This is a genomic window from Aestuariivivens sediminis (assembly GCF_022662105.1).
Taxonomy (GTDB): Bacteria; Bacteroidota; Bacteroidia; order Flavobacteriales; family Flavobacteriaceae; genus Aestuariivivens; species Aestuariivivens sediminis.
In genome coordinates this window covers 692056-749726 of sequence record NZ_JAKMCP010000002.1, presented here as the reverse complement: position 1 = coordinate 749726, position 57671 = coordinate 692056, and the positions used below count along the sequence as shown (strand labels likewise).

The window sequence follows — 57671 nt, the reverse complement described above, 5'->3', positions numbered from 1 at the left end:
TTTTTAACATCGAACGACAATGCAGGTCGTGCTCCCGGGGGTCATGCCAACAGACAAGTTGTGCGTTATATAAGAAAGGAATTTAGAGCACTTGGATTAAAGTCCTTTCAGAATGGATATAAGCAAAAATTTGTTGCCAAACTAAAGGCGGATAAGAACCAACCGGTAAAAGACGCCAAAACATGGAATGTCATTGGATTTATTGAAGGGAATGATCCCATATTAAAAAGGGAGTTTTTGGTGCTGGGGGCCCATTATGATCATTTAGGTCTTGGGGGCCCGTCCTCAAAATCGGAGAAACGCGGTGTGGTATATCATGGGGCAGATGATAATGCCAGTGGGACAGCGGCTTTGTTGGAGATTGCGGAATACATCATGTCCCAAAAGGGGAAACTCAAACGCAGTATCATTTTTGTTGCGTTTGGCGCGGAAGAACAAGGTTTATTGGGAAGCCAATATTTCGTGAATCATCCCCCAGTTCGTTTGTCCCAGCTAAAATTGATGATCAACATGGATATGGTGGGTAGGATGAATACCGAAAAGCAGGTTTATATGGGAGGGGCCGGAACCTTTCCTAATGGTGTGGAGTTTATGAGGTCTTTGGGGGAATCCCTGGGGTTAACCCCTATTGTCCATGCCGGATCGGTTGGTGGATCGGATCATGTGTCGTTTTATAAAAAGAACATATCGGTTTTAGGCATGCATACCGGTGGACATCCGCAATACCATACCCCTGAGGATACGGTTGATTTTATAAATTTTGAAGGTCAAAAGCAGGTTTGTGAATATATAGCGCAGGTGATTTTAAGGAAAGCCGAATCCGAGGAGGCCATGTCCTTTATTTATCAGGAATAAAAAAGGGAGTTTAAAACGGCATTGATCTGTCACACAGTAAACGTCGCCTTCATTCGGTACAGATTTTGTCCAAAGGTTTTCAATTATAGCTAACCTAACCATAGGTTTCGACTGCGCTCAACCTGACCGCGGCGAAGCCTCTTTATATCCCTCTTTTAACCAGCAAAAAGGTTACATTACACTAAATGATGTTCCACTAAGTACTCCGCAATTTGGATGGTATTGGTAGCCGCACCCTTGCGGAGGTTGTCGGCAACTATCCACATGTTCAAGGTGTTGGGTTGCGATTCATCTCTTCTAATTCTACCGACAAAAACCTCGTCCTTGTTATGTGCATAAATAGGCATGGGATACGTATTGGTATCTGTATTATCCTGAACCACCACTCCCGGGGTTTCGCTGAGTAGTTGGCGCACCTCGCTTAAATCAAAATCGTTCTCAAACTCAACGTTTACCGATTCACTGTGTCCACCTGCAGTCGGGATTCTTACAGCAGTAGCCGATACGGAAAAGCTACTGTCGTTCATTATTTTTTGTGGCTCTTTGGCCAATTTCATTTCTTCCTTGGTATAGCCGTTTTCTTCAAACACATCGCAGTGCGGCAAGGCATTTCTGCCAATAGGGTATGGATAGGCCATTTCACCTTCAATACCTGCGATTTCATTTTCTAATTGTCGCACGGCTTTAACGCCTGTTCCGGAAACCGATTGGTATGTAGAGACAACAACGCGTTTCATTTTATAGGCTTTATGAAGGGGATTCAAGGCCATAACCATTTGGATGGTTGAACAATTGGGATTAGCAATTATTTTATCCTCCTTTGTTAGGACGTTCGCATTAATTTCCGGGACGACCAGTTTTTTGGTAGGATCCATACGCCATGCCGATGAGTTGTCGACTACAGTTGTTCCGACTTCAGCAAACTTAGGAGCCCACTCCAAGGAGGTACCTCCGCCAGCCGAAAATAAAGCAATGTCCGGGCGTAATGAAACGGCTGTTTCTAAACCAACGACACTATATTCTTTTCCCTGATAGGAAATGATCTTACCTACCGACCTTTCAGAAGCTACAGGGATTAATTCAGTAATCGGGAATTTACGCTCTTCCAATACTTTTAACATGACTTCTCCAACCATACCAGTGGCACCAACAACAGCTACTTTCATCTTTATTACATTTAGAATTTGAGCGACAAAATTATACAATATTTAAAATATGGGACGTATAAAAAGCCTTCATTTTTAATGGAATGAAGGCTTTTTAACAACAAATAACACTAAGTTATATATTTAACAAGATGTTATTTTTTCAATAAATCTCTTATTTCAGCAAGTAATTCTTCTTGGGTTGGACCAGCAGGAGGTGCAGGAGCCGGTTCTTCCTTTTTCTTCATTTGACTAAGGCCTTTTATAAGCATAAACATCACAAAGGCAACAATAATAAAGTCTATGGTATTTGTTAAAAAGTCGCCCCACATAACGGCCACTTCACCCACTTTTTCTCCGGCATCATTTAATGTGCCTTCAGAAATAATCCATTTCTGGTCTTTAAAATCCGATTTAAAAATTAATCCTATTAAAGGAGAGACAATGCCTCCGGTAAAAGAGCTGACCACCTTGTTAAAGGCAGCACCCATTACAAAAGCAACGGCAATATCAACCAGGTTGCCTTTCATTGCAAACGCTTTAAATTCTTTAAGCATAATGATAAATTTTTAGTTAGTACCTGACTAAAATACTTAAAAAAGACGGTAAATTAACCTATGTTAAGGAATTATTTAAGGAGCACGCGTTTAACCCGCTGAGATATGCTGGTAATAAGCTCATATGATATGGTGCCGGCTGCTTCAGCCAAGGCTTCAGCAGAGGTGGATTGGCCACCAAAAACAATAACTTCATCACCTTCACTACAATGGACATGGGTAATATTGACCATAATCATGTCCATACAAACATGTCCTATTATTGGAGCCTTTTGCCCATTTATGGTTACAAATCCTTTTCCATTACCGTAAATTCTTGAAATACCATCGGCATGGCCAATGGGTAAGGTGGCTGTTTTTGCAATGGACTCTGATTTGAATGCTCTGTTATAGCCCACACTTTCCCCTTTTTCTATGAAATGGATTTGAGAAATAATGGTTTTTAATGTCGCAATGGGTTTCAGGTTTGCACTTTCTGTTTTAGAATTTCCATAGCCATATAATCCTATACCACATCGCACCATATCAAAATGGGCTTTCGGATAGTTTAAAATACCCGATGTGTTACACATGTGTAACATAGGACGGTATCCAATCTTTTGAATACACTGTTCGGTAATAGTTTTAAACATTTCTATTTGCCCCAAGCTAAATTCCTTTTCGTTAAGGTCCTCGCTTGCCGCCAAATGCGAAAAAATTGAAGCGATTTTAACAGGAGATGTTTTTATCTTAGAGAGGACATACTCCACATCGTTTTCCCAAAAGCCCAATCGGTTTAATCCGGTATTAAATTTGATATGGACAGGATAATTCTTTTGGTTTTTAGCTAAGGCCAGATCTAAAAACGCGGTTAAAATTTTAGCGTTATACAAACTGGGTTCCAGATCATATTCAATCAGTTCGGTAAGGCTAGCGGTTTGTGGATGAAGGACCAGAATAGGGGTCCTAATGCCAGCTTTTCGTAATGCGATACCCTCTTTTACATAAGCTACTGCAAAATAATCTATTTTGAGTTCCTCTAAAAATTGGGCTATCTCGCAGGCGTCACTGCCATAAGCAAAAGCTTTAACAACGGCTAAGAACTTCGTGTTTTTTTGGAGTTTAGATTTAAGGTGTGCAACATTGTGTTTGAGTGCATTTAAATCTATTTCAAGTACGGTTTCTTGCGCTTTAGGCATCAGGTTCCTTCGTTTTAGGGATAATTTCCTCGGCATCGTTCACCTTCATATTACGTATTTTGTCACGCATGGTCACTTTATAATAGGCTGCTCTGCTTAAGGGCTCGTATTCTTCCACTTCACCCAGGAACACCAGGCTATCACTTTTTGCTTTTCGGTAACTGTATTGTGCTAAATTACCCGTTCGGGTGCAGACCGCGTGAACTTTGGTCACATATTCGGCTGTAGCCATAAGGTAAGGCATGGGGCCGAAAGGATTGCCTTTAAAATCCATATCCAATCCGGCTACAATAACACGAACACCTTTATTGGCCAAATCGTTACATATTCGTACGATCTCATCATCAAAAAACTGGGCCTCATCTATACCAACCACATCACAGCCATCCGCTAAAATGGGAATATTAGCAGCGGCAGGAACAGGTGTGGAACGAATTTCGTTCGCATCGTGCGACACCACCATATCTTCATCATAACGAATATCCAGGGCCGGTTTAAAAATTTCCACCTTTTGCCTTGCAATTTGAGCCCGTTTGAGTCTACGAATGAGCTCTTCGGTTTTCCCGGAAAACATGGAGCCGCAAATGACCTCAATCCAACCAAATTGTTCTTTATGATTTACCGTATTTTCAAGAAACATTTTGTAAATTTAACACTAAAACAAAGCTATTATTCGTTTGTATAAAGGTGGCGTAAATTTATTAAAAATCAAAAGCCAATATGGCATTAATTTTAAAATAAAAAATAATGAAGAAGAAGCTTGAGTCTGAGTTGATAAGTATAGCAAATAGAATTTTAAAATTAAAGGGAAAGGAAGATGTCGTAAAAATGCATACCGAAGTCTCTGCTTTATATGAAACCCTAACGGTTTTAAAGTTTGCTCATGAAAATTTTGAGGAGGACATCCCGACCATTGGAAGTGACTCCTCTTTTTTTGATATGTTGGATACAGCCTTTAATAACAAAATAAGTGATACTATTGAAGTTGAGGACAAAATATATATTAATCTGGACGAGGTAAAAGACGATGATATCATGGAACCGGTTATGAATAAAATCAAGGATATGGTTTCCCACATGCCTGATGATGTGGAAGATATCGATATCGTTTTTGAAGACGCCATTCCTGAGAAAAAAGGACATCAAAATAACTTAGATGACATTACTGCGGGATTTGAAAACACCCCAATCTTTGAGCCCGTTTCTAAATCCGACAACGGCTTGTCCAATGAAAAGAAATCACTGAATGATAAAATAAAAAAAGGCCGGTTAGATATTGGCCTTAACGATAAAATAGCTTTTATTAAGCAGTTATTCGATGGCAGGAATGAAGATTATGACCGGGTCATTTCTCAATTAAACACCATAGCCTCCTATACCGAAGCCAAGAAATTTATAGAAGAAATGGTTAAACCTGATTATAATAATTGGAATGACCTTGAGGAGTTCGAAACCCGATTTATGGAAATTGTTGAAAGGAAATTTGAATAAAGGGAATACCATAAATAACGGAAGTTTTAGCTCTAAAAGAGTGGTCTCTATAGATGTTTTTAGGGCTTTAACCATGTTTTTAATGATATTTGTAAACGACTTCTGGACCTTGACCAATGTTCCGGAATGGTTGAAACATAAAGCGGCTCAAGTCGATGGCATTGGATTTTCGGATATTATATTCCCGGCATTTCTTTTTATTGTAGGCCTTTCCATTCCATATGCCATAACCTCGAGAAGACAAAAGCAAGAAAGTCATTCTACCATTGTAAAGCATGTCTTTAAAAGGACACTCGCCCTGGTTATCATGGGAGTTTTTATGGTTAATTTCGAATATATAAATGCGCAGGCCTTAATCATAAATAAACACCTATGGGAAATAATTATGGTTATTGCTATCTTTTTGGTTTGGTTGTATTACAAGCCCTTTCAACAGATTGGAACAAAACAAATTGTGGCTTTGCAAATCCTTGGGGTGACTTTGTTTATTTTTTTGGCGGTGGTCTATCGAGGAGGTTCTGCAAATCAAATGGAATGGATGAAAACCCATTGGTGGGGCATACTGGGAATAATTGGTTGGGCCTATTTGTTTAATACCCTGATTTACCTCTATTTTGGGAAAAACGTGATTTACCTCATCCTCACTTTTATTGTGTTCCAATTATTAAATATTCAGGAATTTACCGCGTTAACCTCAATGCCTGCTCTTAAACTCGTGGTAAGTGCTTCCATGCACGCTTCGGTTGCTGCTGGGATGCTGGTGGGGAGTCTTCTTCTGAGATATCAAAAGCAAAATAAAGAACACTTTTTTATTGCAGCATTGGCCGTTTTAGGCACGCTGTCTCTCCTTTACGGCTTTGCGATGCGAGAGTATTGGGGTGGATTTTCTAAAATTAGAGCAACGCCCTCATGGACTTCGGTTTGCATAGGCATAAGTGTGTTTAGCTTTTTAATTTTATACCTTGTAGTTGATAAGTTAAAGTTGAAGTCATGGGCGAAGCCCATAAAAATTGCAGGGACGAATACATTAACCTGTTATGTTATGCCGTATCTCATTTATCCAATTATGGTATGGACGGGCACCGTTGAATTACTTGAAAGGGTCTCAAACGGCTATCTGGGGTTATTGAAATCCTTGTTATTTTCGTTTATAATTATTGGTATTGTATCCCTATTGGATACCTTGAAAGTGAAACTAAAACTCTAATGGATTGAGCAAACTCTACCTCGTACCAACACCTATAGGTAATTTAAAGGACATGACCTTTAGGGCCATTGAGGTTTTAAATCAGGTTGATTTAATTTTGGCCGAAGATACCCGAACATCAGGAAAACTCTTAAAACATTTTGAGATTGTAACGCCAATGCAATCACATCACATGCATAATGAGCATAAAACGGTCCATGCCATTGTACAAAAATTAAAATCGGGACTGAATATAGCGTTAATAAGTGATGCCGGTACCCCTGCCATTTCAGATCCGGGGTTTTTACTAACCAGAGCTTGTATCGAAAACGATATTGAAGTAGAATGCCTGCCTGGTGCCACAGCTTTTGTGCCGGCTTTGGTAAATTCAGGGCTGCCGAACGATAAATTTGTATTCGAAGGATTTCTTCCGGTTAAAAAAGGGAGGCAAACGCGATTATCCCTCCTGGCCGAGGAGACGCGAACCATGATTTTTTACGAGTCACCACATAAGCTTCTTAAAACCTTAACCCATTTTTGTGAATACTTTGGGGAGGATAGACCTATAGCGGTGTCACGAGAGTTGACAAAACTCTATGAAGAAACCATTCGAGGGACAAGTAAGGAGGTCCTGGAATACTACACGAATAAGCCGCCTAAAGGGGAAATCATTATATGTGTATCGGGGAAGACATCATACTGATGAAAACGGAAACCCATGGCATCAGTACTTCAGAACAACCAATGACATATTTGGTCTTGCCACAATCATTGGAAAATCCGGATACGCAGATTGCCATTACAAGTTAGAGCATTGTTTCCGATATTGTTCCTGCTTTCATGAAATGGGTTATTCAATTTATTTTTTAATAGTATTTTTGAGGTTCATTTAAATAACAACATAAATTTTACATATGGCAAATCATATAACCACAACCTGGATGGGAAACATGAAATTTGAAAGCACCAATCCCTCAGGACATAATCTGTTTATTGATGCCGCACCCGAAAGTGGTGGTAAGGGGGATGGCTATCGCCCTAAAGCATTGATGTTATCCGGATTAGCAGGATGTTCAGGGTTGGATGTCGCGGCTTTAATAAAAAAAATGAAATTGGATGTGGACGATTTTAAAATTGAAATCGAAGCGAACTTAACCGAAGAACATCCTAAATATTACGACAAGGTAGCCGTAGATTTTCATTTTTTTGGAGACCATTTAAATGAGAAAAAACTGCAAAGAGCGGTTGATTTATCGGTTGAAAAATACTGCGGAGTTATGGAAATGTTCCGTCAGTTTGCCGAAATTACCATTGGTACGCATTTCCATAAAAAGTAAGACCCTTAACCCTTTCCCGAATAGGACCTAATATGCGTTGGACCCTTAAACCGAAACCCGAAGCCCATAAAGTTGAAGCCTTAAAAGAAGCCCTTCAAGTGAATACACTGGTGGCATCGTTGCTCATACAAAGGGGTATTGAAAGCTACGAGGAAGCCAAACAATTTTTCCGTCCGAGTTTGGATGATCTGCATGACCCTTACTTAATGAAGGACATGACCCTGGCGGTAGAACGAATTAAAAGTGCTTTGGCCCTTAAGGAGAATATCCTCGTTTATGGCGATTATGATGTTGATGGGACCACCGCCGTAGCCTTAATGAGTTCTTATTTGAGGACCAGAACAGCATCGGTAGCAACCTACATTCCGGATCGCTACAAGGAGGGGTATGGTATTTCCTTTGAAGGGATTGATTTTGCCTGCGATAATGATTTCTCCCTTGTTATTGCTTTAGACTGTGGTATTAAAGCTGTCGATAAAATAAAATATGCCAAAGAAAGAGGGATTGATTTTATTATTTGCGATCATCACAGACCGGGAGAACACATCCCTGAAGCCATTGCCGTATTAGATCCCAAACAGAAAGATTGCAAGTATCCCTATAAAGAGCTCTGTGGTTGTGGCGTAGGATTTAAATTGGTTCAGGCTTTGGCTGAAAAAGAAGGTAAATCGATGGAAGATTTAATACCATACCTTGATTTGGTGGCCATTGCCATAGGGGCCGATATGGTACCCATTACCGGTGAGAACCGAATCATGGCCTATTTTGGGCTTCAGGTTATTAATAGCCTTCCACGGGTCGGTATTCAAGCACTTATTGCTCAAATTAAGAAAAGTGAATTGACCATTACGGATGTCGTTTTTATCATTGCCCCACGTATAAATGCGGCTGGAAGAATGAAACACGGCGATCATGCTGTGGCCTTATTAACGGAAACCAACTATGATTTAGCGGCACAATATGCTGCCGAAATAGAAAGATTTAATTTGGATAGACGTGATACCGATAAGCAAATTACTGAAGAAGCTTTGACTCAGATTGAAGTGCTTAAGGAGCAGAGTCGCTATACGACTGTGGTTTATAATGAATCGTGGCATAAAGGGGTTATTGGCATTGTGGCTTCCAGATTAACGGAAACCTATTATAGGCCTACCTTGGTTTTCACCAAAAGCGGGGATAAACTGGCGGCATCCGCACGTTCAGTTTCCGGTTTTGATGTGTATAATGCGCTGGAGGCCTGTTCGGATTATATTGAGCAATTTGGAGGACATAAGTATGCTGCAGGTTTAACATTGAGAGAAGAAAATTATGAAGCCTTCAAACAGACCTTCGAAGATGTGGTGTCCCGAACCATAAATAAACATTTACTCATGCCCGAGATTAAAATTGACGCCAAAATTCAGTTGAAAGAAATAGACGCGAAACTTTGGCGTATTATCAAACAGTTTGCCCCTTTTGGACCGGGCAATATGACCCCGATTTTTATGACAGACGATCTGATAGATACAGGATATGGTCGTTGTGTTGGCGATGACAAAACACATTTACGACTCACGGTTACCGGGGCTAACACCGATAACCATAAGTTTGTTGCCATAGGTTTTGGCATGGGGGATAAATTAGAAATGGTTTCCACCGGACAACCCTTTAGTACGGTCTATTCTATTGATGAGAACGAATGGCAGGGCCATATTAGTTTACAACTTAAGTTAAGAGATATTAAAGCCCAAAACAATGGCTAAGAACGATCCGTACGCTGCCTTAAGAATAAAAGAATTCAATATTTTTTTATTAATGCGTTTACTATTGGTCTTTGGTTGGTCTATGCAATTTATTGTTATCGAATGGGAAGTGTATAGTTTGACCAAAGATCCATTAAGTCTTGGTTTAATCGGCTTAATGGAAATTATTCCGGCCTTTACCATGGCCTTATTTGCAGGACATATTGTAGACCGAAAAGAAAAACGCAATCTTTTGGCCTTATGTATTGCCGCTTTTTCCTTAATTAGCCTCGGCTTGTTCCTGCTTACCTGGGATAAAACGGTTGGGCATTGGTCTACAACACGTATTCTTTGGGGAATCTATGCCCTGGTCTTTTTTGGGGGATTCTTGCGATCCTTTTTCGGGCCAACCATATTTTCCTTGGTCGCCTTGATTGTCCCTAAGAAAATATATCCCAATGCCGCTACCTGGAGTACAAGCACATGGAAAACAGCAGCGGTTTTAGGCGCCTTGTTCGGCGGGTTTTCCATTCACTGGATGGGAGTTGACAGAACTTTGGGAATCGTCTTTCTGTTGGTTTGCATGGCTTTTATACTCACCTTTAGAATTAAACAAAAACCCATTTTAAATACAAAAACGGAAGAATCGGTAAAAGAGAGTTTAAAGGCGGGCGTTAAGTTTGTATTTAGTGACAAGGCCATCCTTGGAGCACTTTCCTTAGACATGATTGCCGTTTTATTCGGCGGAACTGTGGCGCTTCTTTCGGTGTTTGCACAAGATATATTACAAGTAGGTTCTAAAGGCTTTGGTATTTTAAACGCTTCTATATCTTTAGGGAGTATTTTAACCATGTTCTTAACGACCTATCTTCCTATTAGCAAGAATACGGGGATAAAATTATTGGTATCCATATTTATTTTTGGACTTAGTATTATTGGGTTTGGGCTATCATCCATGTTTTGGATAAGTGTATTCGCCCTGTTTTTAAGTGGGGCAGCCGATGGTATTTCCATGGTTATCCGACAAACCATTTTACAAATAAAAACGCCCGACGACATGCGTGGACGCGTCTCGTCAGTAAATTCGATGTTTGTAGGTTCTTCAAATGAGCTGGGGGCCTTTGAAAGCGGATTGGCTGCCAAACTCCTGGGGCCGGTAACTGCGGTGGTCTTTGGTGGCGTAATGACCTTAATTACCGTCGTTACTATTGGTATAAAGAATCCCGTACTCAGGAATTTAGATTTAACAAAGGATTTGGAAGAGCACGAAAAAGTTTAGTCTAAGGTACTTTTAAAAAACGCCCAAAGTTTATCACAGGCATTAAAATCCTGCGTTGTAGGTCCCACTATTTTAGAGAGAACACGTTTTGTTTTAGCACCGGGCCAAGTATGGCCTCCATTATGAATCTTAATGAGCTCCACTTTTAAATTGGGATGTTCAGGATTAAGGTATTTCAAGTGTTCCGATGTGCAGTTGTCCTTTAAGACCGTATTGGCAATAGGTGTTTTTACAGGGTTTACATCATTCCCATTGCGTGCATTAATATACGCCAAACTTTTTTCAATACCCAAAACATGACCTCTTGTTGTATTAAAAACTTGAATGTCACCTTCAGCATATGGGAATATAGGATCGGCAGTACCATGAATAAACAGGACAGAAAAAGGGGTCATCTCCTTTGACGTTTCTATTTGATCCCTCCCAAAGTTGGAAGCGACCATTCCAATGGCCCTGATTTTATGAGGTAGGGCCATGGCCAAAGTTTGCGACATCAACCCACCATTGGAAATGCCACAGGCGAATATCGCCTTGGGATGTATCGGGTATGAGGCTTCCAAATGGGCGATCATCTTCTCAATAAATCCCACGTCATCAATGTTTTCTTTTCTGGCAAATCCATGAGTATCACGTTTGTTATTATCATTCCATGACTTTTTCAGGCCATTGGGATAAACGACAATAAACCCCTCTTCATCGGCCAATTTATTAAATCTATGACGGGTATTTTTCATAAGCTGACTCGCCTGGCCTCCACCACCATGCAAGCTTATAACCAAAGGATATTGGCGATCTTTATTATAGTGCTTCGGTAAGTAGGTTATCCAATGTCGGGTGTAGTTGTCATGAACCAGCGTTTCTTCAATCTGGGCCATAACAGAGGTGCATCCTATAATAAGCCCTGTAATGAAGCATATGTGTTTTCGAAAGGAAACCATCAGAATACGTTTATAACATCTTAATTTCCGAATTCTTTCAATTCAAATTGCGTGCCATCAAAAACCCCATAGGTGAAATAGCTAATCCAATCACCCAGATTAATGTAAAGGGCATGATTATTCAGTGGAATGGTAAGTGGTAAATGTCTATGACCAAACACAAAATAATCACGGTGTTTGTCCTCCAATTTACGTTTACAATAGTTTACGAGCCATTCCTTGTCTTCACCCAGGAATTTCATATCATCGTCCCCCGAAATGAGTTTGTTTTTAACAGAAAGATATTGGGCAAGACGCACGCCTATATCTGGATGTAACCAACGAAACAACCATTTGCAAAACGGATTAGTAAATATTTTTTTCATACGTTTATAGCCTGTATCTCCGGGTCCGAGACCATCTCCATGACCAATGTAAAACGTTTTACCATTAAAGGTGAATTCTTTGGGCTTGTGGTATACGGGGATGTTTAATTCTTCCTCAAAATACCCATTCATCCAAAGGTCGTGATTGCCTACAAAGAAATGTATGGGAATACCCGAATCACTTATTTCAGCCAATTTACCCAATGTTCTGGTAAATCCTTTGGGGACTACAGTACGGTATTCCATCCAAAAATCAAACAGGTCACCAAGCAAAAAAATAACGGCAGCATCTTTTTTAACCTCATCTAACCACGATACAAATTTTTTCTCACGAGGTAATGAAGCCGCTCTGGATGGCGCTCCCAAATGATTGTCTGAGGCAAAGTATATTTTTTTTCCTGCTGGAATTTGCATGTCGTAAATATAACCAAAGAAGTTATAAGTACGACATTAGAAAAACCTAAATAGTCGTAGGCTCAATTTTACCGGATGTAATAAAACGCGGATGGCCAACGGCCCTTGCTGTCTTACTGAAGAATTCACAGGTATTGCTAACGGATGCGTGAACATCTGTTTTTCCTTAAACAATACACCTGTATGACCTAGGTATGACCTCATTGTAAAAAGAGGTCCTAAAATCGATTAGAGGGCTTTGATTTCATGACTATGAACAAGGCGAGTCGTAATGGCCTTAAATATTGTCATAATCAAACCACTCTGCATAAGAGCTTTCTGTTTCCTGAAGTTTCAGGGAGTGTAGCTTAACGTAGGCGGGCAGGCGTTTTTTAATTTTTTTAGCAAAGTCCAATACCATCATTTCACTTGTGGGCTGATAATCTACCAATAAAATATTATGGCCCCGCTGCTCCAGCTCTTTAGCCAATTCGATATGAGGGGTGTTTTTGTTAAATACGGTTGCATGATCAAAAACATTAACGACCTCCTCTTTTACGATTTTTTTTAAATCTCCAAAATCGATGACCATACCATATTTTACATGGGTATTATCGGTAATGGGTTTACCAATAACCGTCACCGCAAGTTTATAACTGTGACCGTGAACATTTTTACACTTGCCGTCGTAACCATAAAGAGCATGACCGGTTTCAAAAGAAAATTGCTTAGTAATGCGTATAGCACTCATGATTTGAAAAATTAATACACAAATATATTCATTTTGTTTAACGAATACATTTTTATACTACATTAGCGCACTTTTCCCATAAAGGATCTTTGGGATAATGATATGAGTTTATTATTTGAGTCTATTGACTTTGAGGAGAATCCGTTATATGAATCCATTATTTCGGATTTAGCGCTGCGGAAATACAGTATTGTCGATCATTTTTTTAATGACGAAGAAGTGGTTTTGTTGCGGGATGCCCTTTTAAAAACCTATGAGGATGATAAGTTTAAAAAGGCAGCCATTGGGAATAGGTTAAATGAAAATGTTGTAAAGTCCATTCGCGGGGATTTAATTTTTTGGATGGATGAAACCAATGCCCATACAAACGAAAAGTTGTTTTTTAATAAAGTAAATGATTTTATAGGTTATTTAAACAAAACTTGCTTTTTAGGGATTTTACAAAAGGAATTTCATTACGCCATTTACCCCAAAGGGACCTTTTACAGGAAGCATCTCGACACCTTTCAAAATGACGACAGACGTAAACTGTCCTTGGTGTGTTATTTAAACGAAGATGGTTGGCAACCGGAGTACGGCGGTGAACTGGTATTGTATTTAAAGGAAGCGGACAAAATCATTTACCCTACTCCCGGAAAAGTTGTTATTTTTGAGAGTCAGGTTATTGAACACGAAGTCAAACCGGTTCAGGTTGAACGTCTTAGTATTACAGGGTGGCTGAAAACGAGATAATCACTTGCGTTTTCTTCGATTGACAACATAAACGATAATTAAAACCAGCGCCAGTAAAAGAAAGAGACCATTTCCGCTAAAAAAAGACATTATATCCATAATTTTTATTCCTTATTAATTCTTTTTTTGTTGTATCTGTACAAAAGATAAGCCAGTACAACCAATACTACAAACGGTATCATAGAACCAATAAAGACGCCTATTTCATAACCTTTATCCGGGGCGTTTTTAATTTTTTCTTCGATATTGACCTGTTGTAATACGGCTAATAGCATTGTTGGAATTCCTAATTTAGGCAACAAAGTTAACCATTATGGATAAGAGGTATAAAGGTTTTTCTGAATTTTATAATTAAAGGAATACCCCTGGCAATTATCCAGAGGGTCATACCCATAAAAATACCATATAATTTAAAGTCTAAACTGTCCAAATAAAATAATACAGGAACGAAGACCACAAAGGTGGAGAACAATAGCACATTGCGCAAATACTTCATTTTGCCAAGACCTTTAAAAATGCCATCAAAAATAAAGGCCAGGGTACAGAACGGCTGCATGAGTAATACGATCCAAAACACATTATAAAATGCTGCTAATACGGCTGGTTCTTTGGTAAATATCCTTCCAATGGGATAATAAAACAAGGCTCCAATAAGCCCTAAACCGGTACCAATGAAAATACCATACTTTATAAGTGTATTGCTTAGGTGTATCAGTTCTTTATATGCCTTAGCCCCTAGTAGTTTACCGGACAAAATGTTGCCGGCACTGGCATAACCATCAACGATAAAAGCCCCCAAAAACCAGAGGTTTATGGCTATGGTATACGCGGCGATATATTCGGCACCATAACTTGTGGCGAAAGCGCTGGCATAATACAGGGTAACATTCAGGGCTATGGTCCTTATAAAAAGGTTCAGGATCATTAGAATGAATCGATTGATTTCCTTATTCAAAGGAAAGCGCGGTATCAGCGGAATGGATGTTTTTTTTAGTAAGTAGTAGGTTGAAAAAACAACCATTACAATTTGGGCGGCAACACTGGCGTAAGCCGCCCCTTGAATGTGCATGGCGGGGATAAATCCTTCTATGCCATACACTAAAATCACATCCAATACAATATTGGTCATGGTCCCAATAAGCGCTATAAGCATCGGGTAAAACGTATTCTGTAAACCACGGAATGCACCAAAGACAGCAATCGTGAACAAGGTAAACGGAAATCCAAGTACCCTTATTCTGTAATACACCACCGAATAGTCCAAAATGAGGTCTGAAGCATTATAGAGTTTAAAAATGGTCTTTGCAAAAGGGTAGGTGGTGAAAATGATGATCACGCTTAGTGAGGTGATGATCAAAATGGCCTGAGCAGGCAGATTTTTAATCTGTCCCAGTTTGTTGGCTCCCACATATTGCGAGACAATTGAGGATATGGCACTACGCGTTTGTCCTAACACCCATATTAACATGGAAATAAATGTGGTAACTAACCCAACGGCTGCAAGTGATTCTGTCGCATCAAGGTCAACATTACCTATTATGGCGGCATCGGTTAATGATAAAATGGGCTCCGATACGCCGGAAATTAGGGCAGGAATAGCCAGTTTATTGATATGTTTAAAGCTTATGGTCGTGTTCACAAGATCAATTCGTAACAATAGAAGGGGAATTTACTTTGCTTAGGAAAGTAAATGGCCTCTAATCTTTGATAGCCGCGAAGTTCGTAAAATTTTATATTTCTTGGATTCTTTGAAAACGTGTCTAATCTTATGGAGGCATAGTTATTTTTTATGGCATAATGTTCTGCATATTCCATAAGTTGCTGAGCATAGCCCTTACCTTGGTGCCTGGGGTGGATGGCTAACCGGTGAATATAAATGGAATGGGTATTGGCTGTTAACCAGGAAACCGGTTTGTAGATGTCATCCATTAGTGTAGAAATAGTAATGCAGCCGACCAGATCATTTCCTGCTTCCAACACAAATAATTCATGACGTTCCACATCCTTGAGGAAGGCCTGTTTGCTGGGATAAGAATCATTCCACTGAAGGATGTTTTGGGCAATCATATGTTTAGCACAGGCTTTAGTAATTGAAACAACCGTGTCGATATCACCATAAGTCCCTTTTCGAATCATTTTTATTTCTATTTATTTGAATTTTCAAATGAAAAAATTCATGTACTTTTGTACATGCATTGAGCCAAAATAGGCTTTTTAATTTAGATATCATGAAAAACATTTTAGTCCCTGTTGGTTCTTCGAAAAATGCATTGAGCCATTTACAATATGCTGTGGATTTTGCCGAGGCATTTGGAGCCAGGCTCTATGTCGTACAAGTGTATAACGTGTATACCAAGGCAGGGACCATGATAAAGGTGGACCCTATTATTGAGCGTGAAAGTTTGGCATTTTTAAATGATTTGGTATCCCAAATTGATACCAAAAGTGTTGAGGTTGTGATTAGAACCTTAAAGGGAAAATTAATTGATACTCTGGAATTGGCCTGCAAAGCTGCCGATGTGGATTTAGTTTTAATCGAGCCCAGAACGAATTCTATAAGCGATAAGGTGTTTTTAGGCGAAACTTCTGGAAAAATCATCAAACAAATGCATGTCCCGGCCTTGATCGTTCCGGAGGGCTATACCTTTTCTGAACCAAGCCATATTTTAATGGCGCTTAAGTCGGCCATTATTAAAAAAGACCATGTTCTTAAGCCTTTAAAGGATATAAAAGAACGATTTAAAGCGGTTGTAGATTTATTGCTGGTGAAAACACCGTATTACAACGATGGGGATTTTATGGTGAACGATGAATTAAGGTCCATAGTAGGTCACATTACAGAAACTGAAAACGCCACCACTTTTCAAGGCGTATTGCGTCATTACGAAGCCCATAATCCAGATATGCTTTGTGTGGTTAGGAGAAAACGAGGGTTTTTCGCCAAAAAATGGGAAAAGAATACCATATTAAAAAAAGATTTTCACAGCGCTATCCCGGTATTGGTATTAAGTGAATTGAAGTAGTTTAACATTAGGTCCTTTACTGCCATGGAATGGCCCCGGCTTTTCTTATGTGGTTCTGGAGTTGAAAACGAAGATCCTGGTATTGTTCCATATCCGATGGATTTAATGGCTGTTTTTCATAGGGGTCATTTTTTAAATCGAAAGCTTGTACAGGTTCGAAGGGGGTGTTTTGTAAAATCTTTAAATCCCCATAACGTGCGGCATAATAGGCCTGTCCTCCATAATGCCAGCCTTCCCGTCTTACCCAAAAGAGATAACGCGTATTGGTGGATTGTGGTTTACCCAATAGTGAGGGCAATAGGCTAATACCGTCAATGGACTGAGGCACGTCGATTTCTGCAACTTCACAGAATGTGGGAAATAGATCCATTAGCATGGCCAAATTTGGCGTTGTACTGTTTGGGAGGATTTTATTTTTCCAATAAAAGAATGTGGGCACGCGAATACCTCCCTCGTACATGTCCTGTTTCCCTCCTCTTAACCTTCCGTTGCTTTGGGCGTACCTGAGTGCACCACCATTGTCTGAAGTAAAGACGATCAGGGTATTTTGGTCCAGCCCGGTTTCCTTTAAAACCTTCATTATTCGGCCAATGTTATAGTCGAGATGTTCAATTAGAGCCACATTTTTTGCTCTTTTTTCAGAACTATTGGGCTGCCGTTCCATGACTTGATCCAACCATTCTTTTGGGGGTTGAATGGGAAAATGGGGCGCATTATAGGCAAGGTATAGAAAAAAAGGTTGGTCCGCTTTGTGATGATTGTTAAGAAATTCAATGGTCCAGTCGGTGAAAATATCTGTAGCATGGCCTTCAGGATTGATTTCGGTTTCATTATGTCGCATCCAATTGATCCCGCCTCTTAGATGGGTCCAATAATCATCCATCATATCCCCAAGGAAGCCTTTAAATAGTTGAAATCCCTTTTTATTAGGGAGGTCCGGGGCCTGAAGTCCCAAATGCCATTTTCCTATCATGGCCGTATCGTACCCATTTTCTCTTAAAACTTCAGCGATGCATAAGGATTGGTCCATAAGATTTCCCCAATTATCCTCCGGAATTTGTCTGATAACGCCGGGCACGCCCACCATATCGGGATATTGTCCGGTTAACAGTGCTGCACGGCTTGGAGAACAAACCGTACTGTTGGCATAAAAGTTTGTAAAGGTAAGACCGTGTTGCGCGAGGTTATCTATTGCCGGGGTTTGCATATCGGCCGCCCCCTGTACGGACAGATCGCCATTACCCAAGTCGTCTACCAAAATACACAGGATATTTGGACGTGTTGATTTATTTGTTGTTTGCCCTAAGGTCGGATAGCCTAGTGTAATAGTGGCTAATATGAAACTGAAAACTTTTAGCATCGTTGACTGTAATTTATAGAGTGTATGAGTAGTTTAATGTGCCTTACCAATATGATATTTTTCGGAAAAATATCTTGCGATAAGGGGCGCTGAATTAACAAAGTAATAGGCCCCATAGGGCTTAAGATAGCTTATATCACCCAATTCAGCCACATCCTCCTTATTCAGGATAAGGTTTGGACATCCCTGATTGTCTTCACCGATCAAGTCAACGATTTGTTTTCGCGGTCTTTCAAAATCAATAAAGCTAATGTCCAGCTCGTCTTTCAGCCTGGGGTAATAATTTAAAACACCAAGGATCATGGCACAATAGGGGCAGTAATATCTGGCCTTGTCATCCATGTTTTTATCAGAGAAATCGGGTTTAAGTAAAAATAGTTTTGCCATAGTTATGGATTTAGTGCAGTGGGAAAAACCTAATCAATGCCTGTATCTATTATTTTAAAATTTCAAAATGCCGCTTCGACCATCCCGATCAATTTTTCTTGGGTTTCAGCTGGATAAGCAGTTTCCTACCATTGGGACTCCGAACCTAGTCCCCGTCCTTCATTTGGGAACAAGGGATTTTGAATTGGTGTGCCAAAGTGACTAAGGTACTAAAAAGAAAAGTACGCTGAGGTGGAAATATAAGAGTTAACTACCGTTTGCCACCCGCTTTAATTGAAGCTAAGATACCTGTTATCGTCTTCTTCCCGAATAGGTCATCGCTTCTCCCTTGCCAAAACCGTAACTTATACCAAATGTAACAAAGCGCCCACGCAGTTCAAAATCGTAAGTTTCAAAAGTGGGTTGGTTTACAAAACGTTCTTCTTGTCTTGAGGCAAAGACATCCCTAACTCCGAGATTGAGGACTATTTTTCCGTTTAATATTTTTTTTCGCATTCCCAAGTCCAAAGAAGCAAAACCTCGTTGTTCCCCTTGTACGGTTTTAAAATCGGAGCTGTAGTTTCCGATGAATTCCAAATCAATAGCAGCAGGCAATCCAATTTTTGAACCCAATCGGGCAGACCATCGGTTACCGGTAAAATCGAATATTTGATCTTCAAAAGTACCCTTGCGGTCAAAATAGTTGAAATTAAAATCACCGGTAAGGGTCAGCCATTTTGAGGGACTGTATTTTCCATTAGTCTCAAAACCCACAGAAGCATTGGTACCAATATTTTCAGGGGAGGTTAATGTTACATTATTTTCAAAAGTGGAGACGCGTTCAACAACCTCAGTTGTATAGCGATGGTAAAGACTGGAACTCATCGATGCCTTACCAATTTTATAAATACTGGTTAATTCATAGGAATCCGTAAATTCGGGTTGCAGATCCGGGTTACCCACTCTAACATTAAAATTATTCCTAATGTTAAAGAAAGGATTTAAATCCCACAATCGCGGTCTAAAAATTCGCCTTGAATAGCCTGCTTGAAGGGAAAAATTGTCATTCAGTTTATAGGAGGTGTGCAAGGTAGGGAATAGATTGGTAAAATTTTGGGAGTTAGCTTCGTTGGTATTGGTGAGTAAGGTGCTCAGATCTGTACTTTCCATGCGCAGCCCCACTTTTAAGCCCCAGGTATCGTTCTCGTAAGCCCCGGTTACATATAGGCCCAATACCTTTTGGGTCCATTCAAAATTGTTGGTCAGGTTGTCATCGGTAATGAAGTTGCCATCTATGATATCCTGAACTTCAAAATCGTTACCAACATCATTAATAACATATTGCGCTCCTGTTTCGATGGTGTATTCTTCCGTAAGCGGATTGACGTAATCGGCCTTAAAGGTGTAATCGGCCTGTTGAAATACGGTGGCGGTACGCTGGTTACGATCTACATTGTCGCCTTCCAGGGTGGTATCGTTAAACAATGAGGATTGGTCTTTTCCAAAAAAACTTCCCAAGGCACTCCATTGAAAGGTGTGTTCTTCATTGTTTTGAAAGGTCTTTGCCCAGTTAAATTCATATTGCCACTTGGGATTGTTGGCATCTGTGGTTTCACGTCTTACCCATCGCGAAACCAGATCATTCCCATTAAAGAAACTGAAATTGGTTTCGGAGGGTTGGTCTTCAATCTCATAGGCAAAATTTCCTGAAAGGGTAAGCACATTATATTTGTTCAGGTGATAGTCTGTACCCAGGGTGATATTGAAAAAGGTTTCGTTTCTAAACTCCTCACCATAGCTTAAAATGGACTCGCCATTGGTTAAGTTACGGTTAATGGCTTTAGTATCCTCGGGTAATGAACGGTATCCTGCACCAAACTGTGTAAATAAGTTAAAGTGTTCTGTCCTGCGGTTTATACTGCCACCTATGCTGTGATTATCCGGTGTTCCGGTGTTGGCAGAAATAGAACCATTCCATCCTGCCTTTTCTTCTTTTTTCAAGATAATATTCAAAATACCCGCTGTACCCGAAGCTTCATACTTGGCTGACGGGTTGGTAATCACCTCAATACTATCTATCATATCTGCGGTAATGGTGCCCAGAGCATTGCCGGATTGATCGGCCAGTACCGAAGGTTTCCCATTAATTAGAATTTGCACACCACCACTACCGCGCAGGGTCACCTCACCTTCGATATTTACATTTACCGAAGGCACATTGTTGAGTACTTCAAGAGCACTTACGCCGGTACTGCTTATATCTGTACCGACATTAAAAACACGTTTATCCAGTTTGAATACCGTTCTGGAAACTTCACCGGTTACCACAACTTCATTTAGGGCTTGACTGTCTGGTGAGAGTTGTATAGTCCCCAAGTCTATGGTTCCATTGGAAACGGTAAACGTGGAGATGGTTTTTGTTTTATATCCCATAAAACTAATTTCCAGATAAAAGTCGGTCCGCGATAGCCTTATTTTAAATTGACCCGTATCATCGGTGGTGTCTCCTGTTATGATTTCCTTCGTATTGGAATCGTAAATGGCAACGGTAGCATAGGGAATGGGCTGTACGGTATTTTCTTCAACCAGAGTGCCAACAATAGCAATGGCTTGACCCTGTGCCATGCCCAAAGCGGAGATCACTACTACACATAAAAGGAATAGGGCATGTTGCATGAATAGGGTCATATACGTTTTTGGGGTACTGGACTTCTTTATATTGGAGCAGTCTCATGAGGTTTAAAATAAAAAACCTGTATTTAAGTTGATTTTTAAACATCAAAATGATAAAAATTCGAGAAAACGAGACAACTTTTATCTTTTAAGATTACAGAACCATCCTGACTTTAAACTAAAACGTCGAAGATACTAAAAAGATACATGTTTTTGGAATAAAATGGCACCATTACTTTGGTGCAGGTTATAAGTGGGGGTTGCCTTTGCAGAATTTGGATGGTTACTGAATCTCCTTTTCCAATCTATCAATTTGGCAATTATAACAACCGGGTTTAGCATTGTGCACTTGAATATATTTGGCTTTTTTGTTGCTGAACAGGTTTTGAATGTGAGATTCAAGGTCTTTTCCGTCCAGTGTACGGGCATCGATCATCATGCCGTCGTCATTATAAGTTCGTAAAGACAGGTGCCTATGCCGCAGCATATTTGGGATCTCATTCTTTTTTAAGTGGGCCTCCCCAGCATGATATCTAACAAATACAGGCCCTGAAGACCGGTAAGGGGAGTTTACCTTATGGTGTTCGTAATGGAAAGCCAATAGTTCCTCACCCACATGGGCGTCTTCTAAACTGATTCTGCAAGGGTAACCCGGATTTTCATCTGCAATTAGTTTACAGAAGCCTCTGGCCTTAAGTTCTTGGTCGTTGAGGTTGAGGAGATCCTCTATCTCATGGGATTTGATGCCTGTTATGATAAAATCGTATTTCATTTTCTTATCGTTCTATCGTTAGCCATTGCTCTAGGGTTCGCGCCATGTATTTGCCGTTTCCTGTTTCATGTCTCCAAACCGATTTCTTAAAAGAATCGAATTATGGGCATACCATCCGGGTTTGGCTAAAGTTTAAAAGTGGGCAGACTCGAAAGCATTGATAATTTTCTTTCGTTCATCTTGCCAACGATAATGCCCTGAAAATCCATTGTTTTGAATTACCCTATGGCAGGGAATCAAGTATGCAATGGGATTTTTACCAATGGCTGTACCAATGGCTCTCACGGCTTTGGGGTTACCTATTTTATATCCAATGTCCTGATAGGCCACTAAGGCACCAACCGGAATCTGTAACAAGGCTTTCCAGACTTGAATTTGGAATGGCGTTCCTTTAAAGTGGAGATTAATTCTGTCATGAGGCACTTGCCAGGTGTCAAAATAGGATTTAAGCAAAGTGCCATTCTTACCCAATGCCTTTTTAAAATGGGCTTTTGGAAAATCATTCATTAAGTCATCCATGGGATTGGCATCGGGATTCAGGAAACTAACTTTGCAGATCCCTTTTGGGGTTTCCGCAATTAAGGTATCTCCAAACACGGTTTGAATGACCTGCCATTGTATGCGAATATCTTCTCCCTTGTTTTTAAATGCTCCCGGCGATACCGCTTCACACTTTACAAACAGGTCATGTAACCGGCCATTTCCTGAGAGCCCGACCTCATAGGATGTTTCGAGCGTACTTTTACCTTGTAGCAACAGTGATTTTGAATGTTCAACAGTAAGGTATTGTAAGAACTGCTTGGGGGTCACTCCCGCCCAATCCTGGAACACCCGTTGTAGGTGAAATTTACTGAGGCAGACATGGTTACTGATGTCCTCCAGGGAAGGCTGGTGTATCCGATTTTTATCTAAAAATTTGATGACCTGCTCAACAACGCGATAATGGGTATTACATGTTTCCATACTACAAAGTTCATGACTTTAGGGGTTTAAAACAATCCGTTTGTTGCTTTTCTTTATAATGCGATCTCATACATGCCCGGACCCGTTGTGGTTGAACCTTTCGGGATCTATTAAGCTAGGGCTACAAGCAGCTTTATTTTTTGAATACCTGTTTGACGCTCCAATAGGTAATATCCGGAGGTCCCGTCAGGAAGTTTTTGGAATTGACCATAAAGGCTTTAAGGTGAGGCGTATTCATATGTTCCGTATTGTAATAGGAGATATCGTCCCATGCTTCATAAAGCAGAATGTTTGTACTGTCGTTTGGGTCAACATGTAGTGTTATGGATCCGAAATGAGGCTCCTTTCTCACCTCCTCCAGCAATTGGGTTAATTCTGAAACGGCAAGATCCCCTTTTTCGGGTTGGGCTTTAAAGTTTAAAAGCACAATGGTCTGTTCCTCCGAATGATGATCTGAAATGGTTTCAGAAGGCCACCACGCCATTAAAACTAAGGGTAATACGATGAATACGGTAAGTCCCGCTAAACTTTTGATATTTTTCATACAGATGAATTTAATGATTAATAGTTATTTTTCCTTGATTTTCAACACCAATTTCAGACTCTCCAAAACATGGGGTATGTCAAATTTTGTATTGATGCGCCGGGATTTTTCAAAGACCAATAATATACTTGTCATCGCCTTGGTCACAGGGGTCGCGCTAAAATCAGTAATTGTTAAAAGCTACCTTGTTACAAAACATGATCTATTTCAAAGCCATTAGCGCAATTCTATTTTATCGATCAAGAGCTTAAAATGTTCTTCTTTTTTGTTCCCGATTAAAAAGGCCAATTCTTCAATATAGGCCTCTGAAAAATTCGGTTTATCCAGTCGTCTTCCCCTAAAAGAGGGGTACATGTCCCTAAGAGGAATTTCTATTTCCTGCCAATTTCCGGAAGTTGAAAAAGGGGTTATATAGGCATAATAATCTCCCGAATTGGATTTTATTCTAAACTGATATGGCTTTCCATCACCTTTTATATGGAGTACGATTTTCGTGAAATCCAAAATTAAAGTTCTTTCAAAAGTGTACCTCACTAAAGAAAAGCCTCCATTGTTATCCAGGGAGATGGTCCCAGTGAAAACGCCGTGACCATCAGGACTTATTCCGAAGGAACCTGACGATGTTCCACCCATAACCACATCATCGACAATCACCCAGTTTTTTATATCTGAATTCGAATTAAAATCGAATAGTAGCTGTGACCTCATAGACGTAAATAGGACCAATATAACAATTAAGAATTTCAATTTATGTCTTTTCTGTTTTGATTACAGAGGCATGCCGAATGCATAAAAATTAAGCACATCCCATTATAGTCCTTAATATATGGAATTTATCTCAACAATTGCCAATGTAAACATAGGGGAGGTATTTATTTTGATAAACTAATCACCAAGGTTAGGCCAATCCAAAGTAAAAGCTGAGTATACCCAGGGTATTAAAAAAGCCATGAAGTATAATCATAAACCACAAATCGTATTTGCGTATGTAGAATATTATGGATAAGATTGCTCCCATAGATGCTGCAACAAGTTGTCCTGTAATGCCTTGCTGCATGTGCATATATCCGAAAAAGCTACAAAATATGAGAATATTGATGGCAAGACTGATTTTGCTATCTCCAAAGAATTTAAAAAACTGTCGCATAAAATAACCTCGAAAAATAATTTCTTCTCCAAATCCCGCTGTAGCCCACACTACTAATAACCAGACGATGGTAACTTGAAGATTTCCTTCCAGTTGTCTCATGCTTGAATAATCAATGGGTACTCCTGTTAGCATCTCAATTCCAGGAACTATTATAATGACATAAAAAGCAAAGAGTCCTATGGCTGCTAACGGAGCAAGTATAAGGAGATTTTTTACATTGAATTTTGCACGTTGAAACCCAAGCGCTGAAAAGGGTTTTCCTTTGTATTCTATAGAGTTAGCTATAATTATGATGATAGAGATAATTATATTTTCAAAAGGTGTTCTGGTGATTGGCCCAAAGTACATGAAACAAATAATGGCCAGGGTGACTAATGGAATTACTGTTTGTTTAAGAGTTACTTTATTCATCTTTCTATTTTTTTAATTTTATAATGAGCGTAACATAAATTTTCGCTATCTACCTAGAAAGCTGTTGAGGTTAACTATAGTTAAGGCTGGTTGAATTGTAAAATGCATGCTTTGGATATATTTATTCCATTCATCTTAATTTTAGTTCAGCTGTCTCTTAAGTTTGTTTGCCGACAAACGGATAAACACACTCATGTGTTTATCTGTTAATTTTTAAAGATAAGTCCTACATACTAATTATCATAATAAATTTAATTATTACACCAAATAAAAAATCATTTGGTGATGGGGTCTGGTGGTGGGTTTTTTTGATAAAAGGGGTTGCTAGGAATAAATTCTCCACATCACACTATAACTGATGTGGCTTAATATAATGTGTAAAATTAAAAATAAGGATATCGAAGATTTTCAGATAAGCCCAGTTTGTTTATGTTCACATAATATCTTTTTAAATTGGCTATAGTGCTTTTAGCGTGACTGTTGTATTGAAGTATCTGAAGGATTTGTCAGGTAGAAAGTCAAACAACATACAGCTAGACCTGTGTTAGCGATATTTATTCTTATATTGCTTAATGAGTTTAGCATAATAAATTTTGTATTCTGGTGTTGGGTATTCACAAAGATAAATCTTAGTTCCATTTTCTCTGAAATATCTATTATCAATAGTTGCTTTTAAAGTAACTTTTTTAAAACGTTTAGGCAATATGCTATCCGGATTAAAGTCATTATGCAAATCAGAATGAACCCATATCAGATAATCTTTTGAAAGGCTGTCGACCGACCAAAATACAAAACTGCCATTAAATGAAATCGGTTGAGGGATATTATTCTTTTTTCCGTAAAACATTACTGCTCCCGCCTGTCCATAATGATAACAAAAAATATTACAGTTATTTTTGTTTTCTGTACCTAATTCCAAGAAAATATCATTTACGGTTTTCCCGATGTCTTTCCAACCCGTCATATCTGACATATCTTGCGGTAAATCATGATAATCGCCGTCTTCCCATCTGTAGGCTTTTTCTTTAAGTGCTTTTTCAAATGTCATTAAAGGAATACCATCGAAAGAAAATGAAATATACAGACCTAGAAACATAAACAATACAAGGAAACTGGAAACATAAATCAAATATTTCTTTATATATTTTTCAGTAAAATAAGCTCCAAAAATGAAAAGTATCGGATACAAACCCAGTGTATAATAAGATTTTCCTTTCCCCAATGCTATTAAGGCAACAATAAAAATGCAAATAAGTCCAAATATCCGGTACTGATTTTCTTTTTTATAAAATAACAAAACCAACAATCCGGTAATCCACAAAAAGATTGTATGAGCATTCATTAACAATTGGTCAAACAAATAATCAGAAAGCTTGACATTTACCAGTTGTGTATCGTGCAATTCGGACATGTGCATAAGCACCGGCCAGTTATGTAGATATTGCCAAAGAAGGTTTGGGAAAATAATAATTAAACCAGCTACTATGGCAAATAAAAAATATTTTGATAGATATAACTTTCTGTATTGAGAGATTAGTAATGAGATGGCAAAGGCCACTACAAAAAACACCATAGAATACTTATTTATAAATCCAAAACCAAAAACAATTCCTATCCAAATCAATATTTTAGGATTGTTTCGTTTTATCAATAATAAAATTAGATATGTTGAAAGTAGCCAGTAGAAGTGCTCAACACAAACTGGTTGCAAAAGATAATTAGTGTGTAAAAAGGATGGGGAAAGTAAATATGAAAGGCTTCCGAGTGATATTGCAATTTTTTTACCCCCCAATTCTTTAATTGCCAGACCGATAATTACAATACAAAATGCCCCTATTAATGCTGGGAAAAAACGAATTGCAAAAACAGTATTTCCAAAAATTAAAGTCGCAAGCTTACATATAATAGCAACAGTTGGTGGCGCTGAAAAGTAACCCCATGCAAGATGTTCACTCTGTGCATAATACAAATAATCGTCGCGATGCAACTCAAAATTTGAGATTACCAATAAATGTAAAATTAATTTTAAGGAAGCAAATAGTATTATTAATTGTAACTCGCCTGTTATTTTATTTTTCCTTCTATCGATTTTCAAGTTCCGTTTTTCCATTGTTTAAAAGTTATTAATATTGGGTCTTGAAAATTGCTGCTAACGTAGGAATAAACAAATTGGATACATATCCATTATGTATATTCCTTTAAAGATAAATAAATTTTATTTCGCTATCCTGAATTGGAAATTTTCACCTAATACTAGGCTGTAATATTTTAAACTTCTGCCTATAATCACTAATACAGATGTAAAAGTTTACGAAGGAGAAAGAAGAAGAATTTATAAAAGACTTTGATGGTATTTATTTCAGTAATATTATCGGTTTTAAAAAATAATATGGTGTTGGGATTTTTATAATAAGGAGTTACTTCTTGGAATAGATTCTCCACACCACACTATCACAGATGTGATATAATATGTTGTGGTACGTCATTTTTTATTGGAAATCAAAATCAGGTTCTCTTGAACCATATTTTGCGCAATTTGATTGCATTATGACTTATCTTTTAGTGCATTTAGAGCCCAGGCAATCAAAAAGAATCCTATCCCAGTAATAATTGGAGGAAGCATTATTTTCGGAGCATAAAAACCACCTAAGTAAATCATAAATATTCCCAGTACTATTAACAAGATTGCTGCTATTGCTAAAATTTTGCTTTTGTACATATTTGACATGATTATTGAACTAATAATAAATTTCAAAGACCTAGAGATTGTAGAATACAGAGCCTACTAGAATTCAATATTAAATGTACCACAACTAATGAATAAACGCAATTGTGGTTATCTCCATTATATTTATATCTCTAAAATACATAAAATTATAATGGGACTAAGAAATTTTTCTAAACATCATACTAATTGTGATGATGTGGTGTGATGATTTATTAATTATTTGTTTTTGTATAGAATATCATGACGAAAGTAAAAAATTGTTATGCTCATTGATTTACTATTATTTTTGAAGTGAACTTTTTTATTAAACTTATAACGTTAGTCTTTTTTATTTAAAGGAAGTCTAGATTTTAAGAACTTAATTTGGCCGTTATGATTAGACATGTGTTCGCAAGCGTGAAACCAACGCCAAAATTTGTTTATAGGCACTTCTGATGTCGCGACGAATTCGTCAAGTGAAAGCAACCATGTATCATCTTTTTCTTTGAGACCAGCTAAAGAATCTTTCCTTACCGCATCCATTATCTTTAGATAATATTCAATCTCATTTCCCTTAATGGTTTTGCTGGATGGGTCGCTCAGGTTTCTTGCAGGATACCAGAATTTAAGTTCTTCTTCATTCAAAGGACGATTTTCCAGTGTTCCGATTTGATGAAATTTTTCACTAGAAGTAATGTGTAAGATTAGGGCACCAATTGTATTCGCATTCTCGTCAAACTGGTAGTCAAGTTCTTCGACAGTTAAATCCCGAATGGTTTGCTTTACCTGGCTGGTCATGTTTTCTAACATGGAAACTAATGTTCCAATTAAAGGGGTGTATCCTTTTCTTGGTCCAATCATAAATAACCCTTCTTCAATCGTATTGTCCCGGTCCGATGCCTTAAACGCTAGACTAGTTAAAGCCAAAGTCGATGTTAATGCTAAAGTTTTTCCTATAAATGACCGTCTTGATGATTTTTCTATTTCATTCATATTTCTTTATTTATGTTTTTTTGATTCTCGCTAACGTTCTGGCTAAACTGCATTTTATTGCAGTTTTAGGTTTTGTTGTGTACAGCTTCTACTACGGATATGATAATTTTTCCCTTGGCCTCACCACTTCCAAAATATTCTAGGGCCTGTGGCACTTTTTCTAGAGGAAAAGAACGATCAATCAAAATATTTAATTTCCCTTCTCCTTTTAACTTAATCAGTTCATTCAAGTACTTATTTGGCTTGTGAGGTAATATTTTAAATTTTTTCGAACTAAATAGAGATAGAATTGAGCCAAGAAAAAGACACTCCATTATCAATTTAGTTGAGCCGCCAACCATAAGATAAATACCTTTCTTTCTCAACGAACGTTTATAATCTTTCAGGTTGTGATATCCAGCAAAATCTAATATAAAGTCATAAGCTCCAGTATTTTTGGTAAAATCAGTTTTGGTATAGTCAATTACTTGATTTGCACCTAAAGAAATCATCGTATCGAACTTACTAGATTTATCAACCGCAGTTATTTTAGCCCCTAAATTTTTCGCTATTTGTATGGCAAATGACCCACAGCCTCCACCGGCACCATTTATTAATATATGGTGATTTTGGTTAAGTTTTATTTTATCCATGAACCCTTGAATTGCTAATACCCCCGCCTGAGGAATTGCAGCCGCTTCTTCAAATGTCATGTTGTTAGGCTTATGCTTAAGAATATCCTCTTTTACGCAAACATATTCAGCAAATCCACCCCACTTGTAATTGGAAATGTCACCAAAAACCTCATCCCCAATTTTAAATCGAGATACATCTTTTCCAATTGAGTCGACTGTCCCCGAAATGTCTAGTCCTAAGGTTTTTACTTTGGGTCTAAATAATCCAAAAATCATTCGGTTAATAAATGGTTTTCCTCTTAATAACCCCCAGTCCCAATCATTTACAGATGCCACATATATTTTGATCCGAATCTCATTGTTTCTACATTTAGGCTTGTCTATATCTTCCAATCTGAGACTCTTACTTGTTCCGTATTTCTTAAAAAGAATAGATTTCATTGATTCAAAATTGTACACAACGACTGGATAAACATATTGTGTTTATGTTTAATATATATATACACCAAATGGTGTAGTTTATCTGTTAATTTTTAAAGATAAGTCCTACATATTAATTATCATAATAATTTTAATTATCACACCAAATAAAAAATCATTTGGTGATGGGGTCTGGCGGTGGGTTTTTATGATAAAAGGGGTTGCTGCTAAGAAGGGATTCTCCACATTGCACTATTGTTACTGCATTAGATGTGGAGAGCTTGATTGTACCTTTGTTATTCCGATTTTAATTCCGAATTAATATTTTCAATAAGTGTTTGAATACTTTGTTCAATTCTTTTTGCTCTGTCCAGAGTTGCACTGTTTTCAAACGAAATTGCAGATAAAAGCTTAAGGAACATTGAATCGGTCTTGAGTTTTGTAAAGTCCTCCTGACTTATTTCAAAAAAAAGCCCGTAGTAGCTTATATTTTGTTTCTTATCGAAATTCATTGAAAAGTATTCTAATAGCTTATGTTCACTATGAAGAATGTGGAATCTTGAACGTTCCTCCTCATAGGTTTTATAATAAGGATAAAGCATATCATATAAGTATGAAATTTCTTTTCATAAACTATCATTTTTAATTATTCCAACATCTCCAGATTTAAGTAAATCATATCCACCAACTATTGGACTGAAATGAGGTGTAACACGTAAATGAGCTGAATAATAAGATAAGGTATCATTTGGTTCATCTTGAGTGAGTATATAATTCTTGACCACTGAACAAGCATTGTTGATATCCTCCATTAAGCCTATGTCCTCTAAAATTTCTTCTAGGTCTGTTTGAAGATTGCTACGAATCTCTTTTAAGATTTTTAGTTCAAATTCATTTTCTTTTCGTTGCTCGTTAGCATTATTAATTTGAAGTGCGATTAAAATCCCAATAACTACGAGAATAATTTCTCCAACTGCGTAAACCGAATATTTGCTAAACTTGTTTTCAGAGAGCAGTCGTTGTCTAATTTTTCGAAAGAATTTTATCATTGGCTATTGGTTGGTCAAAATGAATTACAATTTAAGGATAAAAAAAATAATATGGTGGTGGGTTTTGGTGGTGGGGTTTTGCATAAAAATGTATGCATTTGCAAAGATTTGCAAGTAATTACCCTTTTGCAAGGTCATTGCAAATGGCCTTTAAACGCTTGTAAGCCCTGTAAATACAGTATATGGGGATGTAGCTCAGTTGGCTAGAGCGCGTGACTGGCAGTCGGGACTGGCCGCCCTTCTCAGTTCACAGAATCCCGGTAACAGCAAGGCTTTCCAAAGATTGTAAAAATTAAATCACATTGGTGGTGGTAGCGTATGGTAGTGGGGTTTTTTACTTAATTCTTTGTTGTGCACAGGTTCCCCCTTTATTTTAAAACTCTCTTTCTCCAAATTCACTGTCTATAAATTTAGATTTATTCTTTCCATTTTTAAATGTATATGAAAGATTGAGTAAGACCATATCTACTTCATAAATATAGTTGGTTGTTGTAAAAAATTCATTTGTTCTAAATGTGGTAATGCGCTGTTCATTTGTATTTAACATTCCCATATCTATATTTTGCCATTGTAAGGTAGCTGTTAATCTATTATCCAAAAATGATTTTTGAAAAGTTAAGTTTGGTGAATAAAACCTGGAATCTTCTCCTTGTGCTGTTATTCTTTCAGAGAGGTAGTTAAACGTAAATTGTAATGATGCGTTTTCCCAAAAACTGTATGTTGAATTTAAATTTATAGAATAGACAGTTGCTTTGGAATTGACCGGTCTATTGTCAAATTCTCCGTCAATTTTATAGTTATAAATATTGGTTCCTATAAAATTACTCCAATTTTCAGTAGGCTTTAATTGCGCTCCCAATTCTAGTCCAATTGCTTTGGCATCTCCTACGTTTGAATAGATTCTATTTAAAATAGTATCGTTATATACTGTATTTACTCTGTTTACGACATTTTTTACATTTCTATAATAACCAGTCACAAAAATAGAATTCCCACCTTTAATCTTTTTATTTATACTCAATTCAACTAAATCAATAAACTCGGGTTTAAGTTCCGGGTCTCCTTGTTCTAAAGTTTCAGAATGTTCACGTTCTGGAAATGGGTTCATTTGAAAAGTGGATGTTCTTTCTACACGTTTACTATAAGCTGCTTTTATATTGGTTTTTTCATTAATGCTATATTGTACGGATGCTGATGGGTACAGTTTTGTGAAATCATATTTAAATGTTTCATCTATTGTGTTTGCCTTATCTTTCAGTTCCAACGTTCTATCCATTATCTCAATTCGTGCACCGGCAGTATGTTCCCATTTGCCGCTTTTTCCTGAAAATTGACTGTAAAAGGCGTGAATACTTCTTTTTAAATTAACTTCACTTGAAAACTCTGGAACTAACTCAAAATCATCATTGAAATCAGTTCTTCTTTCATAAACAAAATCGCCAGTATGGTTTAAATCCCTGTATTGATAACCAGCGTCTAATACGCCTGATTTAAATGGTTTGAAAGTATAATCTATCTGTAAACGAATGCCGTGTAAAGGATTGTCATTTGTATTGTATTCATCTTGGTAAAGTACAGAGTTATCAGGAAAGCCTAGATTTTGATTTACTGTTGGACCTCCTAAAAGCGTGTATTCGTATAAGAAAGACGTGGATAGCTTTGAATTATTACTGAACGTATGTGTGTAATCAAAACTACCCAAGGCAAAATCACTTTTACGTTCTCTTAAATTATGGTTAAAATATTGAAACGTGTAAAGTCTGTTATTGCTGTCAGCAACTGAAACAGCGTGATTGTCAAAATATACAATGTCCGCCAATCTGTCTTTACTACGTTCACCTGCAAAAAGACCTAGCGAAAATACATGGGTAGAATCTGGTGTAAAGTCGACATTAAAACGACCACTATAGTTAATTTCATCAAAACTGCGTTCGCCAGTTGATGGAAACTGTGTCTTTACCTCATCTATTATGGTAAAGACATCTCCTTCTCGTCTACCACCTAAATCATTACGTTGGTAATTGGCGCTTAACGATACATTCCATTGATCATTTCTGACATTATAAGTTCCATCTATACCATAACGCTGGTGGACTTTATCATTACCATAAGTTTCCATAGAGGGAAAACCGCCTTTGAGGTTTATTTGCCCAAAAGCGCCATCGATAGCACCTTTTTTTGTAATGATATTCAAAATACCTGCTTTTCCCTCTGGGTCATATTTTGCGGATGGTGCTGTAATTACCTCTACACGCGCTATCGCATTTGCAGGTAATTGTGCCATTAATGTACCGGCATTACCCTGTACTGGTTTGCCATTAAGTAATACAACAAAACCTGAACTTCCTCTTACATTAATTTCCCCTTGTCCATCGATACTGACCGAAGGTAAATTTCGAATGACATCTACACCAGAACCACCTTGAGCACTTTTAAATTTATCGGCATCAAAAATTTGGCGGTCTATTTTATTTATAACTGAAGAACGTTCTCCTTGGATTACAACTTCATTTAATGTGCTGCCCAATAGCAATTGTATAGTGCCCAAGTCTAATGATTTATTTGTACCAGCAACTGTAATGTTCTTAATGGATTTAACTTCGTAGCCAATAAACGAAGCTTCAATATAATAACTTCCTTTTTTTATATTTTCAAAAGTAAAGACACCATTAATATCCGTAATTGCTCCTGTTACTAACGCATTTGTTTCTTGGTTATAAATGGCTGCTGTAGCATATTCTAATGATGTGTTGGTTTCATCTACTATCTTACCTGTAAGTTGCGCTGAACCAATATTAGAACTGAATAAAATAATTATGTAAAGGATACATTTTGTTGGGATACGTATAAATCTAACATTAGGCATTTTATTCATTTAATAACTGATGATTTTAAATTGGGGGCGAATTTAAGTTTTATTCTTTAGTCATAGGTTTAAAAATTGTCCAATTAAGTTGTTTTTTAATTCTTTTTTAAGTTTGTGCACAGCGTATGGGTATTCTCCCTAGGGAGTATAATTTTATTATATATGCAACAAAAAGTGTATTTACCTATTAATTTTTAGAGATAAGTCCTATAAATCAATTATCATAATAATGTTTCCTTTCTTAACAAATAGAAAATGTCTTAGTGGTGGGTGTTGGTGGTGGGTTTTTTAATCCTTTTTCTTAATCTTTTTAAAATGCAACACCTTAAACTAAGACTTTTATTAATGGTATTATTATCTTTAGTCTTCCATAAAAGATATTATCATCACTAGTAAAAATTGGGTTTCGTTTTAAACATAGGAATAGTTTTATCCATTTTTTTAGGAATTCTTTTGTTCTCTAAGAAAAACAAAGTACTGACGGATAATCTTTTAGCCGTTTGGTTATTTGTTATTGGAATTCATTTAACAGGTTATTTCTTGTTTTACAAAGGCTATTGGGAAATCTATCCTGACCTTATTGGTGTAACGGCTCCGTTGCCTTTTTTGTATGGCCCATTCTTATACTTATATGTTTTATACTCCATCAAAAGTGAATCGAGCCTAAGAAAAATTGACTATCTACATTTTGCCCCTACTTTAATGTCTTATTTACTAATGTCCCATTTCTTTTTTTTCTATTCGGCAAAAGAAAAAGTTCAAGTTTATAAAGGGGCAATGGATGACTATAATGGCACATTGGCAACCATTATGCTAGTAGGGTTTATAATCTCTGGAATAAGCTATACAATTTTGGCATACAGAAAACTTATAAAAAGAGAAAAAGTAGTAAAAGAGAATTTTTCAGATACGTCACGAATCAATTTAAGATGGTTGCGATATACTATTATTGGCATAGGCTTATTTTTTATAGTAGGAACTATTGTATCTGTTTTAAGAGAAGTTATTGGTTTCCAATTTCCTTTTAATGCAGATATATTGTTCTATTCTATCTTAGTTGGCTTCATTGTTTTTATTGGGTATTCAGGCATAAGACAGCAAGACTTATTTACTAGTGCTAACATTAAGGAAAGAGAGCTTGTTAAAACAGAAAGTGAGTATAAAAAATCCAGCCTTAAAGTTGAGGTTGCCAATGATAAACATCAAGAATTATTGGACTTCATGGAAAGAGAGAAACCATATCTAAACAATAAGCTCACTATCAGTGAGCTGGCTGAGGAACTATCGCTTTCAACGAATCATTTGTCTCAGATTATAAACCAGTATGAACAGGTTAATTTTCATGATTTTATAAATAAGTATAGAGTAGAAGAGTTTATTCTAAAAGCTCAGGAGGACACTAGTTTTAGTTTGCTGGGTCTAGCCTATGATTCAGGGTTTAATTCCAAATCCACCTTTAATACTGTTTTTAAGAAATTCAAGTCCCTTACACCTTCTCAGTACATTTCTAAGCTAAAAAAATAGTAGCCCTAAAAAGCATCTTCCAAAGATTTAAAGCGAATTAATGTACTATTAAGTAGTCCAATCGTATAGGACTGTACTTCAAAAAAGTTCAGACGTTCACGTTAGGGCGATACGCCTCTGTTTTTGATAAATATTTGCACAAGAATTATTTCAAAAGCAGAAGTTATGGACTTCAAAATGTATCATCAAGCGACATTATTTTACGGTTTATCTGTGGCCATTCCTTGGATGTTTTGGTTTAGTGCCGGTTATGTCAGTCATATAGATTCAAGTAATAGTCTACCACAGCAATCTGCAAGCATTTTGGCATTTATAGGTCTTTTGGCACCTATTGTAATTGCACTATTTATTTCAAGAAATAATAAAGCCTTGCTTTCGGATTTAAAGCTGCGATTCTTTAATTTCAAAGGAATCCGGAGCACTTATATTGTTCTCACATTTTTGTTAATGCCGATAAGCATTTTATTGGCACAAGGCATTTCCCTTTTGTTTGGCTACAGTATAGAGCAATTTCAACTGGCTAAGTCATTTTCGTTTACATCTGGGGTGTTTCCTGTATGGTTTATGCTCATTATTGCACCACTTTTGGAAGAATTGGCATGGCATTCTTATGGAACGGATTGTTTAAGAGCCAGGCTCAGTCTTTTTAAAACTTCCTTGTTGTTTGCCTTATTTTGGGGTGTATGGCATTTTCCTTTGGCAAGTATTAAAGAGTACTACCATAGTAATTTGATGGAGGATGGCTGGATATATTCACTGAATTTCTTTGTAAGCCTTTTTCCTTTCGTAATCATAATGAATTGGATTTACTACAAGGCCAATCGAAATATCATTCTACCTATAATTTTTCACATAGCAGCGGGCTACTTTAATGAGGTTTTTGCAACTCACCCCATGAGTAAAGTGTTTCAGACCTTTCTCTTATCTGCTTTTGCTTGCTATATCATTTATAACGACAAAAAATTCTTTTTCAACCAAAAAACTATCAAATCATGAAAAAAGTAATAGTAACATTAATCTGTACAGTATGCATTTGTGGACTTTCATATTCACAAAGTATTACACAAACAGTAAAAGGAACGGTTAAGGATTTAACCACTGGAGAACCGACAATAGGAGCCAATATTGTACTCATTGACTCTGAGCCGTTAATTGGAACCATTGTAGATTTTGAAGGCAATTTTATAATGGAAGACGTGCCCGTTGGCCGACAAAGTTTCAAGGTATCGATGCTGGGTTATGAAACACTACTTATCAATGATATTTTGGTAAGCTCTGGAAAACAAGTTGTACTCAATATTGAACTTCAAGAGCAGGTAACGAATCTTGCAGAAGTCATGCTTGTTCCAAAAAGACAAAGGGATAAACCAATAAATAAATTAGCATCTGTAAGCAGCCGTCAGTTTACGGTAGAGGAAACGAATCGTTATGCAGGTGGTCTGGATGACCCAGCCCGTTTGGCATCATCCTTTGCTGGTGTTGCAAGTCCCTCTACCAAGAGTAACGGTATTTCCATAAGAGGAAATTCTCCAGCTGGATTATTATGGCGTATAGAAGGTGTTGAAATCCCTAGTCCCAATCACTTTGCAGATTTGAATATCGTGGGAACAGGAGCTTTAACAGCACTGAGCAGTCATGTTATGAGCAATAGTGATTTCTATACAGGTGCTTTTCCAGCGGAATATGGTAATGCAACCTCTGGAGTTTTCGATATCAATATGCGTTGTGGGAATACAACCGAAAGAGAACATACTTTTCAGGCGGGAATATTAGGTCTGGATTTCGCATCCGAAGGGCCATTTAAAAAAGGAAATAACGCTACCTACCTATTTAATTATAGATACGCAACACTGGCCTTAATCGGTTCTTTATTGCCAGATGATGCTGGGATACTAAAGTATCAGGATTTGTCTTATAAAATAAAGATCCCAACTGAAAAATCAGGAACATTTTCACTTTGGGGGATAGGTGCATATGACTCTGTGGATACCGAGGCTCTTGATATGGAAGAATGGGAATCTCAGGAAGATAGGGAGCGTTCACAGTTGTCTCAATATCTGTTTGCATCGGGGTTAAACCATAAGATTGCTGTAGGTTCAAAATCCTTCCTCAATTCTACATTGGCATTCTCAGGCAGAGGACTATCCTTTAATGAACAATATTTAGATGATAACCTTAGCGAAAGTGAAGTCTCCAATGCCAGAAAAGACAGCTATAAGCTAACCTTGCAATCTAGTTTGAGAACGTATTTCAGTGACAAGCACTACAATCAAACAGGTGTTTATATTAACAGCCTAGGATATAATCTGAATATTAATGACACACAAACAGCAAACTCTACTCTTGAAAATATTATAGATGAAAAAGGTCAGTCCTTACATTTTCAGTTGTATAGCCAATCTCGATTTAAAATATCACCAAAATTCACATTAAACACGGGATTTCATGCACAGTATTTCCAATTGAATAAAGAGGTCACTTTCGAACCTAGAGTAGCTATAAGTTATAAACTCAACAATAAAAATGATTTGGCTTTAGCCTATGGATTACATAGTAGAATGGAGTCCTTGGAAACCTATTTTATTCAGGATGAATTTGGCAAACAGCCAAACAAAGACTTGAAGTTGATGAAATCCAATCATTTGGTTTTGTCTTACAATTCAACCCCATTCAAAAATATAAGACTTGCAATCGAGCCGTATTATCAAAGCCTCAATAATATTCCAGTTTCACCAGATTCTTATGTGAGTACCTTAAATGTTGAAGACAATCTGTTTTTCAATGAGGTGTTAATCAGCAAAGGAACAGGTAGAAATGTGGGTATTGATTTTACACTGGAACACTATTTAAGGAAGGGATTGTACTATCTCTTTACGGCATCTGTTTTTGATTCAAAATATACGGCTAATGACGGCATTGAGCGCAATACCAGGTATAACAAAAACTTTGTGATGAATGCCTTAATTGGTAAAGAGTGGCAGGTAGGGGAACATAAGAACAATACCTTAAATGCCAATGTAAGATTCAATTATTTGGGCGGAAATAGGGTAGAGGCAATTGACTTACCAAGTTCTATCAATAATCAAGATGTGGTTTATGGTGAAACCAATGGAGCGATTTCTTTTTCAAAAAGACATCGAAACACACCAATAACATCATTTTCCCTTTCATACCGAAAGAACAAGCCTAAACATGCTTCAATTTGGTCAATACAGGTTTTCAATAGTGGCTTAGCAGAAGAATTTGACAAGGATATTTTTAACACCTCAAAACAAGCTGTAGAACAAGAATACAGTGCCATCATGATACCTAGCTTCAGCTATAAAATTGAATTTTAATATTTAACACCACTATAAAATGAAAACAAGAGAAACAAAAACAATTGACAATCGTCATGATTATAATCAATCAGAAAACGAATGGACTCCTATAAACTTTCAATGGATACCATGGCTAAAATTAAATCAAGAATTAAACTTAAAAGTACTAAAAATGAAAAATTTAATGATGTTACCAATATTAATGCTATTGGTATGTGTTACATCGTGTTCTGATGACGACACACTTTTCGGTTCTGGAAATTTGACTACAGAAACTAGAACCGTTGATTCCTTTACAAATATTAAGAGTGAGGGTGTCATTGACTTAACGGTTACGCAAGGGCCAATACAGTCCATAGAAATAACCTCAGATGATAATATCATTGGTGAGGTTAGAACAAGAGTTTACAATAATGAATTACATCTGTATTTGGATGAACAGTATAATTACAGGGGGATTAGTATTCAAGCTAATATTAAGGTAGTCAATTTGAATGGGCTAAAAAATTTGGGGGTAGGAGATGTGGTCCTTAATGACATTGATAATAATGGCACTTTTTCAATAGAGAATGAAGGGACAGGCAATATAGAAATTAATGGGGTTTCAAATGATTTAACTATTAGAAATCAAGGTTCAGGAAATATACTCGGCTTTCATTTTATAGTAAATCATTGTGCCGTTGAAATTGAAGGCTCAGGTAATGTAGAGGTAACTTGTTCAACTAATCTAGATGTCGAAATAGAAGGCAGCGGTAACGTATATTACAAGGGTACACCAACTATTAATACTGATATTACTGGTTCTGGAAGTGTTGTCAATGCAAACTAGACTTAAATAGAAAACTTTACAGAAAGAAGTCTTCAAGGAATTTCCTTGGAGCTTCTTTGGTTATATTTATTAATGGCAATAACATCTGAAGTATTTCCTCAAGAGCGTTTCGACACATTTGACTTAAGAATTCTTAAATAGGGATAACCAAATAATTCTTGAAAATCTCATATTTAAGGGAGCCAATAGTAACAGGACAATAGCAATAACCATTATTTTTTTAAGATCAAAAAGTTCTGTTAAAAAGAAGGAAGAAATAATAAATGTTACTATGCTTTCAGCTACGGCCAAAGCATAGCTTACGTACATTGCTCCCCAGAAAAACCCTGGCTCTCTGGTGTAATTCAAACCGCATTTTTTACAAGAATCATTCATTTTCGGTATGCCCAAACTGTATAGGTTTGTGAACACTTCTCCTTTTGAACAGTTTGGACATTTATTTTTTAATATATTGATTAGTTTCATAAGAATAGGTTTATTTACCGAAGATGAAGCTGGTTTTAAAAAACAATCCATTTTTCAAATCATAGTCCGATTCCAGACCATCAATATCTATAACTTTTAAGGTTCTCTTTAATGAAATACCAGCTGATACCTCAAAACGTGATGAGTCATTTATTTTCCAGCCTAGTGTTGGCCCAAGATTATATCGTGAAAACTTTACGGTCTCATTATTAATTATGATTGTTCCATCACCTTCTTGACTAGCTAAATGATATTGACCCCCATCTAGCTTAGCTTGAAATCCATATATGGCTTTATTAGCTGAGTAAGTAAAAATTAAGGAGATTGGTGCTTTTACTTCGGTTTTAATTTTTTCTGTTTGGTAGTTGAACAATAAAACAGGAACCAGATTTGGTTCACCAAAACCATTGGTATATGATACTCCACCACCATAATTCATATACTCATTTCTTATATATTTGAAGCCCAACATTCCTTGGAAAAAGAAGTCATCCGAACTGATTCCATCTTTAAAATTAGAAGCTAATGTGGGTCTTAGACTTGCCAGTAATTGCCATTTCTGGGACAGTCTGTGCATAATCATAAAATCGTATTGAATGGAATGTAAATTGGCCTCAAAGCTTCTTTCATTTGGCAAATCATCAAATGGAGCTTTTACAAAGTGCCATTTCAATGCATTTACCAATACGGTTTTATCATTTCCAAGTTTAATAGGGTACTTTATAAAAGCGTCCAACTCCGTTACTTTTAAGTCAATGGATTCCAAATTCTCATTGGCTGGGTCCATCAAGCCTACTCCTGGATTATGTATGAAACTAATCCCAAACAGGTCGACTTTTTCTTGAGCGTTTAGACTAGTTATCGTTAAAAAACAGATAGCTAGTATATTAAATATAGTCTTCATTGCTCTTAGCTTTTAGGAGTTCTATCTTTTTGGAATTGTTCAAACAATGAAGCCACGGCCTTATTGATGGTGCGTTCCACCTCCATTGAATTTCTGGTGACCACGGATGAGGTTGAGCCATTCCAAATGGTTTTATTTGTTTTGGCATCAATCATATCTACAATTAATGTCCCTTCCTTGTAATAAGTAAGTTCAACATTAATGGGAAGATTTCTCCATCTACGGCTGTAATAGTCATTGTAGGTCTGAACGTCTGTTTTTGTATCGACCACTACAAAGTAGTTTACTAAAACATCGGCTCCAGTTACCCCTAAATTTTCAGGCGAAATTTTCTTGATTTCAGATGTAATGGCATCTTCAATTTGAGATTTGTGTAACTTACTTATCTGAGGCAGATAGGTGTCATCATTATCAACTAAGGTGAAAGACCTGTATTGTTGCAAATCTACACCTTGTCGAGTTGTACTTCTTGCACTGCTACAGCTTGTAATAGTGATTAAAAAAAGTGCTGCGAATAAAAAATTTAATACTTTCATAATTTAAAATTTTGATTTGTTAATATGGTTCAAAAGTATACCAGCAATCAGGGTTTTACACGTAATATCTTCCCATCGTAACAGTTTTACTTCCTAACGTTTTAATAAAAAATAGCAGCTCCAAATGGAAGCTGCTATTCAAACCAAACTAACTAAATATCAAACTAAACTAACATGAAATTTTGCCTATTAATTACTTTCTATAAAGCTTTTGAACTTTTCCTGGAAATCGTGAAAACTCCAGCTTAGAGTAAGTTTTGTTACTGTTCCGTCTAAGGACACATTATCATTACCAGAAGAGAATGTTTGATTATGGGTTAGGAAAAGGTTCAATCTGTCATTGATATTAAAGTTGACAGTGGCTCCAATCAAATGGACATTTTGAGCCGCCTGTTCTTTCATTACCATACCCGTATCATTTGAAATAAATTCTGCACCCCCACCACTCATAAAGGAATAATCCAACGACATGAACGCTTTGGAAGTTATGTCCTTTGTTAAATGCGATTCAATCGTGAACATTCCTTTTTGATTGACCTTTTGGTTTTGAAAATCCTTATTATCTCCAATTAGAGTATAGGAAGGAAAAACCTCTAGTGATAAACGTTGACCATCAACGAATTTACCAAGATGTTGCACCATAGGTAAGCCAAACTTATATTTAAATTGGTTACTGCCAATATTTATAGGGTTGCCTTCCTCATATTGCCCCGTCGGAAAAGTAATAGCCGATTGAAAATAAACAAGAGTCCGATTTTCATGTCTCAAAAAGTCTTTAATCATTAATCCCTCTGCTCCAAAAATGTTTATGGTATTAGACCATACGATGTCTCCAAGTCCATGTTGAAAAAACGTTTCTGATGTTGCAGCTGGCCCCTGTGGGTCTATATTTACTGTGGCATTTATATTTCCAGCTGGTAAAAATAAGGTGGAGTAAAAGGTCCGACCAAAAATGGGTTGGCTTCTGGTATAGGTCAATAAATATAAATTGTTTTCTGCTACGATACTTGGGTTAACAAATGTTAGATTATTCAAAGATGCATTTGCGTTGCCATTGATTGCGTGGGCACTAAGAATGTTCAGATTCTTAGGTAATGCCCAATAGGTTCTAGGTCCATCCAACTGTGCATAAATATTGCAAGTAATGACCATTAAGACGAATGTTAATATTATTTTTTTCATGATTTTATTGTTTAGTGTTAATGTTCTCTATTAGTTCGCTACCTCTTCCAAAATCTGGAGCATATACGGGTGGTCTTGGAGGTAATTTATCTTCCATTCCATCGTAAGTGGTTCTATTGGGAAGGATGACGTTGTTCTCCATTTTATATTCATCCCAATCCGCTTTAAGCTCAGACAATTTTTCTGGATTTTCCAGGGCCAAATCGAAACGCTCACCAGGGTCATTTTTTACATTGAATAGTTGCCATTCACCAGTACCTATTGGTGTAGGAACATTTACTATTTTCCAATCGCCCTTTCTAATGGATTTGGCATTCCACAGTTCTGTTCCTAAATAGTCATTTTCGGTTCTGGGTGATTTGACTCTTTGATGTAGCATATCTACCCATGATTTCCCTTGCATTTTTATTGATGTGTTGAGGTCTGATTGCGAAACACCGGCCAACTCTAAAAATGTTGGTGCAATATCTTTAACATGAAGAATGGCTTCGGTGTTGATTGAACCTTTATTTTTTTGATGGGGTGAAATCACTATTAAAGGGGACCTTATACCCCCATCGTAAGTCGTGTACTTAAATCCGTAAAATGGAGCAGTCGAAACTTGTGCCCAAGAAGGACCATATGCCGTAAAGGACTCAGCTCTTCCCCAATTTTGGAAACCGTGTATGTACGTTTTTGCCATCCAATTCGCTGCGGCAGTAGCTGGGTATTTTTTGTAAGTTGAGGCTTTATCGTTAACATCTGGACCGTTATCCGAAAAGAATACGATATAAGTGTTCTTCTTTAGGTCATTTTTTTCCAGATAATCCATCAATCGCCCAATCTCCATGTCCATATAATCCAATACCGCAGCATATACTTCCATTTTTCTGGCGGTCACAACTTGCGAAGCTGGCTTTAACTTATCGAATCCAGGCACGTACCATAAACGCTCTCCCATCTCTGTTTTTTCTGATAGAATGCCCATTTTCACCATGTTCTCAAGTCGGTCATCTCTTAGGACATCCCAACCCTTGTCGAAGAAACCTTTGTATTTTCTCAAGTATTTTTCAGGAGCCATTAATGGGTCATGGGGTGCCTGATGTGCCAAATAAGCGAAGAATGGTTTTCCGTCCTCTTTATTCTCATCGATATAAGAAATAATTTTGTTAGTAAAGGTTGTTGTTGCATAGTAATTCTTTGGTAATTCATTCAAATAAGTTTCTCCTTCAACAAAATGATTAGGGGTGGCATCTTCATCTGGACCGTTGAATGAAAAATAACTGCCAGAACCAGATAACATGGAGAATGAACGTTCAAAACCCTGTGCGGCTGGGATATGCTCTTTATCCTTTCCTAAATGCCATTTTCCGGCCATATAAGTATGGTAACCGTTCTCCTTTAAGATTTCTGCCACCGTTGGCACATCGTTGGTTAAATACCCTTCATAACCTTTTTCATTGAGTTGGTTTGGTGCTGGATACTCATACATATTTCCCAGCCCCACCAAATGGTTGTCAATACCCGTCATTAACATCGACCTTGTAGGGGAACATGTTGGAGCAACATAGTAATTGGTATAACGAGTACCCTCTTCGGCCATTTTGTCTAAGTTGGGGGTACTTATTTCTCCCCCGAAAGCCCCCATATCTGAAAAGCCCATATCATCTGCAACGATAACAAGGAAATTCGGTTTGTCTTCTGTTTTCTGCTGAGCATATGACTTAGCTCCCAGAAGAAGGATGACCAATACCAGCAAAGAAAATGTTTGTGATTTTAATTGATTTGTTTTCATGATGTTTAAATTATTTGGTTGTATTTATTTTAAATTTTGATACAATGTTATTAACGGATGCACATAAACACTAGCAAGGATTTCCCAAGGGGGTTTTTAGTCTTCCCAACGTTATTGATTCTTATTCTGCTTAAATATGGCTTTGGGAATCAATGCTGTGAAGGAGAATTTCAACATCCAACTCCCTCCATTAAGCTCAGGACTTTCAATAAGATAATCAGCACCAACTTGTATATTGAAGGGAAGAAAGCCTTTTGGTTTTACAAGTTTCCCAACACCCATGCCCATAGGTATAGTCCATCGATTATCCGAATCGGCTTTCCAATTAGCAACCACCTTTGGAGAGGTTGATAGATAATATCCCTTTGGAAGATTGTAATTGACAAAGGGTTGAATGGTAAATGCAGAATTGTGACTTTCCAATGACCACACATTATTAATCAGCATTCCAATCACCCAATTACTTGGCTTAATAACACCGACTAAGGATGGACCAGCACCCCATTCTTTAATGCCCAAATTATCGCCAGCTGTGGGGATGTTCATTACTGGACCTAAGCCCCAACTCACTTTACCTTTTTTTGTGTAAAACACAGATAGGTTGACATCTCCAATCCCTTTAAAATTTCCTGATTCGGAAAAAATATTCGGCTGATTGACAATTGGGAGGATTACCCTGGCAATGATTTTACCATTTGCCATAGGAATTACGGGTTGGATATTGGTGACATTTGATGTTCGATCATAAGGACCAATACCAAAGGTCATGTTGTTTTGAAAAGGAACACTAATAATATTCGCAATCGGGTCTTGTGCAATTTTCGCCAACTCTTCTTCAGAAAGCTGGGCATTGGAAATTAAACCTATAAGAAGGATTAAAACTGAAATGATTGTTTTTTGATTTGTTGTTTTCATGATATTGAATCTATTAATTGATGCCTCAAAACTATAGGACAGTCAAGGGGTTTACACATGAAAACTTCCTAACGTGATGTAATGCTTTCCTAACGTATTTAAACTTTGTTTTGGTTATGCATGAGGTATTTGCCCACCAAAATAGCTACTAGAATGGTGATGTATAATTGGCCAGAAAGCCCAATCAATAGGGAAAGGGATTGAGCGGGAGCAGATTGAGGTAAGATATCACCGAATCCTAAAGAAGTGAGTGTTGTGAAGGAGTAGTATGTTAAAGTAAAAATACTATTATCTTCTGGATTAATATTAAAGGCATTAGGGTCTGCCAAGTTTAAAAGATTGCATAATTGCCCACCAAAAATCCCCATAATTAAGAACCCGGAAATAGCTATCATGATCATATTAATGTCAATGATTTTTGAACGTTTCAATACAGTCATTAAGTAATACGATATAAAGATTAAAAATGCTGAAATGGCTAAGGGTCTCAATATCTTGATTAGCAATATATGGCCGTTCAAATAGTGCATCCAGATAAACGTTAAAGCCAGTCCACCAAGAAACAATCCAGTTAAGAAATGCCTAAACGTATCAGAGACAAGCTGGACACCAAAAAAGACCACAAGAGATATGGATAACTCAAATATTAATACTTTGTTATTGGGAAATAAACTAATCGGAAATGGAAGTAATATGAGCAAAACCAAGCTCAATAAAAACCAACTTGATTGTGTCTTTCCTTTAAATAGAAACTTTCGAAGTTTTACATGTTGTCTGTATAATTTGTTGAAACCAAACATCATTCAGGAATTTAGTCTAAATTATATCTTAGCTTCAGTAAGGTAAGTTCTTCCTCTATCTCATTTCTAAGTGCATTGAGCTTTGAATTTCCAGACCTATTCTTCTGCCCCTCAATTAGGGTGTTAATACATGTCAACAAAAATGTTTTAGTTGGATTTGTTTCGCTCTTAATTGAAGCTTTTGTACCCTTTAAAACAAAAAGAAAATACATTGTTTCAGACGTGTCCTTGTATATTCTCATAATACTGTCTGTCTTTTTCAGGTAATACTGTAGAAGTTGCAGACACTCATTCTTTAGGGTAGCTATGTTTTGATTTATCATCTTAAAATGAAATATTGTACAAAACTACTGGCGAAATCCATATTGTTTAAGTAGTAATTTCCAAACGGGTCATATTTGTTTCCCAACGTGACAGTTATTATGCCATAAATTAATATCTTGAAACAAGATTAAATTCATTACCCCTTATGGCTTTTACAGTTAGGTTTAGCGATGTGGTTATCAGCAATAAACAGATTGATGGTAGTATCAAGATAATTGAGCAAGTAATCTCAAATAGAAAAATACAGACCAGAGAGATTGAAGGGGATGTTTTTTTAAGTCCTGCTAAAACTGCGATTGAAAGAGAGGACTTGATTATATATGACAACCACAATTTACGCCCATTTGAGATTCACAATCCCAATGACGACCAACAGGTTATTTTATTACTTAATACCGCAATTACAATTTGCAAAACGATTAAAGCTCTTCACAAGCGAAATCTATTTATTGGATTACTGCAGCCGCAGCGATTCTGGCTGGATGAAAATGATAGACTTAAAATACTGGGGAATTCATTAGTACAGAATGACTTTGACTGTTTCGATTTAGAGTCCTCCCCATTGGAAAACTTCTTTTATTTACCACCAGAATGTTATCATAACAATGATATGATACCAGATAAAAGAAGGGACTTTTATTCGTTGGGGGTCGTTTTATACTATTACTTATCTGGCATCTTTCCTTTTAACGGGGCTGATAAACTTGAGCTTATGCACCATCATTTAACAAGTTCTTTAATCCCTTTGGATGAAATTAACCAAAACGTGTCGCATAATCTATCCCAACTGGTTTCTGTTTTGTTGTCGAAGCAACCTAAAGACAGGTATACGTCCTTTTCGGGATTGATTAAGGACCTGGAGAAAATGGAATACAACTATATTCAAGGTAAGCACGATTACATCGAACTCAGTGTGAATTATAATCCTGGGGTGATTGATTTTGGGAGTATACTTTTTGGTAGGGAAGATATAAAACAGACACTTAGGAATAAGTTTGAAAACCTGGATAGGACGGGTTCACAACTCTTACTGATTAACGGAAGTTCGGGAGTAGGAAAAACTAGTGTAATTGAAGCATTCTCTAAAGAGTTGAGTAATGAGAATTGCCTTTTTTTAAACGGAAAATTCGACCAATATAAGCAAACACCATATTCTGGTTTAAAAACGGCTTTTCATTTATTTGAACAAGATGTCTTACTAAAATCAAAATTTGATGCTCCACTTGTAAGGCAGCAGCTTTTGAAAGAGTTGGGCAGAAATGTTGCTGTTTTAAAAGATATGTTACCCAACATAGAACTGCTTGTCGGCGAGTTAGAGCCTATAGATGTTCTTAACCCTATAGAAACTAGAAACAGATTCAACTTTGTATTCAAGAAGTTTTGCGATGTTCTTTTGGATTTTGACTTTTACCTATTATTGTTTATTGATGATTGGCAATGGTGTGATGTGCCTTCTTTAGAATTAATCAAGTATCTGATTACATCAAACAGTCATGGAATTTTATACTTATTTGCATTTAGAGGGAATGAGATTGATACTAGTCACCCGTTTGGTCTTTTCAGAAACGAAATGTTAGCTCAAGATTTCACTGAAGAATATATCATAAAACCCTTACATCTCAATAACACCAACGCTCTAGTTTCCTATGCTTTAAACATTAATAAAGAAGAATCAAAAGGATTGGCTAAATTAATCTTTAACAAGACTGAGGGCAATCCTTTTTATACCAAACAATTCTTACTGTCACTCCAGCAAAACAACTTTCTGGAGTTTGACGACACAAAGGATACATGGAGATGGGATGAAACCAAAATTCAGAATGAAGAAGTATCTAAAAACGTCCTCGACCTGGTAGCGAACAATCTTGACAAACTATCTTTTGAAACACAAATATTTTTCAAATTAGCGGCATTCAATGGAGGGAGATTTGACCTCAGGTTAATTGCGGAAATCAGTGGTTTTCGGAAGGACATGGTTATTATACTTCTGAATGTTTCTGCTGCAAGTGGTCATATTATCAGGGCAGAGCTGCCAGACAACACTGTTGAATATAAGTTCGTTCATGACAGAGTTCAACAAGCTTCTTATCAATTGATTATTCCGTCCTTTGCCCATTCTGAAGAAGAATTGCATTTTATGGTTGGAAAGGAACTGTTTGAAAACAAATGCGATTTACAATACACCAAAGGAGAAATAATATCCCATTTCATTTCTTCAAAGGACCTAATAGGTGAGACTCTTTCCAATCAAATTATTGAGAACATCATTCAATTGGGTTCGGATGTCAATTCATCCACAACCCCAGAGGCAAGTAAGGGTTATTATGAGTTGGGGCTTTTTCTAAATGAAAAATTCAAAACACAAAATTCAACATTCAAACTTCTAAAAGGTTTAGCTGAATCCCATTTCCTACTCAATGATATGGCTAATGGGGAGGATTATTCCAACCGAGCCATTAGTTTTTCCAACAATAACATTGAAAAAGCATCTGTTTTAGTAATGAAAATGCTTTTCTATGAGAGTTATGCCATGTTTGAAAAGAACATAGAGTCAGGTTTGTCTGCCTTAGAGTTTTTAAACATTGAAGTAAAGGGAGACTACAATGAGAAGACACTTGACGGATTAATCGAAACGCAATACAACCTATATATCGATTTAATCTCCAATAAAAAAACATTGGAAGATTTCAGAAAGGATAATATGGAGGATGAGGTAGAACTTGTCATTATGGATATCTTGGTTAACATGAATGCCTCTGCATACTTCGTTGACTTGCATCTATTTGTATGGAGTACTCTTAAAATGACCAACCAAACATTAAAGCATGGTTTTACAAATTCCACCCCCTTCGCTTTGGTATTTATGGGGTCACTTCTTGTGGCTTACTATAAAGATTTTGACAAGGGATATGACTTGGGTAAAATAGGTGTAGACCTATTAAACTATGTTGAAAGCGACAAATACAGAAGTAGGACATTATCTGTATTTCCCATATTCATTCAACATTTCAAAGAGCCTATCCGCAATAGTATTGTCCATTTGGACGAGTCTGTTTATAGTGGTTTACAGACAGGAGATTTACCGTATGCCAGCTATTCCTTTTATGCCAAGGTCAGGGATGCAATGTTGGTTGGGAACAATCTCAACAAGACACTGAGTTTGTGTGATGACAGTATAAAGTTTATGGGCGATATTAAAAACCAAGGGATGCAGTCTTTAATGAAACTCCTAAAAGGTAGTATCTTAAAACTGACCGATGGCTATGATGTCTCGTATGAAAATTTGGAAATGGAGGCTCTTAAATTTTTACTAGATATTAAGTTTTATACCGCGGTATCACACCACTATATTTTTAGAAGCTGGGTGTTGTGTATCCTGAAAAATTTTGAAGAGGCTCATAAACTTCTTAAACTTAATGAAGAAATTATCATATATGCATCTTCGCAACCACATGTTCCTAAACACTATTTTTTAGATTCTCTTTGTATCATTTACCAAGACAAAGAGCTTTCGGAAAAGCAGATAGATAAAATTAAAAAGAATCAAAGTGTTTTGGAGGTTTGGGCTGCCAGCATGCCTGAAAACTTCAAAAGTGAGTATTGTTTAATTCAAACGCTGATGGAAATCCGTTCAGGTAATCTTGAAAAGTCCTTAGGGCTTTTTAATGAGACTCTAAAATGGGCAGAATTAGGACAGTTTATTGGAGCTAAGGCAATTGCTTATGATGTGGTTTCAGACGTTTTTTACTCTAGTGGTTTTGAACTTTTAGCCACTAGTTTTAGGCAAAATGCCCAATCATTCTACAGGGAATGGAATGCACTCGGTAAAATTAAGGATGCATCAATAACCTTTGAAGTTTCGAATACAGAAACAAGTGATTTAACGACTTCCAGTCTTATTAAAGCGACCCAGGCCATTTCGGCTGAAGTTGATAAAGAAAGCTTGATAAAGAGACTTTTAAGTGTGGTGATGGAAAATGCGGGGGCTGATAAATCCGCTTTAATTTTAGTTGAGGACAACATCCCCTATGTTGAAGCAGAGATTCAACTTGGAAAGCAACAAAAACCCTTAAACAGAAAGCCATTAAATGGATATAAAACTGTTCCAAATGAGCTGATACAATATGTAATCAACTCTAAAAAGGAGTTTGTTTTGGATGACAAAGGGTTAGTTAATGAGGCATATTTTGAAAAAATGGAAGTAAAATCTGCTGTAGTGATGCCTCTAATTAGGCAGAAGGAATTAATAGGGGTGTTATATTTGGAGAACAGCCATATTGCTGGTCTTTTCAGGGGTAACGACCTGCAGATATTGAGAATAATTGGCGCCCAGGCAGCGATATCCATTTATAATACCTTTTTACTTGAAACATCCACAGGATTGAATGTGGAGTTGGAAGCTTCAAGGAATGAACTTAGTAAAATGAATGAACTTCTGGAGGATAAAATTAGAGATAGAACAAAAGTACTCCGTCAGGAAATTGAGACCAGGAAACAGATTGAAGAGGAATTAAAGCTTGCAAAAAAAGAAGCAGATAAGTTTCATCAGCAGCAAATAAAGGAAGAACGAAAAGATGCATTGCAGGCTAAGATGATGATGCTTTCTTCCCAAATGAACCCTCATTTTATTTTCAATTCGCTTGGCTCGGTCCAATCTTTCATTCTTAATAGTGAAACAGAAAAGGCTGTTGATTTCATTTCAGAGTTTGCGGGTTTAATGCGAGAAAATTTAGAAAATTCAACCACTGAATTTATATCGATAGCTGATGAGATAGAATTTTTAGAAAAATACCTCTACCTGGAACGGATACGTTTCAATGAGGTATTTGACTATCAATTGAATGTGGAAATAGAAAACATTCATGATACCTTAATACCACCAATGCTTTTACAGCCATTTATCGAGAATGCCATTATTCATGGATTAAGTAAAATAAAAGACAGAAAAGGAAATCTGGATATAAGTTTAAAGGAAGAACAAGATGTAATTATTTGTACAATCATAGATAATGGGGTAGGAAGGGCAGCGGCCTCAACTCAGAAAAGAAGTAATCATAAATCAGTAGCAATAAGTAATCTAGAAGCCCGTTTGGAATTATTAAATTCAAACTCTGAGACCAAGGAGTACCAATTTGATATTATTGATTTAAAGGATGGAAATCAAGCCAAGGGCACTAAGGTCCTTATATCCTTTCCCAATGATTTACATTAACCTGTTTAGTAAGTCTTCTTTCTTCCTAACGGAAACATCGACATGGGAGCCATCATTCATAATAACATATCCTCCTTTGCCCTTTACATACTTTTCAATATGATTTAAGTTTATCATGTGAGACTTGTGTATCCTGAAGAAATTACATTGTTCCAATAATGATTCGTATTCTTTTAGAGGTTTAGACACCAAAACTTTCTTTCCATCCCTTAAATAGAAGTTTGAGTAGGAGCGTTCTGCTTCTGCCCGAATAATGAAATCAGCTTCAACAAAGTCAATCCCATCAGATGATGGCAGAGCGATTTTAGTAAATCGCTTATCTTCCAGTTTAAGATTAGACCTTAAAACATCAATTTTCTGATTGCTTATAGCCCCGTTCTTTTTGCTGATAACTTTCTCAGCCCTACTTACGGCTTCCTGTAATTCCTTAATGTTTATCGGTTTCATCAAATAATCCAAGGCTGCATATTTAATAGCATTAATCGCATATAAATCATGGGCTGTGGTGAAGACGACCTCAAATGGAGGCTCATCAAAATGTTCAAACAATGAAAAACCATTACCCCCAGGCATTTCTATATCTAAAAACACCAATTGCGGAGTATGCTTTTCAATTAATTCAACCGCCTCAGCAACAGAATAGGCATCCCCTAAAACCTCAATATTAGGACAAAAGGTCTTTAACATTTTACCCAATGTCTCATGGTGTCTATTTTCGTCATCTACGATTATGGCAGTCATTTTTTATCAGAGATTTAGTTTTTCAAGAGATGAATGAATGTAAAGATACTGTTATTAATATTTTTTTCCTTAGATGAGTTTTAATAATTTTAATTTTCTAACCAGACATAAGTATGGAAATTGCATTGGGTACTAAAGCCCCAAATTTCAGAGCAAGAACGACTTTGGGCGAAATTGACTTCTACAGTTGGTTAGACGGCAATTGGGGATTGCTGTTTTCTCACCCAGAGGACTACACTCCTGTATGCACCACGGAATTAGGTCTTGTTGCTAAATTAAAATCTGAATTTCAGGAGAGAAATATAAAGGCGATTGCTCTTAGTGTTGATTCTCTTGACTCTCATTTCGGATGGATTAAGGATATTGAATTATCAATGAATACCAAGGTTGAGTTCCCTATAATTGCAGACGAGAATAAAGAAGTGGCTAAATTGTACAATATGATTCATGAGCACGTTTCTGATAACTCTACGGTAAGGTCAGTTTTTATTATTGGACCAGACAAACGTATCCGTTTAATCCTTACTTATCCTATGGCGGTGGGGAGGAATTTTGACGAAATAATACGGGTAATTGATGCTTTACAACTTACCGAAAAGCATTCAGTGGTAACACCAGCCAATTGGAAACAGGATGAAGAGGTAATAATATCGCCTGATTTAAAGGGAGATGAATTAGAAGCTCAGTTTCCTAATGGTTATAAAGAGGTCACGAATTATTTAAGGTATACTTCAAAGCCAAAATAAATAATATGGTGGTGGGTTTTTGCATAAAGGGAGTTACTCTCTAAGAATAGATTCTTCACATCACATTATTACCAATGTTACTGTGTTACGCCTAAGGGGAAAAATCCTTTGTTTCAACGTCTGGGACTCTGAAATGATTAGGATTTCGGAGTTGTGAACTTTCGACCCAAATGTTTTATTACCACATGTTATAGGCCTCTTATTATAAATGTCGCCATCATTTATTTTAAAGAATTGATAAATTTATCTATTGGCATTATGTCCATTTTATTTCATATCAATATTTTTTAAAAAAATTCCCCCATATTATAAGTCGAATATAAGGTTGTCTAAAAATGGATATACCATACTAATCAGGACTGTCAAAAGGCAAAGGGTAATTATTAATAATATCCTACTTTTAAAATTATCAGGATACTTAAATGTTCTATAAATCCGAATAATAAGAATGATGCAGAATGTTATATATAGCAACATTGTTGCTAATCTTAAGAACACACTATCAGTTAATCTTAATGCTATATTTCCTTCATCACTAAATCCTAGCATGTCGGTTCTCGTTGCTCTAAAAATCCCAAAAGTTGTCGGTATGATTCTGAATGCTGCATTAATGATACCTAAGACTAAAAGCCAAATAGAATTATTATACGTTCTTAACAATAAATAAGAAATTAATGCAATAAGAATTGTAATCAATGGGCCTCCAAATAACGAATTTAAAAAGATAGCATCAGTTACTCTATCGGGATTAATAGGGTTCGCTTTTTGTAAGCTTATCCAACTGTCTACACCGCTGAGTTCATAAATAGCCCAATGTCCTGTTTCATGGAGAAAAACAGAAATAGGAAATAGTATCAAAAAAACACCAATTGATTTAATCCAAATCCTTTTATTATTTTTCACATTATGAATATTATTTTTCATTAAGTTCTTCTTCCACAAGATTTAACAACACTTTAGAATCAGCATAACCACCTTCTTGAATTTTTAGAATAAATGCAGCAATATTATATTCCGAAACAGCAATTTTTTTGAATTCATAACTATTAATCATATCCAGAATTTCTTTATATGAAACCAAGTCGTTCCTATAGCTTGCTACACCATCTGTTTCATTTAAACCTGGGATTTTATGATGTATTATAAAGCTAAAATCTGACTCCTTTCTTTTCTTTTCTATTCTATCATTGCGGTGTTCCCCATTAAAATAATAATTGTTTATTGCAGACCTTAAAAGGGTACTTCTGACATGTTCCATACCTCCAGTATTTTTTAGTTCTTCAAATGTGTTATTTACTATTCCAGGATGTGCAATGGAGAAATAATTACCCCTTTTAATATGCCAGATAATAGTAGTGGAATCTACAGTTTTAAGTTGCCCCCTCTTAATTAACTCCAATAATGTCCCTAGCGATTCTTCTTTGATTTTTAATGCATTGATTGTTCTTGAAAAATTTAGAGTATCAGCTTTAAGGTCAGTTGAAATTCTTTTTAAATAATCTCTTTCAGAAACTCTGTCTATGTTGTAGTTGTTCCAATTATTTATCTGCAGCGCAATAAGAATCCCTATTACAACAAGAATGATTTCACCAATAGCATAGATTAAATATTTTCTGAATTTATTTTCAGAGAGTAATCGCTGGCGTATTCTTCTAAAAAACTTAATCATAATATTATCTTGTTTTATTTTCCGCAAGCGGCTATCTCAACCAAAGGTCTTCAAGACCTTTGATTTTGCTTTGCAAAATTGTGTTTCGATAATCTAAAGAATTTTATCATTGGCTATTGGTTGGTCAAAATGAATTACAATTTAAGGATAAAAAAATAATATGGTGGTGGGTTTTGGTGGTGGGGTTTTGCATAAAAATGTATTCATTTGCATACTTTTGCAAGTAAGGGTCATTAGTCAGGATAATGGCAAAACGCTTGTAAACCCTGTAAATACAGTATATGAGGATGTAGCTCAGTTGGCTAGAGCGCTTGACTGGCAGTCGGGATTTGCCACCCTTATAACTTCATGAAATCTCGGTAATAGCAAGACTTTTCAGAGATTTTGAATTTTTTAAACTAATGGTGTTGGACTATGGTGGTGGGTTTTTTTCAATCTTTATTCATTTAAAAGGTAAAAATCAATTCAAAATAATTTCAAATGTTATCGTCCTGTAGAAATATGAATCACCATTTTAATTTTTTTGCATAGCCCTTCTTCTTTTTTCCGTTTTGATTAAAAATAATTCTCTTGAAGTTTGACCAGCTACCGATGTGTTTTCTTCAGCCCTTCTAATTAAATAAGGCATTACGTCTTTTACGGGACCATAAGGGAGATATTTTGCAACGTTATATCCCTTATTGGATAGATTGAAACTTATATGGTCGCTCATACCATATAATTGACCAAACCAGATTCTTTTATCGTTATTATAAATTCTTTTTTTCTTCATTAAATCCATCAGTAAATAAGAACTCTGTTCATTATGTGTCCCAGCAAATAATTCCATGTCTGCTAAGTTTTCTAAGATGTATTCTAGAATATCATTGTAGAGGGCATCTGTTTCTTTTTTGTTGCTGCATATTGGGTCTCTATAGCATTTCTTATGAGCCCTTTCTCTTTCTTTTTCCATATAGGCTCCCCGCACAAGTTTTATTCCAATCTTAAACCCTTTGGTTTTGGATTTTTGGTGAAGCCTTTTCAAATAATCTAATCTATCCCATCTATAAGCTTGTAGCGTGTTGAAAATGATAACCTTGTGCTTATTATATTCTTCCATCTTTTCTTCTATGAGATTATCTGCTGCATCTTGCATCCAGCTTTCTTCTGCATCAATAAGAATGGGGATATTATACGCAGTAGCTTTTTCACAAACGCTATTAAACCGCTTTTTTATGTTTTGCCATTCCCTCTCTTGATTTTCATTCAGAGAGACTCCCTCGGTTAGTTTTTGATAAACTTTAAAGCGTCCTAAGCCTGTTGGTTTAAACACTACGAATGGTATGGATATATTTTTTTTTGCATACTCTAGTAATTTAAGAGTTTTCTCCATGGCATAATCAAATTGTTTTTCTTCTTCCTTTCCCTCTGCTGAATAATCCAATACAGAATAGACATTCTTAAGATGCATTTTATTTATAACATCTAAACAATCTTCTTCATTAATACCACCACAGAAATGATTAAATACTGTAGAACGAATTAGTTTTTCAACGGGAAGATTCGCCTTTAAAGCAAATTTTGTAACAGCCGCTCCAATTTTAACTAATGGCTCTTTCTTTATTAGTTCAAATATAAAGTGAGCTCTATCCAATTCTGAATCTGATTTTAGTTTTAAGGCTATTTCCGTATTATCAAATAAATTTTTCATCAATAATATTGTTCAAAAAATTAAATAGTACATAGTATATTGCTCCTGATATGATAAGGGACTGGACGGCTGGTATACCTATAGGGTACAGATATTGTGTTACGTATCCCACTAATAACCCTATTAGTGTGCTAATTGTTGCTGACCAGTTCCATGCCTTCTTTAATGAAATTAGAGTCTTGTTAATGAAGAAGTAATGACTCATAATTACACCCGCAATTGCTGGAATTATAAGAGCCGTGAAGTACAAAAAATTAACGAATTGGTTCATAATCCCTAATAAAGCGAGAATAATGCCTATAACAGCGAACGCAAAAGTCAATATTTTTCTGCTTTTGTTGTCATTTAAGCTAAACATATTGCACAAAACCAAACCTCCAGTGTAATTACTTACGAGTTGACTGGTCCAAGTGGCAATCCATAACACAATAAAGCCCCAGGCTGGAAAGCCAAGCTCTTGCATCACCCTGACGATATCTGAATTTCCTGTTCCAATAGACATGATACCGCCAACGATAAATAATGGAAAACCAACCACAATAATCCCCAATGGAATTAAAATATTATCTCTCCAAGTTGGTTTTGCGTACCTCGTATAATCTGGAGCTATTAACCATTGGGCAACATTGATACTGATGACCAGGTTTATACCTTCAATAATTGACATGTCCCCATTTGGGTCCCAGGATGATATTTTCTGCCATCCAAGATTAGTAAAGGAGAGGTAAAGGGCTACAGTAACTAGAAGTAATCCTGCGGGGATTGCAACATAATCAACCCATTTAATAGAAGCATATCCCAAGATGGAAGGAATTGCAAAAAGCAGACCAATAAGCGTTGTGCTTAAAATGTATAAAAATAGGTTTTCATCCTTATTTATTGATAACAAAACACAAAAGGCATCTGATGCCACAGAAGTTTGAATAGCCCACCATCCCAAGGTTAAAATAAGAATAACTAATCCAACAATAATTCTTGATTGCTCCTTTCCAAAGCTAAGTGATGCCAATGCAGATGACGTTAGACCTGTTTTGGCTCCTATATATCCCTGTATTGCATTCCCAACCCATTGAAAAAAAACTAGACCAAATATTAAAATCCATACCATCTCCAGAAGGCTAAAATTGCCAATTAGGATTCCACCTATTAATAATACAGGAATACAAAATTCAAGACCTCCAAAAATAATTGCTGGCACAAA

The 57671-nt window shown here is 36.7% G+C and carries 51 protein-coding genes (2 of these 51 only partly in view); 15 read left to right on the top strand and 36 right to left on the bottom strand.

Translation table 11 applies throughout. The features are described 5' to 3' along the window. Positions 1–855, top strand: partial view of a M28 family metallopeptidase gene (locus MR054_RS07475; protein WP_242157250.1) — the 3' portion only. 102 nt of this gene lie to the left of the window's left edge; the window shows 855 of its 957 coding nt (coding positions 103–957); its start codon lies beyond the left edge, outside the window; it ends in the stop codon at positions 853–855. A gap of 176 nt (positions 856–1031) precedes the next feature. On the opposite strand, the gene MR054_RS07470 is transcribed toward MR054_RS07475, so the two are convergent. The 4 genes from MR054_RS07470 to MR054_RS07455 all read right to left on the bottom strand — a co-directional run bounded on the left by MR054_RS07470 (position 1032) and on the right by MR054_RS07455 (position 4375). Further along, positions 1032–2021: an aspartate-semialdehyde dehydrogenase gene (locus tag MR054_RS07470; protein WP_242157249.1), complete on the bottom strand. Its 990-nt coding sequence runs from the start codon at positions 2019–2021 to the stop codon at positions 1032–1034. Positions 2022–2155: 134 nt separating this feature from the next. Next, positions 2156–2557, bottom strand: a complete 402-nt coding sequence (gene mscL / locus MR054_RS07465; RefSeq protein ID WP_242157248.1) for a large conductance mechanosensitive channel protein MscL — start codon at positions 2555–2557, stop codon at positions 2156–2158. 71 nt (positions 2558–2628) lie between these two features. Further along, positions 2629–3735, bottom strand: coding sequence for an alanine racemase (gene alr, locus MR054_RS07460; protein WP_242157247.1), 1107 nt, complete (start codon positions 3733–3735; stop codon positions 2629–2631). Continuing rightward, complete coding sequence (locus MR054_RS07455) at positions 3728–4375, bottom strand: thymidine kinase (RefSeq protein ID WP_242083434.1); 648 nt, start codon at positions 4373–4375, stop codon at positions 3728–3730. The genes alr and MR054_RS07455 overlap by 8 nt, the downstream gene beginning before the upstream one ends. Before the next feature lie 107 nt (positions 4376–4482). Here MR054_RS07455 and MR054_RS07450 point away from each other — a divergent pair, with 107 nt between their 5' ends. The 6 genes from MR054_RS07450 to MR054_RS07425 all read left to right on the top strand — a co-directional run bounded on the left by MR054_RS07450 (position 4483) and on the right by MR054_RS07425 (position 10749). After that, complete coding sequence (locus tag MR054_RS07450) at positions 4483–5226, top strand: hypothetical protein (protein ID WP_242157246.1); 744 nt, start codon at positions 4483–4485, stop codon at positions 5224–5226. Beyond that, entirely contained in the window at positions 5168–6433 is a 1266-nt protein-coding gene (locus tag MR054_RS07445; RefSeq protein ID WP_242157245.1) for a heparan-alpha-glucosaminide N-acetyltransferase domain-containing protein, read from the top strand. The genes MR054_RS07450 and MR054_RS07445 overlap by 59 nt, the downstream gene beginning before the upstream one ends. 4 nt (positions 6434–6437) lie before the next feature. Continuing rightward, entirely contained in the window at positions 6438–7115 is a 678-nt protein-coding gene (rsmI, locus tag MR054_RS07440) for a 16S rRNA (cytidine(1402)-2'-O)-methyltransferase (RefSeq protein ID WP_242157244.1), read from the top strand. A gap of 211 nt (positions 7116–7326) precedes the next feature. After that, complete coding sequence (locus MR054_RS07435; protein WP_242083427.1) at positions 7327–7749, top strand: OsmC family protein; 423 nt, start codon at positions 7327–7329, stop codon at positions 7747–7749. 32 nt (positions 7750–7781) lie between these two features. Further along, positions 7782–9491, top strand: coding sequence for a single-stranded-DNA-specific exonuclease RecJ (recJ, locus tag MR054_RS07430; RefSeq protein ID WP_242157242.1), 1710 nt, complete (start codon positions 7782–7784; stop codon positions 9489–9491). Then, entirely contained in the window at positions 9484–10749 is a 1266-nt protein-coding gene (locus tag MR054_RS07425) for an MFS transporter (RefSeq protein ID WP_242157241.1), read from the top strand. The genes recJ and MR054_RS07425 overlap by 8 nt, the downstream gene beginning before the upstream one ends. Here the strand turns inward: MR054_RS07425 and MR054_RS07420 are convergent. The 3 genes from MR054_RS07420 to MR054_RS07410 form a co-directional block, all read right to left on the bottom strand. Next, positions 10746–11687 carry a CE1 family esterase gene (locus MR054_RS07420; RefSeq protein WP_242157240.1) on the bottom strand — a complete coding sequence of 314 codons (942 nt, stop codon included), beginning with the start codon at positions 11685–11687 and terminating at the stop codon, positions 10746–10748. The genes MR054_RS07425 and MR054_RS07420 overlap by 4 nt on opposite strands. Before the next feature lie 20 nt (positions 11688–11707). Further along, on the bottom strand, positions 11708–12466 hold the full coding sequence (locus tag MR054_RS07415; RefSeq protein WP_242157239.1) for a UDP-2,3-diacylglucosamine diphosphatase: 759 nt from the start codon (positions 12464–12466) through the stop codon (positions 11708–11710). Between the two features lie 277 nt (positions 12467–12743). Then, the gene (locus MR054_RS07410; RefSeq protein WP_242083417.1) at positions 12744–13196 is read right to left on the bottom strand and encodes a 6-pyruvoyl trahydropterin synthase family protein; all 453 of its coding nucleotides are present in this window, start codon (positions 13194–13196) and stop codon (positions 12744–12746) included. Between the two features lie 102 nt (positions 13197–13298). Here MR054_RS07410 and MR054_RS07405 point away from each other — a divergent pair, with 102 nt between their 5' ends. Then, the gene (locus MR054_RS07405; protein ID WP_242083416.1) at positions 13299–13928 is read left to right on the top strand and encodes a 2OG-Fe(II) oxygenase; all 630 of its coding nucleotides are present in this window, start codon (positions 13299–13301) and stop codon (positions 13926–13928) included. Positions 13929–14032: 104 nt separating this feature from the next. Here MR054_RS07405 and MR054_RS07400 read toward each other — a convergent pair whose 3' ends face one another. Genes MR054_RS07400 through MR054_RS07390 form a run of 3 tightly spaced genes read right to left on the bottom strand, consistent with a single transcriptional unit; the run spans position 14033 to position 16064 of the window. Then, entirely contained in the window at positions 14033–14203 is a 171-nt protein-coding gene (locus tag MR054_RS07400; RefSeq protein ID WP_242157238.1) for a hypothetical protein, read from the bottom strand. 29 nt (positions 14204–14232) lie between these two features. Continuing rightward, positions 14233–15567, bottom strand: a complete 1335-nt coding sequence (locus MR054_RS07395) for an MATE family efflux transporter (protein ID WP_242157395.1) — start codon at positions 15565–15567, stop codon at positions 14233–14235. Next, the gene (locus tag MR054_RS07390; RefSeq protein ID WP_242157237.1) at positions 15564–16064 is read right to left on the bottom strand and encodes a GNAT family N-acetyltransferase; all 501 of its coding nucleotides are present in this window, start codon (positions 16062–16064) and stop codon (positions 15564–15566) included. Before MR054_RS07390 ends, MR054_RS07395 begins: the two co-directional genes overlap by 4 nt. Before the next feature lie 92 nt (positions 16065–16156). On the opposite strand from MR054_RS07390, the gene MR054_RS07385 reads away from it, so the two are divergent. Beyond that, positions 16157–16951 carry a universal stress protein gene (locus MR054_RS07385; RefSeq protein WP_242083413.1) on the top strand — a complete coding sequence of 265 codons (795 nt, stop codon included), beginning with the start codon at positions 16157–16159 and terminating at the stop codon, positions 16949–16951. 16 nt (positions 16952–16967) lie between these two features. Here MR054_RS07385 and MR054_RS07380 read toward each other — a convergent pair whose 3' ends face one another. From MR054_RS07380 to MR054_RS07315, 14 genes are all read right to left on the bottom strand, one after another. Then, the gene (locus MR054_RS07380; RefSeq protein ID WP_242157236.1) at positions 16968–18311 is read right to left on the bottom strand and encodes a sulfatase family protein; all 1344 of its coding nucleotides are present in this window, start codon (positions 18309–18311) and stop codon (positions 16968–16970) included. Between the two features lie 33 nt (positions 18312–18344). Beyond that, complete coding sequence (locus tag MR054_RS07375; protein ID WP_242157233.1) at positions 18345–18698, bottom strand: DUF3088 family protein; 354 nt, start codon at positions 18696–18698, stop codon at positions 18345–18347. Between the two features lie 291 nt (positions 18699–18989). Then, positions 18990–21365 (bottom strand): TonB-dependent receptor, encoded by a 2376-nt coding sequence (locus tag MR054_RS07370; protein WP_242157232.1) that lies wholly within the window; start codon positions 21363–21365, stop codon positions 18990–18992. 268 nt (positions 21366–21633) lie between these two features. Next, the gene (locus MR054_RS07365; protein WP_242157231.1) at positions 21634–22122 is read right to left on the bottom strand and encodes a DUF1203 domain-containing protein; all 489 of its coding nucleotides are present in this window, start codon (positions 22120–22122) and stop codon (positions 21634–21636) included. A 132-nt stretch (positions 22123–22254) separates the two neighbouring features. Further along, positions 22255–23085 carry a bifunctional helix-turn-helix domain-containing protein/methylated-DNA--[protein]-cysteine S-methyltransferase gene (locus tag MR054_RS07360; protein WP_242157230.1) on the bottom strand — a complete coding sequence of 277 codons (831 nt, stop codon included), beginning with the start codon at positions 23083–23085 and terminating at the stop codon, positions 22255–22257. A gap of 133 nt (positions 23086–23218) precedes the next feature. Continuing rightward, positions 23219–23629, bottom strand: a complete 411-nt coding sequence (locus MR054_RS07355; protein ID WP_242157229.1) for a putative quinol monooxygenase — start codon at positions 23627–23629, stop codon at positions 23219–23221. Positions 23630–23845: 216 nt separating this feature from the next. Continuing rightward, the gene (locus tag MR054_RS07350) at positions 23846–24337 is read right to left on the bottom strand and encodes a CIA30 family protein (protein WP_242157228.1); all 492 of its coding nucleotides are present in this window, start codon (positions 24335–24337) and stop codon (positions 23846–23848) included. 190 nt (positions 24338–24527) lie between these two features. Continuing rightward, a complete protein-coding gene (locus MR054_RS07345; protein WP_242157227.1) occupies positions 24528–25190 on the bottom strand; it encodes a CPBP family intramembrane glutamic endopeptidase in 663 nt (220 codons plus the stop codon). A gap of 544 nt (positions 25191–25734) precedes the next feature. Beyond that, positions 25735–27300, bottom strand: coding sequence for a glycosyltransferase family 39 protein (locus tag MR054_RS07340; protein WP_242157226.1), 1566 nt, complete (start codon positions 27298–27300; stop codon positions 25735–25737). A 936-nt stretch (positions 27301–28236) separates the two neighbouring features. Beyond that, positions 28237–28890 (bottom strand): DinB family protein, encoded by a 654-nt coding sequence (locus MR054_RS07335; protein WP_242157225.1) that lies wholly within the window; start codon positions 28888–28890, stop codon positions 28237–28239. Positions 28891–28955: 65 nt separating this feature from the next. Then, positions 28956–29945 carry an NAD(P)-dependent alcohol dehydrogenase gene (locus MR054_RS07330; RefSeq protein ID WP_242157223.1) on the bottom strand — a complete coding sequence of 330 codons (990 nt, stop codon included), beginning with the start codon at positions 29943–29945 and terminating at the stop codon, positions 28956–28958. 275 nt (positions 29946–30220) lie between these two features. Further along, positions 30221–30526, bottom strand: a complete 306-nt coding sequence (locus MR054_RS07325) for a hypothetical protein (protein ID WP_242157222.1) — start codon at positions 30524–30526, stop codon at positions 30221–30223. A gap of 24 nt (positions 30527–30550) precedes the next feature. Beyond that, entirely contained in the window at positions 30551–30973 is a 423-nt protein-coding gene (locus MR054_RS07320) for a DUF6090 family protein (RefSeq protein WP_242157219.1), read from the bottom strand. Between the two features lie 373 nt (positions 30974–31346). Beyond that, positions 31347–33848, bottom strand: coding sequence for a TonB-dependent receptor domain-containing protein (locus MR054_RS07315; RefSeq protein WP_242157218.1), 2502 nt, complete (start codon positions 33846–33848; stop codon positions 31347–31349). 390 nt (positions 33849–34238) lie between these two features. On the opposite strand from MR054_RS07315, the gene MR054_RS07310 reads away from it, so the two are divergent. From MR054_RS07310 to MR054_RS07295, 4 genes are all read left to right on the top strand, one after another. Further along, positions 34239–35363 carry an AraC family transcriptional regulator gene (locus tag MR054_RS07310; protein ID WP_242157217.1) on the top strand — a complete coding sequence of 375 codons (1125 nt, stop codon included), beginning with the start codon at positions 34239–34241 and terminating at the stop codon, positions 35361–35363. A 165-nt stretch (positions 35364–35528) separates the two neighbouring features. After that, a complete protein-coding gene (locus tag MR054_RS07305) occupies positions 35529–36359 on the top strand; it encodes a CPBP family intramembrane glutamic endopeptidase (RefSeq protein WP_242157216.1) in 831 nt (276 codons plus the stop codon). After that, on the top strand, positions 36356–38701 hold the full coding sequence (locus MR054_RS07300) for a TonB-dependent receptor (RefSeq protein WP_242157215.1): 2346 nt from the start codon (positions 36356–36358) through the stop codon (positions 38699–38701). Before MR054_RS07305 ends, MR054_RS07300 begins: the two co-directional genes overlap by 4 nt. A gap of 19 nt (positions 38702–38720) precedes the next feature. Further along, positions 38721–39512, top strand: a complete 792-nt coding sequence (locus MR054_RS07295) for a GIN domain-containing protein (protein ID WP_242157214.1) — start codon at positions 38721–38723, stop codon at positions 39510–39512. Positions 39513–39635: 123 nt separating this feature from the next. On the opposite strand, the gene MR054_RS07290 is transcribed toward MR054_RS07295, so the two are convergent. From MR054_RS07290 to MR054_RS07260, 7 genes are all read right to left on the bottom strand, one after another. Further along, a complete protein-coding gene (locus MR054_RS07290; protein ID WP_242157213.1) occupies positions 39636–39977 on the bottom strand; it encodes a DUF983 domain-containing protein in 342 nt (113 codons plus the stop codon). 10 nt (positions 39978–39987) lie between these two features. Further along, a complete protein-coding gene (locus MR054_RS07285; protein ID WP_242157212.1) occupies positions 39988–40881 on the bottom strand; it encodes a DUF6268 family outer membrane beta-barrel protein in 894 nt (297 codons plus the stop codon). A gap of 5 nt (positions 40882–40886) precedes the next feature. Then, positions 40887–41417: a DUF4136 domain-containing protein gene (locus tag MR054_RS07280; RefSeq protein WP_242157211.1), complete on the bottom strand. Its 531-nt coding sequence runs from the start codon at positions 41415–41417 to the stop codon at positions 40887–40889. A gap of 189 nt (positions 41418–41606) precedes the next feature. Continuing rightward, entirely contained in the window at positions 41607–42599 is a 993-nt protein-coding gene (locus tag MR054_RS07275) for a transporter (RefSeq protein WP_242157209.1), read from the bottom strand. Positions 42600–42603: 4 nt separating this feature from the next. Next, positions 42604–44373 (bottom strand): arylsulfatase, encoded by a 1770-nt coding sequence (locus MR054_RS07270; RefSeq protein ID WP_242157207.1) that lies wholly within the window; start codon positions 44371–44373, stop codon positions 42604–42606. A 111-nt stretch (positions 44374–44484) separates the two neighbouring features. Continuing rightward, the gene (locus MR054_RS07265; protein ID WP_242157205.1) at positions 44485–45288 is read right to left on the bottom strand and encodes a transporter; all 804 of its coding nucleotides are present in this window, start codon (positions 45286–45288) and stop codon (positions 44485–44487) included. Between the two features lie 98 nt (positions 45289–45386). Beyond that, positions 45387–46091: a potassium channel family protein gene (locus tag MR054_RS07260; RefSeq protein ID WP_242157203.1), complete on the bottom strand. Its 705-nt coding sequence runs from the start codon at positions 46089–46091 to the stop codon at positions 45387–45389. Positions 46092–46557: 466 nt separating this feature from the next. Between MR054_RS07260 and MR054_RS07255 the strand changes: the two genes are divergently transcribed. Further along, entirely contained in the window at positions 46558–51624 is a 5067-nt protein-coding gene (locus MR054_RS07255; protein WP_242157201.1) for a histidine kinase, read from the top strand. Here MR054_RS07255 and MR054_RS07250 read toward each other — a convergent pair. Continuing rightward, complete coding sequence (locus MR054_RS07250) at positions 51616–52365, bottom strand: LytR/AlgR family response regulator transcription factor (protein ID WP_242157199.1); 750 nt, start codon at positions 52363–52365, stop codon at positions 51616–51618. The genes MR054_RS07255 and MR054_RS07250 overlap by 9 nt on opposite strands. Before the next feature lie 113 nt (positions 52366–52478). On the opposite strand from MR054_RS07250, the gene MR054_RS07245 reads away from it, so the two are divergent. Next, complete coding sequence (locus MR054_RS07245) at positions 52479–53111, top strand: peroxiredoxin (RefSeq protein WP_242157197.1); 633 nt, start codon at positions 52479–52481, stop codon at positions 53109–53111. A 306-nt stretch (positions 53112–53417) separates the two neighbouring features. Here MR054_RS07245 and MR054_RS07240 read toward each other — a convergent pair whose 3' ends face one another. The 4 genes from MR054_RS07240 to MR054_RS07225 form a co-directional block, all read right to left on the bottom strand. Then, a complete protein-coding gene (locus tag MR054_RS07240) occupies positions 53418–54035 on the bottom strand; it encodes a hypothetical protein (protein ID WP_242157196.1) in 618 nt (205 codons plus the stop codon). Then, the gene (locus MR054_RS07235) at positions 54025–54780 is read right to left on the bottom strand and encodes a DUF6090 family protein (RefSeq protein WP_242157194.1); all 756 of its coding nucleotides are present in this window, start codon (positions 54778–54780) and stop codon (positions 54025–54027) included. Before MR054_RS07235 ends, MR054_RS07240 begins: the two co-directional genes overlap by 11 nt. A gap of 514 nt (positions 54781–55294) precedes the next feature. Continuing rightward, on the bottom strand, positions 55295–56470 hold the full coding sequence (locus tag MR054_RS07230) for a proline dehydrogenase family protein (protein WP_242157193.1): 1176 nt from the start codon (positions 56468–56470) through the stop codon (positions 55295–55297). Next, positions 56454–57671 carry the 3' portion of a cytosine permease gene (locus tag MR054_RS07225; protein WP_242157192.1) on the bottom strand. 81 nt of this gene lie beyond the right edge of the window, so 1218 of the gene's 1299 nt are visible here — the last part of the coding sequence; the start codon falls outside the window, past its right edge — the gene reads right to left on this strand; it ends in the stop codon at positions 56454–56456. Before MR054_RS07225 ends, MR054_RS07230 begins: the two co-directional genes overlap by 17 nt.

Excerpts from the sequence above, each read along its gene's own strand:
- MR054_RS07470 (WP_242157249.1), bottom strand. The coding sequence starts at position 2,021 with ATGAAAGTAGCTGTTGTTGGTGCCACTGGTATGGTTGGAGAAGTCATG.
- mscL (WP_242157248.1), bottom strand. The coding sequence starts at position 2,557 with ATGCTTAAAGAATTTAAAGCGTTTGCAATGAAAGGCAACCTGGTTGAT.
- alr (WP_242157247.1), bottom strand. The coding sequence starts at position 3,735 with ATGCCTAAAGCGCAAGAAACCGTACTTGAAATAGATTTAAATGCACTC.
- MR054_RS07455 (WP_242083434.1), bottom strand. The coding sequence starts at position 4,375 with ATGTTTCTTGAAAATACGGTAAATCATAAAGAACAATTTGGTTGGATT.
- MR054_RS07450 (WP_242157246.1), top strand. The coding sequence starts at position 4,483 with ATGAAGAAGAAGCTTGAGTCTGAGTTGATAAGTATAGCAAATAGAATT.
- MR054_RS07445 (WP_242157245.1), top strand. The coding sequence starts at position 5,168 with ATGACCTTGAGGAGTTCGAAACCCGATTTATGGAAATTGTTGAAAGGA.
- MR054_RS07435 (WP_242083427.1), top strand. The coding sequence starts at position 7,327 with ATGGCAAATCATATAACCACAACCTGGATGGGAAACATGAAATTTGAA.
- recJ (WP_242157242.1), top strand. The coding sequence starts at position 7,782 with ATGCGTTGGACCCTTAAACCGAAACCCGAAGCCCATAAAGTTGAAGCC.
- MR054_RS07425 (WP_242157241.1), top strand. The coding sequence starts at position 9,484 with ATGGCTAAGAACGATCCGTACGCTGCCTTAAGAATAAAAGAATTCAAT.
- MR054_RS07420 (WP_242157240.1), bottom strand. The coding sequence starts at position 11,687 with ATGGTTTCCTTTCGAAAACACATATGCTTCATTACAGGGCTTATTATA.
- MR054_RS07415 (WP_242157239.1), bottom strand. The coding sequence starts at position 12,466 with ATGCAAATTCCAGCAGGAAAAAAAATATACTTTGCCTCAGACAATCAT.
- MR054_RS07410 (WP_242083417.1), bottom strand. The coding sequence starts at position 13,196 with ATGAGTGCTATACGCATTACTAAGCAATTTTCTTTTGAAACCGGTCAT.
- MR054_RS07405 (WP_242083416.1), top strand. The coding sequence starts at position 13,299 with ATGAGTTTATTATTTGAGTCTATTGACTTTGAGGAGAATCCGTTATAT.
- MR054_RS07400 (WP_242157238.1), bottom strand. The coding sequence starts at position 14,203 with ATGCTATTAGCCGTATTACAACAGGTCAATATCGAAGAAAAAATTAAA.
- MR054_RS07390 (WP_242157237.1), bottom strand. The coding sequence starts at position 16,064 with ATGATTCGAAAAGGGACTTATGGTGATATCGACACGGTTGTTTCAATT.
- MR054_RS07385 (WP_242083413.1), top strand. The coding sequence starts at position 16,157 with ATGAAAAACATTTTAGTCCCTGTTGGTTCTTCGAAAAATGCATTGAGC.
- MR054_RS07380 (WP_242157236.1), bottom strand. The coding sequence starts at position 18,311 with ATGCTAAAAGTTTTCAGTTTCATATTAGCCACTATTACACTAGGCTAT.
- MR054_RS07375 (WP_242157233.1), bottom strand. The coding sequence starts at position 18,698 with ATGGCAAAACTATTTTTACTTAAACCCGATTTCTCTGATAAAAACATG.
- MR054_RS07370 (WP_242157232.1), bottom strand. The coding sequence starts at position 21,365 with ATGACCCTATTCATGCAACATGCCCTATTCCTTTTATGTGTAGTAGTG.
- MR054_RS07365 (WP_242157231.1), bottom strand. The coding sequence starts at position 22,122 with ATGAAATACGATTTTATCATAACAGGCATCAAATCCCATGAGATAGAG.
- MR054_RS07360 (WP_242157230.1), bottom strand. The coding sequence starts at position 23,085 with ATGGAAACATGTAATACCCATTATCGCGTTGTTGAGCAGGTCATCAAA.
- MR054_RS07355 (WP_242157229.1), bottom strand. The coding sequence starts at position 23,629 with ATGAAAAATATCAAAAGTTTAGCGGGACTTACCGTATTCATCGTATTA.
- MR054_RS07350 (WP_242157228.1), bottom strand. The coding sequence starts at position 24,337 with ATGAGGTCACAGCTACTATTCGATTTTAATTCGAATTCAGATATAAAA.
- MR054_RS07345 (WP_242157227.1), bottom strand. The coding sequence starts at position 25,190 with ATGAATAAAGTAACTCTTAAACAAACAGTAATTCCATTAGTCACCCTG.
- MR054_RS07340 (WP_242157226.1), bottom strand. The coding sequence starts at position 27,300 with ATGGAAAAACGGAACTTGAAAATCGATAGAAGGAAAAATAAAATAACA.
- MR054_RS07335 (WP_242157225.1), bottom strand. The coding sequence starts at position 28,890 with ATGAATGAAATAGAAAAATCATCAAGACGGTCATTTATAGGAAAAACT.
- MR054_RS07330 (WP_242157223.1), bottom strand. The coding sequence starts at position 29,945 with ATGAAATCTATTCTTTTTAAGAAATACGGAACAAGTAAGAGTCTCAGA.
- MR054_RS07325 (WP_242157222.1), bottom strand. The coding sequence starts at position 30,526 with ATGCTTTATCCTTATTATAAAACCTATGAGGAGGAACGTTCAAGATTC.
- MR054_RS07320 (WP_242157219.1), bottom strand. The coding sequence starts at position 30,973 with ATGATAAAATTCTTTCGAAAAATTAGACAACGACTGCTCTCTGAAAAC.
- MR054_RS07315 (WP_242157218.1), bottom strand. The coding sequence starts at position 33,848 with ATGAATAAAATGCCTAATGTTAGATTTATACGTATCCCAACAAAATGT.
- MR054_RS07305 (WP_242157216.1), top strand. The coding sequence starts at position 35,529 with ATGGACTTCAAAATGTATCATCAAGCGACATTATTTTACGGTTTATCT.
- MR054_RS07300 (WP_242157215.1), top strand. The coding sequence starts at position 36,356 with ATGAAAAAAGTAATAGTAACATTAATCTGTACAGTATGCATTTGTGGA.
- MR054_RS07295 (WP_242157214.1), top strand. The coding sequence starts at position 38,721 with ATGAAAACAAGAGAAACAAAAACAATTGACAATCGTCATGATTATAAT.
- MR054_RS07290 (WP_242157213.1), bottom strand. The coding sequence starts at position 39,977 with ATGAAACTAATCAATATATTAAAAAATAAATGTCCAAACTGTTCAAAA.
- MR054_RS07285 (WP_242157212.1), bottom strand. The coding sequence starts at position 40,881 with ATGAAGACTATATTTAATATACTAGCTATCTGTTTTTTAACGATAACT.
- MR054_RS07280 (WP_242157211.1), bottom strand. The coding sequence starts at position 41,417 with ATGAAAGTATTAAATTTTTTATTCGCAGCACTTTTTTTAATCACTATT.
- MR054_RS07275 (WP_242157209.1), bottom strand. The coding sequence starts at position 42,599 with ATGAAAAAAATAATATTAACATTCGTCTTAATGGTCATTACTTGCAAT.
- MR054_RS07270 (WP_242157207.1), bottom strand. The coding sequence starts at position 44,373 with ATGAAAACAAATCAATTAAAATCACAAACATTTTCTTTGCTGGTATTG.
- MR054_RS07265 (WP_242157205.1), bottom strand. The coding sequence starts at position 45,288 with ATGAAAACAACAAATCAAAAAACAATCATTTCAGTTTTAATCCTTCTT.
- MR054_RS07260 (WP_242157203.1), bottom strand. The coding sequence starts at position 46,091 with ATGATGTTTGGTTTCAACAAATTATACAGACAACATGTAAAACTTCGA.
- MR054_RS07255 (WP_242157201.1), top strand. The coding sequence starts at position 46,558 with ATGGCTTTTACAGTTAGGTTTAGCGATGTGGTTATCAGCAATAAACAG.
- MR054_RS07250 (WP_242157199.1), bottom strand. The coding sequence starts at position 52,365 with ATGACTGCCATAATCGTAGATGACGAAAATAGACACCATGAGACATTG.
- MR054_RS07245 (WP_242157197.1), top strand. The coding sequence starts at position 52,479 with ATGGAAATTGCATTGGGTACTAAAGCCCCAAATTTCAGAGCAAGAACG.
- MR054_RS07240 (WP_242157196.1), bottom strand. The coding sequence starts at position 54,035 with ATGAAAAATAATATTCATAATGTGAAAAATAATAAAAGGATTTGGATT.
- MR054_RS07235 (WP_242157194.1), bottom strand. The coding sequence starts at position 54,780 with ATGATTAAGTTTTTTAGAAGAATACGCCAGCGATTACTCTCTGAAAAT.
- MR054_RS07230 (WP_242157193.1), bottom strand. The coding sequence starts at position 56,470 with ATGAAAAATTTATTTGATAATACGGAAATAGCCTTAAAACTAAAATCA.